Origin of the sequence: Amycolatopsis sp. NPDC059235 (genome assembly GCF_042754125.1) — a bacterium.
Taxonomy (GTDB): domain Bacteria; phylum Actinomycetota; class Actinomycetes; order Mycobacteriales; family Pseudonocardiaceae; genus Amycolatopsis; species Amycolatopsis albidoflava.
In genome coordinates, this window is sequence record NZ_JBHZAG010000063.1 from 3,863 (window position 1) to 59,221 (window position 55,359).

Sequence of the window (55,359 nt, forward strand, 5' to 3'; positions counted from 1 at the left end):
CGGTGTGGGGGCTTTCTCATGGGGCGCGCCCCCCACCGCCGCCAGCACGGTCTGCTCGCCCTTGCTGCACGTCGTGCCGCCCTGCGCGGCGGGCGGGCCGGAAACGCACAGCCAGCCGTCGACGGTCGCGTTGACCGGGTTGTTCGAGCCCGCGGACTGACGGCCGTTGATCGCCTGGTGGAACTTCTTGACCAGCGCCATCGCGTCCGCACACGGGACGGCTTTGTTTTCGTACACGTACAACGTCATCCCGCTCGCCGCGGTGACGGTGCCGCAGGTGCCCGGATTGACCGGCGGAGCCGGTTTCGACGGCTTCGGCGCGGCCGCGGTGCTGCTGGGCGCGGCCGGCGCGCTGCTCGCGCCCCCGGTCTCCGGCAGCGGCGGGGGAGCGTGCGTGCTCGGCGCGGCCGAGGCGATCGCGGAGGGCGCCGACGGCGCGGCCGCCGGTGGCGCTTGATCCCCCGAACAGGCGGTGAGCGCGGGCAAAACCACCACAGCCGCGCACAGCGGCCCGTACACGGTTTTCGACGGGAGCACCGCGATCCTTTCGCCGGGGTCGCGCCCATTCTGGCCCCTCGCGCCTCGCTGAGCGGCACCGACACACCGGAGCGGGCTCCGTTCAGTCTACTGTGGACGGTGAGTTTCGGGTTCCGGACTGGGAAATCCGCATCGCCGGCGCGCATCGTTCGGAGGAATCCGGCCCGCGGCGGTTAACGCTCGGCGGTCCCGCGCCGACGTACAGGGCAGGCGCCCCGCGCGTTCCAGGTCCCCGAAGCCCGACGCCAGAGAGCACGAGTCACCGAGAGCATGAGCACCGAAGCCGTCCCCGCAGCCGAGACCGACGTCCCGACCGATCCGCCGACCGAACCCTGCAGCGTGGTGTGGTGCGGCGGCCGCCCCTACGTCCTCGAGGCCGGCGCCGTGCGCCCGCGCTGGGTGGGCACCGACGGCCGCGGCCGTCCGGAAACGCTGAGCACCGCGCAACTGCAGCGCCGCGGATGGAGCCACCGTCGCGCGGCCAGCCGCCGCCGCTCGCGCTGAGACTTCCGCCGGATTCCCGGCCGCCGCACCGATTCGCCCGCGCCGTGAACGGAATCGTTCCAGCCGCGCACCGGCACCGCCGGATCCCCGCACAGCGTCCCGCACGAGGATTTCCGGCGGAACCGCGCGTTCCGGATAGCGGAACAGTTCGTGCCGAGCTTCCCGCAGCGGCCGCCCTCGCGGCCGGGACGGCCGCCGCAGCACAACCGCGGTCCCGCCGTTCACCCCGCCAGGACAAACGCCGCGGCCCCGCCCGCTCTAGGCTGGCCGCGTGACCACGGTCCCCGACGAGCCCCAGACCGAGCCCTCCCTGTGGCGGCAGGCGCTCACCATCCCCAACCTGCTGTCGCTGCTGCGGCTGGCGGGCGTCCCGGTGTTCCTCTGGCTGCTGCTCGGCCCGAAAGAGGACGGCTGGGCGCTCGCCCTGCTGATCTTCTCCGCGCTCACCGACTGGCTCGACGGCAAGCTCGCCCGCTGGCTGGACCAGATGTCGCGGCTCGGCCAGCTGCTCGACCCAGCCGCGGACCGGCTCTACATCCTCGCCACGCTCGTCGCCTTCCTGATCCGCGACATCATCCCGTGGTGGGTCGTCGTCCCGCTGGTGCTGCGCGAGCTGGTGCTCGGCGTCTGCGTGATGCTGCTGCGCCGCGGCGGGTTCGCGCCGCCCGAGGTCACCTACATCGGCAAGGGCGCGACCTTCGTCCTCATGTACGCCTTCCCGTTCCTGCTGCTCACCCAGGGCGGCTCGGACGTCGCCGCGGTCGCGCGGCCGATCGCGTACGCGTTCATGGTGTGGGGCGGCGTCCTGTATGTCTGGTCCGGGGCGCTCTACGTCGTGCAGGCGGCTCGCGCGCTGCGCACCCGGTGATGGAAGATTGCCGTCAGCATCGCGAGCACAGCCAGCACCAGGAAGGGGAGCGGCGTTGACCACTCCGGAAGAACTGCGCTACACCGAGGAACACGAGTGGGTCGCGACCCGCGAGGGTTCGCTCGTGCGGGTGGGGATCACCGAATACGCGCAGGACCAGCTCGGCGACGTCGTGTTCGTCGACCTGCCCGAGGTCGGCAAGCAGGTCGGGGCGGGGGACGCCTTCGGCGAGGTCGAGTCCACGAAGAGCGTCTCGGAGCTGTTCGCGCCGGTCGACGGCGAGATCGTGGCGGTGAACTCCGCGGTCGCCGATTCGCCCGAGCTCGTCAACTCCGACCCCTACGGCGAGGGCTGGCTCGTGGAGATCCGGCTCGACGACCCGGCCGGTCTCGAGGCGCTGCTCGAGGCCGAGGCGTACCAGGCTCTGATCAAGGGCTGAGCCGCTCGGCCCGGCGCCGGAGCCTCAAGGGGAGCCCGAGGGTTCCGGGCCGGTCGGGCACGGTACGTTGACAGCTACACGTTCTTGGTCGATGGCAACATTTCATGCGTAGAGGAGAGCTCAGGTGAGCACGAACGACGGGCCCGGCGTTCCCCCGGAGCAGTCTCCGGAGCGGACCTCTGTCTTCCGGGCCGATTTCCTGGCCGACATGGAAGGCCAGCAGGAGTCCGCGCCGGCCGCCGAGGCACCGGTGCAGGGCGTCGACGCCCTGCCGCCGGGTTCCGCCCTCCTGGTCGTGAAGCGCGGGCCCAACGCGGGCTCCCGCTTCCTGCTCGACCGCGACACCACCAGCGCGGGACGGCACCCCGACAGCGACATCTTCCTCGACGACGTCACGGTTTCCCGCCGCCACGCGGAATTCCGGCGCGAGGGCGGGGAGTTCGTCGTGATCGACGTCGGCAGCCTCAACGGCACTTACGTCAACCGCGAGCCGGTCGACCAGGCCGTCCTCGCCGGCGGCGACGAGGTGCAGATCGGCAAGTTCCGCCTGGTCTTCCTGACCGGCCCGGGGCACGGGGGCCAGGGGGCGCAGTGACGGCGGCCGGGCAGCCCGGTCGTCAGGAGGCCCGGCGGGACGGGTTGAGCATCGGGGCGGTGCTCGCGCAGCTGCGCGGGGACTTCCCCGATGTCACGATTTCCAAGATCCGTTTCCTCGAGGCGGAAGGCCTGGTCCGCCCGGGCCGCACGCCCTCGGGGTACCGGCAGTTCGCGCCGGCGGACGTGGAGCGCCTGCGGTACGTGCTGTCCGCGCAGCGCGACCACTACCTCCCGCTGAAGGTCATCAAGGAGCAGCTCGACGCGGCCGACGCGGGCGCGCAACCGCCCGCGCCGGTCCCGGCGGCCCCGCAGCTGCCGCGCCGGCTGGTGCCGCTCGGCGACGGGAGCGATCCGGCCGGACTGCCCGCGGCGGCGGACTTCGAGGCCGGGCCGGAGCTCCGGCTCACCCAGGAAGACCTGCTGGAGCAAGCGGGAATCGACGACGCGACGCTGGCCGAGCTGTGCCAGTACGGCCTGCTGCGCCCCGGCGCGGCGGGTTTTTTCGGCCCGGAATCGGTGCTGATCGCCCGCACCGTCAAGGCGATGACCGAATTCGGGCTCGAACCGCGGCACCTGCGCGCGTTCCGCGCCGCGGCCGACCGCGAGGTCGGCCTGCTGGAGCAGATCGTGACCCCCGCGTACCGGCATCGTGACGCGGACGCGAAAGCCCGCGCGGACGAGGTGGTGCGCGAACTGGCCGCGCTGTCGGTCACGCTGCACACGCTGCTCGTCAAAGCCGGCATCCGCGGCGTCGCCGGCGACTGACGCTCCATGCCCGAGACGCGGTTCCCGTCACTTGTCAATGACTGAACCTCAGCGCCGGGATGCCGTACCGTGAGAGACGGTTCGCGAGACCACGAAGCGAGAATGTCCGCTGCGAGCGAGCACAGCGCCCGGATGACGGGTAGCGTCGGAGACAACGGTCGTCAGCCGTCGCCAGCGCTGCGGCCCGTGTGCACGAGAGGGAGGCGAAGCCCGATGAGCGAGATGCGCGTCGTCGGAGTGCGGGTCGAACTGCCCGCCAATCAGCCGATCTTGTTGCTGCGGGAGACCGAGGGCGAGCGGTACCTGCCGATCTGGATCGGCTCGGTCGAAGCCACCGCGATCGCCCTGGAACAGCAAGGCGTCCGGCCCGCCCGGCCGCTCACCCACGATCTGCTCAAAGAGGTCATCGGCGCGCTCGGGCGCGAGCTCGAGCAGGTCGTCATCACCGACCTCAAAGAAGGCACGTTCTTCGCCGAACTGGTCTTCGACGGCGACATCCGGGTGTCGGCCCGCCCGAGCGATTCGGTCGCGCTGGCGCTGCGGATCGGCGTCCCGATCCACGCGGTCGACGCGGTGCTCGAAGAAGCCGGCCTGATCATCCCGGACGAGCAGGAGGACGAGGTCGAGAAGTTCCGCGAGTTCCTCGACTCCGTCTCCCCGGAAGACTTCCGCGGCGCCGACACCTGAGGCGCCCCCGCCCGGCGGTTTCCCGCCGGGCAAGAGTTCATCGCGCGGTGGCGCGGGCGAACAGGTCGGCCAGCTCCCGGCCGTAGCGGTCCAGGTCCACCTCCGGATTCGCGGCGTAGGCGGCCGCGACCCCGTCGATGGCCTGCGCGATCGACAGCGCCACGATCTCCGGCGAAATGTCGCCGAACGCCCCCTCCTTGCGCCCCTGGTCCAGCTGGCGCTGCAGCGCGCCGGTGCGCAGCTGCCCCACCATGACGCCGGTCATCGCCCAGCCGTCGCGGTCGTCGGCGTGCGCGGCCATCTCGACCAGCACCCGCTCGCATTGCGGGTAGTCGCGCAGGAACGCGACCGAGGTTTCGATGTACGCGCGCAGGTTCGCCTGCCGGTCCGCCGGGTCGACGCCTTCGCTGCGCCGGCGCAGATATTCCGATTTGGTCTCGGACACCGTGCTCAGCACCGCCTGCATGAGGCCGGCCTTGTTGGTGAAGTGGTACGAGATCAGCCGGGTGCTGCTGAGCCCGGCCCGCTCCTTGATGCGCGCGAAAGTGGTGCGCGCGTACCCGTGGTCGGCGATCGTGGCGATGGTCGCGCCGATGATCTGCGCCCGGGTGGTGGCCTCGGTGACGCTGAGGCCGAGTTCGGCTTGGGTGTCGATGTTTACTTGCATGAGTAACAAGTTATCCGGCTGAGTAAAAAATGTCAATCCCGTACGGCGAACGGGCCAAAGCCTCGACACGGCCTTGAGGTCCGCCGCGCGTCGCGTTGACCGGCTCGCGGCGCAGCCTTACCGTCAAAGGCGGTAAATCGCCACGATGTGATTCGCCGACCCGGCGCGCTCGTGGCAGTTTTCCCCGGCCGATCCCGATCCTGGGCTCGACCGGCCTGTCGAACGCCCTGCCGCGAGGCCGGGCGAGGGGAGGCTTGCGGTGGTCGAGGCTGGTCGTCCGGAGATACCTGCCGGACCTGTCGCCGACGGCGAGCAGGGCGAGCTGTTCCCCGACGCCTCGCTGCCCGACGAGCTGGTCGGCTACCGCGGTCCCGCGGCCTGCCAGATCGCCGGGATCACCTACCGCCAGCTGGACTACTGGGCGCGCACGAAGCTGGTCGCGCCCAGCATCCGGACGGCGCACGGTTCGGGGTCGCAGCGGCTGTACTCGTTCAAGGACATCCTGGTCCTCAAGGTCGTGAAACGCCTGCTGGACACCGGGGTCTCGCTGCAGAACATCCGCGTCGCGGTGGACCACCTGCGCGTGCGCGGGGTGCGGGACCTGGCGAAGGTCACGCTGTTCTCCGACGGCACCACGGTGTACGAATGCACCTCGCCGGAGGAGATCGTGGATCTGCTCCAGGGCGGCCAGGGCGTGTTCGGCATCGCGGTCAGCGGGGCGATGCAGGAGATCAGCGGCACGATCCACGAGTTCCCGGCCGAGCGCGCCGACGGCGGACTCGTCGAGGCCGTCGTGCCGGACGAGCTGACCCAGCGCCGCAACGCCCGCCGCACCGGCTGATCTTCGTCCGCGCTAGACTGGGCGCGCGATCGACGATCCCGCGCGGGAGAGACCGGACCGGCATCCCCGGACCGGCGCCGAAGGAGCAAGTCCTCCCCGGAACCTCTCAGGCACCCTGGACCGCGCGGACGAGACGCCTCTGGAAAGCGCATCGGCAGGAGACCACCAGCCGGTGCCGCCGACGGTGCAAACCCGGGTATCCACGCGGGTGAAACTCTCAGGCGCCCCTCGGGGTACGGACAGAGTGGGGAGGGCCACGCCTTTCTTGCGGCGTGGCGTGCGCGCCGGTGAGGTTCAGACCTCCCGGGTGGTCTGAACCTCGTACATGTGGTCAAGACCACATCCCGGCGTTTTCCGCGCGTCAGCCCGGAATCTTGTCCAGGAAGCCGTGCACCTTGGCGATCCGGCCGTCGGCGATCTCCACGACGTCGAACCCGATCGCGATCGGCTCGGGGTTGCCCGGGGCGGACAGATACCACTGGAACCGCGCCAAGTCGTGGTGCGCGTCCGGCTCCGCGGGCAGGCTGAAGACCAGTCCGGCGAACTGCGCCTGCGCGCCGCCGATGAACCCGTCGATCTCGTCCTGCCCGGTGACCGCGCCGAGCGGATCGGTGTAGGTCGCGCCCGGAGCGAAAACCTCCGAGACCAGCCGGCGGCGCTGCTGCGGGTCGGTCTCGTTCCAGACGTCGAGGTAACGGCGGGCGATGGCGGCGGCGGTCGGGGCGGTGGTGGTCATTTCGAGGTTCTCCTTGTGTCGTGCCGTTTTCGGTAGGGCCAAGCCTGTCGGAGGAACGGCGGCTGGTCGATTACGCGGGAGGTAATCGGTTCGCCGTGCTAAACCGGGGCATGGACTACGGCCGCCTGCCGATCGACCGGCAACTGGGGAAATTCCGCGAGATCGTGACGCGCAACGAGATGGTGCCGGAAGTGCTCGCCCGGGCGGCGGAGCTGGCTCTTCCCGACTGGTATCTCACGGCGGGTTGCCTATGCCAGACCGTGTGGAACGTGGTGACCGGACGGCCGCCGGCCGAGGGCATCAAGGACTACGACCTGTTCTACTTCGACGATTCGGATCTCAGCTGGGAAGCGGAGAACACGGTTATCGAGGAGGGCGTCCGGAGATTCGGGGATCTGCCGGTCACGGTGGAAATCCGCAACGAGGCGCGAGTGCATCTCTGGTACGAGGACCGCTTCGGGGTTCCTTGCGCGCCCTACCCGTCCACCGAGGCGGCCATCGATTCCTTTCCCTCCGCCACGTCGTGTCTCGGGATTCGGCAGGACAGCGAAGGGGAGTGGCAGGTCTACGCGCCGCACGGGTTCTCCGGCATGTTCAACCTCGTCGTGCGGCCCAATCCCGGCCATGCGCCGCGGAGCAGTTACGAGGCGAAAGCCCGGCGGTGGCAAGAACAATGGCCGGAGTTGACCGTCCTGCCGTGGCCCAGTTGACGCACGGCTCGGCGGAGGCGTAGTTTCGATACGAAACGGTAGCGTATCGAAATGGAGCCAGGATGCCGGAGCCGTCGGGTGTGGGCAGGCCGCGCGATGTCCGCAGGGACGCCGCGATTCACGAGGCGGCCTTGGCGCTGCTGACTGAGGTCGGCTATGACCAGCTGGCCATCGAGGCGATCGCGGCGCGGGCGGGCGTGGCCAAGACGACGATTTACCGGCGGTACCGCGACAAAGCGGCGCTGGTCGCGGCGGCGGTGGAGCAGCGGCAAGGTTCTGCTCCGCCCGAGCCCGTCGCCGGGGGATTGCGGGAGAACCTGCTGGCCGTCGTGGGGTGGCTGGCGCGCGAGATCGAGGAGCAGGAGATCGGCTTGCTGGGCGCGCTGTTCGCGGGCATGCGCGGCGATGCCCGGCTCGCCGACGAGATGCGCCGGATCCTGCTCCGGGACCAGGCGGCGATGACGGATCGGCTGCCGGGCGAGGAGCTGGCGCCGGGCGCGGCCGAGTTGTTCGCCGAGGTCGCGCCCGCAGTGATCGTGCACCGGATCGTCTTCGCGGGCGAGCGGTGCGACGAGCGGTTCGTGCGACACCTCGTCGACGACCTCCTGCTTCCCTTGCTGCGGAAAGGAATCCAGTCATGATCGTGATCACGGGGGCGACCGGTGCGCTCAACGGTGCGACGGTGGAACACCTCCTCAAGCGCGTCCCGGCGGAGCGGATCGGCGTCAGTGTGCGAGATGTCGCGAAGGCGCAGCACTTCGCGGACCGGGGCGTACGGGTGCGGCAGGGTTCCTATGAGGACCCGGCGGCGTTGCGGCATTCCTTTGAGGGGGCCGAAAAGGTGCTGCTCGTTTCCTCGAACGACCCGCACGCGGACGGGGTCAGCTTGCATCGCGCGGGTATCGAGGCGGCGGTAGCGGCTGGGGCGCAACGGATTCTGTACACCAGTCACCAGAATTCCCGGATGGACACCCCTTTTCCGCCAGGCCCGGAGCACGCCGCGACCGAGCGGATTCTCGCCGAGTCCGGGGTCGCGTGGACGGCGCTGCGGAACGGGTTTTACGCGCACAGCCTCGGTTGGCTGCTCGGGAACTGGCGGGAGACCGGGGTGATCGAGGCACCGGCGGACGGTCCGGTCTCCTGGACCGATCGTGCCGACGCAGCCGAAGCGGCGGCGGTGATTCTGGCCGGGGAGAGGGCGTTCGACGGTCCGGTGACGCTGACCGCGCGGCAGGCGGTGACGTTCGGCGACGTGGCTGAGATGGCCTCGCGGGTCATCGGGCGCGAGGTGAAACGCGTGGTCGTGGACGACGACGAGTGGATCGCGGGCGAACCGGAGGAGATCGGGCGGATGAAGCTCACGATGTTCCAGGCAGCCCGGCAAGGCCACTTCGCCGAGACAAGCCCGCTGCTGGCCGAGCTGCTCGGCCGCGAGCCGCGCCGCCTTACGCTCCAGAGCTGAAGAAATCCCGGCAGAAAGCGCGGAACGTTTCCGCTCGCCGAGTCAACCGGGCGCCCTCCGCGCGGGCCAGCACGACCGGCGTCGTCGGAACCCGCTCGCGCAGCGGGCGTACGGCGAATGGCGTGCCTTCGACGGAAAGCTCCAACGGCGGTCGCTGCACGGAGAGCGTGTAGCCAAGCCCTCGGGCGACCAACGCTCGCGCGAGTTCGAAGCTCGTCGTCCGGTGTGCGACCGGCATCGGGAGGCCGACGGAGGCGAACACGTCCCGGAAATAGCGTTCCGACGGCGGCACGTCCAGCAGGACGAACGGCTCGTCGGCCAAGGCGCGCAACGAAACCGTCTTGCGGCGCGCCAGGGGATGGTCCGGCCGGAGGAGCACGCTCGGCGGCTGGTCGTACAGCTTGTCCACCGCGATCCCCGGCACCAGATCCTGCCGGTACAGCACGGCCAGGTCGCAACGGCCCTCCAGCAGGAGGTGCTGCAGATCCGGCAGCGTGCCTTCCACGAACGTGACGTCGACTTCCGGGTGCTGGGTGCGGAAGGTCGCCAGCGCGGCGGGCACGTGCAGCGGTGCGAGCGGCGTGTAGCAGCCGAAACTCAGGCGTCCGGCGAGGTCCTGGCCGTAGTCGCGGGCAGCGGTGCCGAGTTCGGCGACCGAGGTGAGCACTGCGCGGGCCTCGCCGACGACCTGGCGGCCGGCGTCGGTCAGCGCGGTCGTCCGGCCGGGGCCGCGGAGGATGAGCTGCACGCCCAAAGTCCGTTCCAGCGAAGCGATCGCCAGCGACACCGCCGACTGCGACACGTGACAGCTGTCCGCCGCCGCGGTGAGACCGCCGGTGTCGGCGACCGCGACCAGATACTCGAGCTGGCGCAACGAGGGAGACATGAGGTCACCTTATGTCCTTCACCAGAAATGTGAACTGGACCGATGACCGCCGACGCGGCAGGGTCGGAGCATGACCCGGCACCAGCACCCGTTCGTCCCGTACGCGCCGCCCCGGCTGTCCCCGGAGGAAAGCCTCGCGCGCGGGCAGGAGCTGTACCGGCTGCTCGACCAGCGCCGGTCGGTCCGGTGGTTCTCCCCGGACCCGGTGCCGCTCGAAGCGATCGAGACCGCGGTGCGGATCGCGAACACGGCGCCGAGCGGGGCGCACCACCAGCCGTGGACCTTCGTCGCGACCGCGGACCCGGATGTGAAACGCGCGGTGCGCGAGGCGGCCGAGGTCGAGGAGCGGAAGTTCTACCGGGAGCGCAACGCGCCGGACTGGCACGCGGCGCTCGCCCGGCTCGAAACCGACGAGCACAAGGAATTCCTCGAGGTCGCGCCGTGGCTGGTGGTCGCGTTCGCGCAGAAGAGCACGCCGCTTCCGGACGGTTCGCTGCGGAAGAACTACTACGTCAACGAGAGCGTCGGCATCGCGTGCGGGATGTTCATCACCGCGCTGCACACGATGGGCCTCGCGACGCTCACCCACACCCCGAACCCGATGGGCTTCCTCAACGAGGTCTTCGAGCGCCCGGTCACCGAACGGCCGTACATCCTCTTCCCGGTCGGCTATCCCGCGCCGGACTGCGAGGTGCCCGACCTCGACCGCAAACCGCTCGCCGAGGCGCTGGTGGTGCACGTGCCGTTACCTCGGGGGTAATGGTCTCCCGGCAGGCGACGCCGTAGCGTCGCAGGGGTGACGACTACGGTGAAGGCCCCGGTCGGCGAACTGCTCCGGGAATGGCGCGACCGCCGCCGCATCAGCCAGCTCGACCTCGCGATCTCGGCGGACATCTCGACGCGCCACCTGAGCTTCGTGGAGACCGGAAGGTCGAAGCCGAGCCGGGACATGGTGCTGCGGCTGGGCGAGCACCTCGACATCCCGCTGCGCGAACGGAACCGCCTGCTGCTCGCCGCGGGCTACGCGCCGGCGTACGGCGAGTCCGACATCGGAGCGCCGGAAATGACCGTGATCCGCGAAGCCGTCCGGCGGCTGCTGGCCGGACACGATCCGTACCCGGCGGCGGTGGTGGACCGCGGCTGGAACCTCGTCGACGCCAACCTCAGTCTCGGCGTGCTCACCGAAGGCATCGCGCCGGAACTGCTGACCGGGCCGGTGAACGTCCTGCGCGCCACGCTGCACCCGGACGGGATGGCCCCGCGGGTGCTGAACCTGGGGGAGTGGCGGGCGCATCTGCTGGGGCGATTGCGGCGGCAGGTGGAGCAGACGGCGGATGCCGGGCTGGCGGAGTTGCTGGAGGAGCTGCGCGGCTATCCGTGCGACGACGAGGTGCCCGAGGTGGAAGTCCCTGGGCCGGGCGATATTTTCGTGCCGCTGCGGTATCGGCAGGGGGACCTGGAGCTGACGTTCTTCAGCACGGTCGCGACTTTCGGGACTCCGCTGGACGTGACGGTCGCGGAGCTGGTGATCGAGTCGTTCTATCCGGCCGATCCGGCGACAGCGGCGTTCTTGCGCGAGCGCGTGACCGGCTGAGCGCGGCTACGATCGGGCCATGCGGGCGTTCGTGGTGACCGGACCGGGGGAGGCCGGGCCGGCCGAGGTGGCGGAGCCGGTCGCCGGGGTCGGCGAGGTGGTCGTCGACGTGGAGCGGGCCGGAGTCTGCGGCACGGACGTCGAGTTCTTCACCGGCGAGATGCAGTACCTCGCCGACGGCCACGCGCGGTACCCGATGCGGCTCGGCCACGAATGGTGCGGCACGGTGTCCGAAGCCGGGCCCGGCGTGCACCCGGCCTGGGTCGGCCGCCGGGTCACCGGCGACACGATGCTCGGCTGCGGGGACTGCCGACGCTGCCGAGGCGGCCACCAGCACGTCTGCGCGAACCGGCAGGAGGTCGGCATCCGCGGCGGGCGGGCCGGGGCGCTGGCCGAACGCCTCGCGGTGCCGGTGCGGTCGCTGCACGAGCTGCCGGACGCGCTCGATCCCGTCGCGGGCGCATTAGTCGAACCGGGCGGCAACGCCTGCCGCGCGGCGCGGGCGGCGGCGGGGGAGCGGGTGCTGGTTCTCGGACCGGGGACGATCGGCTTGCTCACTGCGTTGTTCCTGCGCGCGGCGGGCAGCGAGGTGCATCTGGTGGGCGCGACGCCGTGGTCGGTGGAATTCGCGCGTGGCTTGGGTTTTTCCGCTGGCACCAGCATTCCGGAGCCGCCCTTCGACGCGGTGGTGGACGCGACCGGAGATCCCGCCTCGCCCGCGCTCGCGGCCGAGGTGGTCGAACCGGCGGGGCGGATCGTCTACATCGGACTGTCGGGGCGGCCGAGCTTGCTCGACACGCGGGCGTTGGCGCTGAAGGACGTCACAGCGGTCGGCGTGCTGAGCGGGTCGCCGGGATTGGCACAGGCGATCGACGCTTACGCTTCCGGCGAAGTAGATCCGCGGCCGCTGGTGGCGGCGACGGTCGGGCTGGGAGAGGTCGCCGCGGTCCTCGGCGGGGAACGGCCGCCGGGAGCGCCGAAGATCCACGTCGACCCGCGCCGGTAACCAGGTTGCTTGGCGGGCGCGGAAACGAGAGGGTCGGGGCATGAGTGCCGACCTGACTTTCCGCCATCCGACCGAAGACGACCATGCCCGCGTGCTTGCCGCGCTGGGGCCGTGGTGGGGCGGGCTGAAGGGCGAAGCCGGTGCGAAGGAACGGGCGCTGCTGGTGCCGCGCCTCTACTTCCAGCACTTCACCCCGACCAGCCGCCTGGCCGAGCGCCCGGACGGGACGCTGGCGGCGTTCCTGATCGGCTTCGTCTCGCAGACCGACCCGGACACCGCGTACATCCACTTCGTCGGCGTCGACCCGCAGCTGCACGGGCAGGGGATCGGCCGATCGCTGTACGAATGGTTTTTCGGCGAGGTGCGGGAATCGGGGGTGCGGAAGGTCAAGTGCGTCACCAGCCCGCAGAACACGGCTTCGCGCGCTTATCACGCGAGGCTCGGGTTCGAGGTTTCCGAGGTGCTGCCGGACTACGACGGGCCCGGGCTGGACCGGGTCGCGTTCACCCGCAGTCTGGCCGTCGAACGAGCCTGACGCTGCTGCCGGGCTCACTCCGCTTTGAGGGGCTCGAGGAAATCCGCGACCGAGGCGGCGACTTCCGCGGGCGCGAGCTCGGCCATGTGGTGACCGGAGTCGATGCCGTGCCCGCGGACGTCCTCGGCCCATTCCCGCCAGATGCGCAGGGGATCGCCGTAGAGATCTTCCAGGTCGTCGCGCAGGGACCACAGGACGAGCACCGGCTGCGTGAGCATCCGGCCGGCGGCGCGGTCGGCGAGTTCGTCGCGGCAGTCCACGGTGAGACCGGCGCGGTAGTCCTCGAGCATGCCTCGCACGACTTCCGGGTCCCGCGTCGCCGCGCGCCATTCGGCGTGGTTTTCGCGGCCCATTTTTTCGGGATCGCCCCGATACCACGAGTCGGGGTCGGCGTTGATCACGCGTTCCGGGGTTTCGGGCTGGGCGAAGAAGAACCAGTGCCACCACTCGGTCGCGAACCGCGGGGTGATCCGGCCGAGGTGCTCGCTGATCGGCAGGCAGTCGGCCAGCACCGCCCTGAGCACCCGGTCGGGATGATCGAGGGCCAGGCGGAGGGCGAGGTAGCTGCCCCGGTCGTGCCCGACCACGGCGAACTGTTCGTGGCCGAGCGTGCGCATCATGGCCAGCAGCCGACGCGCGTTCGCTCGTTTGGAGTGCGGTTCGTGGTCCTCGGCGGGTTCCGGCTTCCCGGACCGGCCGTATCCGGGAAGATCGGCGCACACGACGGTGAATCCGCGCTCGACCAACCGGGGCGCGACCCAATGCCAAGTCGCCGAGGTACGGGGATGCCCGTGCAACAACAACACCGGCGGGCCGCTTCCCGCGTGCCGCACGAAAACGGGACAACCGGCACCGTCCACGATCTCGGTGGTGAAGCCGTCGAACATGAATCCATGTTCCCAGGTTCCCTCGCGGCACGCATGACACCGCCGCGACTGGTCTGGGGCCGGGCGCGGCAACGGATCCGCCAGGCACCGCGAACGCAGCGGGGTGTCAGGAATCTCGTTGCCGCTGGGCGTTTTCGGTCACTGTCCCGGTGAAATGGGCGAGGAGGTTCGTGCGCCTGAGCAGCCGGTCGAGTTCCGGGGACCGGTTGTCCAAATGCAGCGCCGCGCCGGCCGAGCGGACCAGCCGGTCGACCATGAGCAGGGCGGCCAGACCTGAAGAGTCGCAAAAGGACAGTCCGCCGCAGTCGAGGCGGACCGTGCGGCAATCCGGTTGCGCGGCCAGCATTTCGCGGGCCGTGCGGACGAGCGCGGGCTGGCTTTCGTAGTCGAGTTCACCGGTCACGGTCAAGCACGCGACCCGCGGGTGCGGCATGCTCCACGTGCAGGCGAGCGGGTGCGGCGGCATCATGCTCGGCTTTCGGGATCGAGGTCGTCGGCCGCGCGGACGAGGGTGGCACAGGCTCGGGGGAAGTCCCGCAGCTCTTCGCCGAGGACGTCCAGCGCGGGCGTCAGATATCCGGCCGGGACGCCGCGGGCGGCGAGGATGTCGGCGGTCCACCGCAGGAACCCGGTGAACAGCTCGGGATCGTCGACGTAGACCGAAGTCCTGAGGTAGTCGACGATGCTCGCCAGGTCCTCGACGGTGTGCTGCAGCTGGAGTTCGCTATAGCCGGCCACAGCGGGGATCCGTTCGCGCAGTCCGGCGAGCGCGGCCTTCACCAGCTGGGGCGAGGTCCGCGAGATCATGGTGTATTCCTGGTCGAGCAGGTGCGGCAGATCGTCCACGGCCTGGTGCGCGCCGCGGGGCGCGCCCGGCAGTTTCCCGGCGAGCAGGTCGGCGGCGGCGCGAGCGTCGGGCGCCCAGGCGTCGGCCCCGAACAGGCGGGCGTAGCGGCCGTCCGTTCCGAACGCGGCACCGCCCGCGATGACCGGGACACCGGCGGCTTGGCACGCGGTGATCGTCGCGTGTGCCGCGGGCAGCCGCGTCGGGATCGAGCCGGACAGGGCGACCGCGTCCGGGCCGGTGCGGTGCACGTCGGCGATCAGGTGCGACGCCGGGACCTGCGCCCCGAGGTAGTCGACCCGGAATCCGCGCGACCGCAGCACTTCGGCCAGCAGCCGGGCGGGCAGCGCGTGCCATTCCCCGTCCACGCAGGCGACGGTCACCCGGGCGAGCGGGGGACGGGACGACGGGCCGGAGGCGAGGCTCACGGCGGCGACCACCCGGTCGTTGATCGCGGTGACGGCATGTTCCTGGGTCACGGTCAGCCGGTTGGCCGCCCACTCCTCGCCGACTCTCCGCTGCACCGCGCCGATCACGTCGAGCAGGACGGTTTCGGTGTCCATCCCGGACTCGAGGGCCTGCAGCGCGATGTCGCCCGCCGCGTATTCGTCGCCGTCGGCGGCCGCGGTCCAGAGCTGGCCGGCGACATCCTCGACGGACAGCGACGCGGCGGCGCGAGGCTTGCTCGAGGCGGTCATGCGGCGGTGTACCTGCCGCGGCCCGAGCCGCCGACCGCCGACAGGTGCTGGCCGCGAGGCGCGGCGATCACGACGACAGCCATGTCGTCGTGATCGCGTCCGCGAGCCCATTCGGCCGCCAGCATGTGGACATGCTCGGCGATCGCCTCCGCGGGCATGTCCGCGCATCGGGCCAGCGCCTCGTGCAGGCGCTCCTCGCCGAACATCTGATCGCCCAGCGGACCCCCGCGCGCCTCGGTGATGCCGTCGGTGTAGAGCAGGCACGTCTCGCCGGGAGCCAGCGTGACTTCGACCGTGGTCGTGTCGATCTCGGGCAGGACGCCGACCACGGTGCCGACCGTCTCCACCACCTCGACCTCCCCGTTCGCACGGACGATCAGCGGCGGCAGATGACCCGCGCACGTCAGCCGCAACCGCAGGCCGGCGGCGAGCGGCGACACCGACGCGAGTGCGAGGGTGACGAACCGGGTGTGGTGGGAACTGAGCAGCGCGTCGTTGAGCATGCTGAGCACGCGATGGTGGTCCGCGGCCAGCGGAAGCAGGGCGTGCAGCGTGTTGCGGACCTTCCCGGTGAGCACCGCGGCCTCGACGCCTTTGCCGCACACATCGCCCAGCACCACGAGCGATTCCCGGCTGTCGCCGGCCGCCGGATAGACGTCGTAGAAGTCGCCGCCGACCCGCTCCGAGTCGAGCGCGGCGCGATACCGTCCCGCGAGCTCCGCGCCCGCGACCTCGGGCAGCGCGGGCGGAAGCAGTTCGCGCATCAGCGTTTCGGTGATCGACGACTGCTGGGCGAACATCCGCGCGGCGGACATCGCCACCCCGGACCGGGCCGCGAACAGCCGGGCGAAGATCTCCTCGTCCTCGGTGAACGCCGCGCGTTCGGCCTTCCGCAGGAGAACCAGCGCCCCGGCCGGGACGCCGTGCCCGGGCAAGGGCGTCACCACGATCGAACCGACGTCGCCGAATCCCGGGGGGATCAGCCACGCCGGCGCGGCCGCCGGGTCGATCCAGCGCGACGGGACCGGCGGAAACCCCTGCAGCGCCTCGGCGAGCCCGGGCACCTCGGACAGTTCGGCGGCCAGCTCGATCTGCTCGGGTTCGCGACCGCGCACGCAGAGCACCGCCGGAACAGGGCGCTGCGGGGCCGGAGTGATCAGGAGCGCGGCGTCGGCGAGGTGCTGCACAGCCAGCTTTCCGGCGACCTGCATGCACCGCTGCAGGTTCAGCGATCCCAGCAACGCGGTCGACGCCTCGGCGAGGAACTGCGCCCGCCGCCGCTCGGTGCGCAAGGCGGTCTCGGCGAGGCGCGCGTCGGTGTTCTCCGTCAGCCACCAGGTGGTGGTGCCGTCATCGTGCGTTACCGGGTGCACCTCGTAGCTGCGATCCCAGCTGTCGTCGGCACCGCGTACGCCTTCGATGACGCCGTTCGGCCAGCCGGTTATCGCTTCAGCGAGCACCACGCCCGGCGCAGCTTGAGGAAACAGCCGTTCGGCCGCGGCATTGAGCGCGACCACCACGCCGTCGGCATCGGTGACCAGTACAGGGCAGGGTGCTGAACTCCACCGCGATACGACATCCGCGGAAAGGTCCGCCCGTTTCAGATCCGCCACGAGCGGTCCTTCACCCCGTTTTCGTCTAGAGGACGGTGCCGTCCGGAGAGCCAAGGCCCCGAATACCCGCCCGTCGGCGTCTCAAACCTCGTTTTCCGGGCAGGGGGCCGGGCGGCTCCGCCGGCTTCGGGTCTCGACCGGCGGAGCCTGGAGCCGGGTCTTCTGCGCGCCGAAGACCAACCCTGGTCACCGGCTACCCGTTCGCCGGGACTTCACGCGGCCCGGCCGGGTTCAGACGTCGAGTTCCTGGTGCCGCTCGGCGACGGTCTGGGCGAGGTCGACGAGTTTGACGTTGAGGTCCTGGGACGTGCGGCGCAGGATGTCGAACGCCGCGTCGGCCGAGATACCGCGGCGGTTCATCAGGATGCCCTTGGCCTGGCCGATCAGGTCCCTGCTGTCGACGGCGCGCTTGAGATGGATCTCCTTGAGCGCGGCCGCGGTGTGCGCGGCCGATCCGGCGAGGGCGAGCGACGCGTGGGAAGCCAGGACGAGCGCGTTGTCGACGGCGTCGTCGTCGAAGGTCCCGGCCCGGCGGCTGTAGAGGTTGATCGCGCCGGGCGGCAGGTCGGATTTGAGATCCGGCAGCAGGGTCACGGCGAGCAGGGAGCCGAACCCGAACTGCCCGGCGCGCCTGCCGAACTCGGGGAACGCCTCCGACTCCGGGAGGTTGTTGGCCAGCGCGTGCCCCGGCCGCCCCTGCAGCGCGGCCTCCAGGCACGGCCCTTCGCCGGTCTGGTACTGGACGCGGTCCAGTTCCTCGGCGGTCGCGTCGGTGCAGACCGGGGTGTGGAACCCGCCGTCGGCCGAGCGCAGGGTGATGCTGGCCAGGTCGGCCTCCGGGACGATCCGCAGCGCGGCGGACACCACGCGCTCCATCGCTTCGTGCAGGGAGCCCGCGCCGAGCAGGAGCACCGCGAGCGCGCTGAACCGTTGCGCCAGCGGCCCTTCGGCGGCGACCCCGGACCGGGCCCAGCCCTCGACGACCGGTTCCGCGCAGAACGCGATCCGGTCGGTCTCCCAGTCTTCGGCGTCTCTTGTGCCGACCTCAGTCACCGCGGCCTCCTCTTTCCCCGCCCAGCAGCACCGCCGAACTTTACCCGGCCCGCGGGAGCGGACCGGCGGAGCGGCGCTTCGTCACGCCGAGGAGGGAGGCCGTGCCCGGCGAGGCGCACGACGCGGCGGCGGCCGGAACCGAAGTCCCGGCCGCCGCTGCGTCCGCGAGGTCAGTCTTTCACGCCCTTGACGGCGTCTTTGACCTTTTCTCCCGCCTGCTTGAGGGCGCCCTTGGCCTGGTCTGCTTTCCCCTCGGCCTGCCACTGTTCGTTCCCGGCGGCCTTGCCGAGCGCTTCCTTGGCCTTTCCCTTGAGCTCTTCGGCCTTGTTTCCGGCGGTGTCGCTCATCTCGATTTCCTCTTTCTTCTCAAGGTTTCGGGAAAAAGCGTTCCCGGTGCTGCGATAAGCGCGGGATACCCGCCTCGGGCGCGGGTCAAACCGGTTGTCCCGACGAGCGATCGGCCTTCGTCGCGGCGATGTACTGACTGGCCTGCGGCAGAAAGGACAGGATGACGCCGACCAGTGCGAAGACAGCGCTGACGGAGCCGATCACCGTGGCCCGGCCCGCCAGCAGGGAGACGACCTGGAGTGCGGTGAGCACCGTGAGCACGATCCTCGCCCAGTTGCGGCCGACGCGGAGTTTGAACGCGAACAGCAAGTGCAGCAAGGCGAACGCGATCGCGAGCACCGCTGCGACGACGACGCCGATCGTCACCGCCTGGTCGATCTGGGCGTCGGTGAGGCGCGCCGCGTTCTGCCCGTTCGTTCTTCGCATCGCGTCCGCCAGCGCGTCGCGCGAGAAGAACAGGAACACGGCTCCGGCGAGGCCGACGAGGGTCGCGGCCACATACGCCCAGAAGGCGCCGGTGATCGCGGCCGGGCGCGGCCGAGCTCCGGCTGGAGCAGCGGAAGGGGACGGATAAGCGGGGACATCAGTCATGGGGAAAAAGGTGGCACAGCTCGCGGAATCCTGCGCGGCAAAGAACGATAAAGCGGACCGGAAAACCCTGCGGAAGGCACGGTTAACCTCATTTCCTGCGGTTCTTGTTTGCCGCCGCAGTCCGGCGGGTACCCGTTATTCTCGGACAAGGGGAACCGGCAGCGTGCATTCGAGCCGGGGGAGCGGCTGCGCCTTCGCGGGCGGGGCGACGCAGGGCGAGGAGGAGGTCAAGCGTGAGTGTCGACGAGGCTCAGCACAGCCGTTTGCCCGCGGGAGCGGCGCTTCTTCGCTTGGCGTTGGACCAGGATTTCGCGATGCTGCGCCGGATCCGGGACCGGGCCGCGGCGTTCGTGCGCCGTCATCTCCCGCACGCGGGCGCGGACGCCGTGGCCGACGTGCGCCTGGTGCTCGACGAGATGGCCTGCAACGCGCTGCGGCACGCCCGCCCGCCGTGCGAGCTGACTCTGTCGTTGCGGGGAGACCGGCTCCGCATCGAGGTTTCCGACTCGCTCGCGGACCTCGCCCGGTACCGCGAAGGCTACGAAGGCGGGGGACGCGGGCTGGCCTTGATCGACGCCATCGCCGACCGCTGGGGCCAGACGCCGCTGCCCTGGGGCAAGACTGTGTGGGCCGAGCTGGCGCTCTGCTCCGATTCCGGCCGGAGGGATTCGCCGGAGCCGGCGTGAAGCACGGCGCGCGCCGGACGGGATTTCCGGCCGGATAGCGGCGCTCTGACTGTCCACAGTGGAGACCCGGGCTCGGCCGATCGACGCGGGGGCCGCGGACCTCGTCATCGGCCGTCGTCCGCCCGGTTCGGCCCGGTTGGACCGTTACGCCGGGCTAGGGTCGGGTAGCGGAAGCACGACGGAAACATTCCGGTAACACCGCGCGGTTAGCTTGATCGGCCGGACGAGGCGACAAGGAGTGTCCGACCGTGGTCGATACCGGAAGCACGGCGTGGTTGCTGGTCAGCGCGGCACTGGTCATGCTGATGACACCGGGTCTCGCGCTGTTCTACGGCGGGATGGTGCGCGCCCGGAGCGTGCTGAACGTGATGGCGATGACGTTCGTCTGCCTCGCCACCGTCGGGCTGGTCTGGGTGGCCTACGGGTATTCGCTCGCGTTCGGCCCCGACTTGTTCGGCGGGCTGCTCGGCACCCTGCGGCTGGCCGGGCTGCACGGGCTCGCCGACCAGACCGTCACGCTCGGCGGGACCACTGTGCCGCTGTTCGCGTTCGTCGCCTTCCAGATGATGTTCGCGGTCATCACGGTGGCGCTGCTGGCCGGCGCGATCGCCGAGCGGGCCAGGTTCTGGACCTGGACGGTGTTCTCCGTCGTGTGGGTCACCGTGGTGTACCTGCCGGTGGCGCACTGGGTCTTCGCGCCCGACGGGTGGATCGCGGCCAAGCTGCACGTGCTGGACTTCGCGGGCGGCACCGTCGTCGAGGTGAACTCCGGGGCGGCCGCGCTGGCGCTCGCGATCGTGCTCGGCCGCAGGCACGGCTGGCCGAAGCAGGCCGTCCGGCCGCACAACCTGCCGTTCGTGATGTTCGGCGCCGGGCTGCTGTGGTTCGGCTGGTTCGGGTTCAACGCCGGTTCCGCGCTGGCCGCGAAAAACCTCGCGGCCACCTCGTTCCTGAACACCACCGTCGCCGGAGCGGCCGCGGTGCTGGGCTGGCTGCTCGTCGAGCAGTTCCGCGACGGGAAGCCGACCACGCTCGGCGCCGCGTCCGGCGCGGTGGCCGGGCTGGTGGGGATCACTCCCGGATGCGCTTACGTCGAACCGGCCGGCGCGATCGCGATCGGCGTCGCGGCGGGCGTCGTGTGCTCGTTCGCGGTGGGCCTGAAATACCGGTTCGGCTTCGACGACTCGCTCGACGTGGTCGCGGTGCACGGGCTCGGCGGGTTCGTGGGGACGTTGCTGATCGGCCTGTTCGCGACGGTGAGCGTGGCTCCCCAGGGCGCGAACGGCCTGTTCTACGGCGGCGGATTCGACCAGCTGTGGCGCCAGACGGTCGGAACGCTGGCGGTACTAGGGTATTCGCTGGCGATGACCTTCCTGATCGGCTGGGTCATGCACAAGTTCATGGGATTCCGGATCGACCGCGAGGCCGAGATCGACGGCGTCGACGAGGCCGAGCACGCCGAAGGCGCGTACGAGCTGGCAGTCCAGTCCGGACGCCGGGGGAGCGCGCCCGCCGGTGTGCTCGGATCGCACCGGCCCGCGCGCGAGGAGAACCGATGAAGCTGCTGACCGCCGTCGTCAAACCGTTCGTGCTGGACGACGTCCGGATCGCGCTGCAGGAACTCGGCGTCGCCGGGATGACCGTCAGCGAGGTCCGCGGATACGGCAGGCAGAAGGGCCACACCGAGATCTACCGGGGCGCGGAGTACGCGGTCGATTTCATCACCAAGTACCGCCTGGAGATCCTCCTCGACGACGACCAGGTCGACGCCGCGCTGCGGACGGTGCAGGACACCGCGCACACCGGCAAGATCGGCGACGGCAAGATCTGGGTCACGCCGGTGGAGACCGTCGTCCGCGTCCGCACCGGAGAGCGCGGCCGCGACGCGCTGTAGGCCCGGCCGCCCGCACCTTTCGGTCCGTGAGGGGAACCCTGAGGGAATCAGAGTCCCTCAGGGTTCCCCTCACGGACGACGTCAGGAGCGAGCGAGGTACTCCGCCGCGGCGCGCAGGCTCACGTAGGAGCCGCTGAAGGTGTCGAGCCGCGGTCCGGTGCCGGTTTCCGGCCCGGGAACCCCGGTTTCGACCCGGATGTAGTCCACAGTGGACAGTCCGGTCAGGAATTCCCGCACCGCCGGGTGCCGGTGCGCCTCCCGGGTCACCACGACAACGCTGTCGACAGACGACGCCTCCGCCAGGACCGTCGAGACGTCGTCGGGGGAGACCGAGAGCGTCCGAGTGCCCGGCACCAGCTCCGCCAGGTGAGCCCCCAGGCCCCACGGCATCGGACCGGCGGCGATACCCGGTTCGGTCTGCACGTCCACGACGAGCGCGGGGCCGGTGAGCCGAGGCGTGCCGGTGACCCGCAAGGCGGCCCGCGCCGCGGACAGGCCGAGCGAGTAGTCCACCGGCTGCACCGTCGCCGGAGCCGGGGCGGTGCCGAGCGAAGCCGTCCGGACAGCGGCGTCAGCCAGCCGCTCCAAGGAAAGCCGTCCGCTGGCCACCGCCGCGACGATCGCGTCCGCGGTCCGGTCCAGCGTCTCGGCCTCGAACGGGGCCCCGCCGAGGCAAAGCGCGTCAGCGCCGCCCAGGAGAGCCCGGACCGAAGCCTCGCCGATCCCGTCGTGCCGCCCGTACGCCCCGGAGATGGCGCCCATCTCCAACGCGTCCGTGATGACCGTTCCGGTGAACCCCAGTTCGCCGCGCAGCACGTCGACCAGCGCGGTCCGGTTGAACGTCGCCGGTTCGTCGCCCCATTCCCGGACCACGAGGTGTCCGGACATGACCGTCCGGACACCCGCCTCGATGGCCGCGGCGAACGGGACCAGCTCGACATCCCGTAGTTCGGCCGCGGTCCGCGGCAGCACCGGCAGCGAGAGGTGCGAATCCTCGGTCGCCGCGCCGTGCCCGGGGAAGTGCTTCGCGCACGCGGCGACGCCGTACTTCTGCATGCCGGTCACGAACGCCGCGACGTGCGGCGAAGCCGCCACCGGATCCGAGCCGAACGCCCGCACGCCGATGCCCGGGTCCTCCGCGGCGAGCGTGAGGTCCGCGCACGGCGCGAGGTTGACCGTGACCCCGCACGCCGCCAGCCGCTCGCCGAGAGCCGCCGCGACGGACGCGGTCAGCTCCGGATCCCCGGCCGCGCCCAGCGCGAGCGGGCCGGGCACGAACGAGCCCCTGCCGACGTCGAGGCGGGTGACGTCGCCGCCTTCCTCGTCGATCCCGACGACCACGTCGTCCCGCTCGGATCGCAGCGCGGACGTGAGCGCGGCGACCTGCTCGTCGTCGACCACGTTGCGGCCGAACAGGATCACCCCGCCGAGACCCTCGGCGAGCCGGCGGCGCACCCAGTCCGGCGCCGTCGTGCCGGCGAATCCGGGCAGCAGCACGGCTTCGGCCAGTCTGCGCGGGTCGGACACCCCGGACACCTCGGACAGGTCAGCCACCGTCATCCCTTCACCGCGCCGGCGGTCATGCCGGACACGAGTTTCCGTTGCACGATCAGGAAGAAGATCACCGCGGGGATCGCGTAGATCACCGACGCGGCCATGACGCCGCCCCAGTCGATCGAGAACGCCGTCTTGAACGACGACAGCCACACCGGCAGCGTCTGCTTCGACTGGTCCCGCATGAACACCAGCGCGAACAGGAATTCGTTCCACGCCGTGATGAAGCTGAACACCGACGTGGTCACCAGGCCCGGCCCGAGCAGCGGCAGCGTGACCCGGCGGAACGCGCCGACCCGGCTGCAGCCGTCGATCATCGCGGCCTCTTCGAGGTCGTACGGGATGCCGTTGACGAACCCGTAGAGCATCCACACGGTGAACGGCAGCGACGTCGCGAAGTACACCAGCAGCAGCGACGGCAGCGTGTTCAGCAGCCCGATGTCGCGCATCAGCAGGTACATCGGGATGAACAGCGCCGAGAGCGGGGCCAGCTGCGCCACCAGGATCAGCAGCAGGAACCCCTTGCGGCCGCGGAAGCGGAAGCGCGCGAGCGGGATCGCCGCGAGCACGCCCACCACCAGCGCGGCCAGCACCGCGCCGAGCGTCACGATCAGGCTGTTGGTCAGGTACGTGACGAACCCGGGCTTGGTCAGCGCCGACGCGAAGTTCGACAGCGTCGCCGAGGTCGGGATCAGGTCGTACCTCGGCGACAGCACGTCGCCCGGCGTCTTCAGCGACGTCGTGAACATCCAGTACGTCGGGAAGAGGAACAGCAGCGCCACGAGCACGCCGGCGATCGACACCAGCACCCGGGCGGGCAGGGACTTCCTCATGCGATCTCCCCGTCCTTCGTCCGGACCAGCAGCTGCACGTACCGGCCGGTGACCAGCAGGAGCAGCACCAGCATGATGGTGGCGATGGCCGCGGCGGAGCCGAAGTGGCTGCCCGCGATGCCCTTGAGGTACTGCATGATCGCCAGCGTCGTGCTCGCGCCGTCCGGGCCGCCCTGGCGGATGGCCCACACCTGGGCGAACATGTTGAAGTCCCACAGCATCGACAGGAACGTCACCATCGTCAGGATCGGCCGGATCGCCGGCCAGCTGACCGCGCGGAACGTCTGCCACGGCCCGGCTCCGTCGATGCCCGCCGCCTCGTACTGCTCGCGCGGCACGCCGATGAGGCCCGCGTAGAGCGTGAACGCGACGAACGGGACGGCCTGCCACAGCACCAGCAGCCCGATCACCACGAGCGTGCTCGTGCCGGTGGAGAACCACGAATACCCGATGAACGAATGGAAGCCCAGCCGGTCCAGCGTCTTGTTGAGGATGCCGTACTGCTGGTCGAAGATCCACTGGAACACCGTGGTGGTGGCGATGACCGGCACCGCCCACGCGAGCACCAGCGAGACCTGCACGAAGATCCGCAGCACCGGGTTGAGGTGGCGCATCAGCACCGCGATCAGCAGTGCCACGAGCAGGGTTCCGGCGACGAGCGCGCCGGTGAAGAGGACCGTGCGGAGCGCGACTGCCCAGAACTCGGGGTCGGACAGCACGTCGGTGTAGTTCTTGAAGCCGATCCACACCATCTTGCCGGTCACCAGCTCGCGCAGGTCGAGCTGGCGGAGGCTGATGCCGAGCATCTGAACGGTGGGCCAGCCGAGCAGCACCAGCACGGCGGCGAGCGCGGGGAGGATCAGCAGGTACGGCATGAGCCGCTCGCTGAACCAGCCGCTGCCCCGCTTCCGCGCCGCCCCGACGTGCGCCGGTGCCGGCGGGGTCGCCCCCGCCGGCACCGGAGTGTCCTTCGTCGCGGTCATCCGCCGATGATCTTGTCGAGGGCAGTGTTCGCGTCGGCCGCGGCCTGGTCGAGAGTCTTCTTCCCGGTCAGGTAAGCGGTCAGCATGTCCTTCAGCGGGTTCTGGCCGGATTCGACCTCGCCCCACTTCGGGCTGGTCGGCATCGCGTGGCCGTTCTTCGACGCCTTCGCCATCACCGAGCCCAGCGGGTCCTTGTCGAGCGCGCTGAGGTCGGTCGAGGTGCCCGGCACGTAGCCGCCGGCGGCGAGCTGCGTCATGTACTTGGTGCTGGTCAGCAGCTTCAGGTAGTCCTTGGCGAGGTCCTGGTGCTTGCTGTTGAGCGGGACGAGCAGGTTCGAGCCGCCGAGGAACACCGGCGCGCCCTGGCCGGGAGTCTTCGACGGGATCGGGAACGCGCCGGTCTTCGCGGTGATGCCCGGGTCGGTCTTGGCCGCGGTCGCCACCTCGTTCGGGGTGCCGATGAACATGGCGACCTTGCCCGCGGCGTAGATGCCGGCCTGCTGCGGGGTGGCCTCGTCGTTGTCCTTCGGCGCGGTGGTGCCGGAGGTGTCCACGAGCTTCTTGTAGAACTCGAGGCCCGCCTTGGCTTCCGGGGTGTTGAGCGACGACTTGAAGGATTTGCCCTCGCCCTTGGCGATGTCGCCGCCGTTGTCCCAGATGAACGACGACAGCGCGTACCAGTTCTGGCCCGGCATGTAGAGCGGCTGGAACTGCGGGTCGCTGCCGAACTTCGTCTTCAGCTTCGCGATGTCGGCGAGCCATTCGTCGTTCGACGCGGGCGGCTGGGTGATGCCGGCCTGCTCGAACATGTCCTTGCGGTACATCACGACGCGGTTCGCGGCGTAGAACGGCACGCCGACGGTTTTGCCGTCGTACTGGCCGGACGCCTTGAGCCCGGCGAGCCACTGCCCGCCGTTGAGGTTGTTGACGTCGCCGGAGAGGTCGGCCAGCACGCCCTGCGCGGCGAACGCGGGGGTCTGGGTGTTGCCGACCTCGATGACGTCCGGCGGCGTGTCGCTCGCCAGCGCGGTGGTCAGCTTCTGCTGGATGCCGTTCCACTGCTGGATCTGGTAGTCGACCTTGACGCCGGGGTGGGCGGCCTCGAATTCCTTGTTCAGGGCGGCGGTCAGGCTGTCCGGCGCGGAGCCGGTCATCAGCCAGACCGTCAGCTTGCCGTCCTGCGCGCCCCCAGCGCTCGAGGCGTTCTCACTCCCGCCGGAGCCGGCACACCCGGCCGTGGCGAGCGTGATGGCGGCGGCTCCCGCCGCCAGCTTGAGCCAGCGCTTCACGTGTCTCGTCCTTTCGGTGCCCGGTCGTCGGCGACCGGGGCTGAATGACAAATGGTGTAGACCAATGTCCTGCAGGGTGGTCCGGACCACAGCCGGTGTCAAGCCGGTTGCCAAGATGTTGCGAAGACGTCTGCCTGGTTGACGCTGTGTGGCCGGACGATTACCGGCGTTCGGGCGGAAAGCGCTGGTAGCGGCCGGTTTCCGCAGTGCGGGCAAGGGTTTCCGGCGCGGGGGAGTTGTTCGTGAACGGCTCGCCGGGCCGGGCGTGTCGCGCGGCCCGGGCGAGTCCCCGGCGGGTCCGGACGACCGACCTTCGGCCCTTGCGCGATGACAAACCGCGGTGTCCGCCGTTCGGCTCCCCGGCGTTGCTCCGCCCCGGCCGAGGCGGCCTGATTACCCACTGCGACGAGTGCCGGGCCCGCTGCCGACAGTGACCCGGGGTGGGTGAGTTTCATCCCGCCCCGCACCGGCCGTACCCCCGGTGACCTCGGAAAACCTCTTGTGTACCACGCGTCACATCACTCCCAGTGGTTTACAGGCGTCCCGCGTGTCACACACACTGGGGCTCGCCCAGGTGATCCGGTGCCGCTCTTGGGGAAGAGAGGCGGACGGCCGGAGCGCTCCCAGGGCGGGAAAAGAAGAGGGAGTAGAGGATGACGGGCTCCGGGCGGATAGCGGCTCGGGCGGGTGCGGTCGTCGCGGCGGCAGCGGTAGCTGCGGTCGGAGCGTTGGGGCTGCTGCACGCGCCCCAGGCGGTGGCGGCATCTGCCGAGGTGCCGGGCATGGACGTGTCCGGGCACCAGGGCAATGTGGACTGGAAGGGCGCCTGGAACGCGGGCGCGCGCTTCGCGTATGTCAAGGCGACCGAGGGAACCGGGTACCTGAACCCGTACTTCGCGCAGCAGTACAACGGTTCTTACGACGTCGGGATGATCCGCGGCGCGTACCACTTCGCGCGTCCGGACGTGTCCGACGGCGCGACGCAGGCGGACTACTTCGTCGCGCACGGCGGCGGCTGGTCCGCGGACGGCCGCACCATGCCGCCGATGCTGGACATCGAATACAACCCGTACGGCTCGACCTGCTTCGGCCTGTCGCAGTCGGCGATGGTGTCGTGGGTGCGGTCGTTCTCCGAGCGGCTGCACGCGAAAACGTCGCGCTGGCCGATGCTCTACACCACCACCGACTGGTGGAAGACCTGCACCGGCAACTCGAACGCGTTCGGCGACACGCATCCGCTGTTCATCGCCCGGTACGCGCAGAGCGCGGGCCCGCTGCCCTCGGGCTGGCGGTACTACACGGTGTGGCAGTACTCGGACTCCGGCAACAAGCCCGGCGACCAGGACTCGTTCAACGGTTCGATGGAGCAGTTGATCAAGTTCGCCGGCGGCGACGCTCCGAAGAGCGAGGCTCCGGCGCCGCCGAAGCCGACCACTTCGACGAAGCCGCCGACGCCGACCACGAGCGCGCCGCCGAACTCCTCGGCGACCAAGACGCCGACCAAGACCCCGACCAAGACACCGACGAGTTCGCCCACCACGTCGCCGACGACGAGTACGAAGGCGAGCCCGACGACGTCGAGCAGCCCGGCGTCCTCGACCTCTTCCGCCACTAAGCCGCCGGCATCGACTTCTTCGACCACGCCGAAGAAGGACATCAGCGGTCTCGTCTGGGCGGGCGGCAAGCAGGCGAACCCGCCGGGATCGCTGTCGGACGCCAAGCACGCCGACTCGCTCACCGCCCGCGTCCACGAGGTCGCGAAGGTGACGCCGAAGGCCTCGGCCCCGCAGAAGGTCACGACCAGCCAGCCGACGCAGACCTCCGCGCCGGAAGCTTCGCAGCCGAAGCAGCAGGCTTTGGCGAAGACCGGGGTGAGCACTCCTCGGCTCGCGGTGTTCGGTGCGGCGCTGCTGGTGTTCGGGGCGATCCTGATGACGCTGTCCCGGATGGTCGCCCGGCGCTGATTCCGGCCGGGTCCGCGACTCCGCGCACGGAGCGCGGGCCCGGCCGTTAGGCTCCTGCCGTGACCACCACTCGACCCGAATTGCGCGGTTTCCCCGGCGCGGTGCTCGTCATCCGCTTCCTGACCGAGCTGGCGCTGCTCGCCGGTCTCGCGGTCGCCGGCGCGCGGCTCGGCGGGAACGTGTTCCTCGACATCCTGGCGGCGGTGCTGTGGCCGGCGCTGGCGGCGGTGATCTGGGGGCTCGTGATCGCGCCGCGGGCCAAGCGGCGCAGCCCGGAGCCGACGCGGTTCTTCCTGGAGTTCGGGCTGTTCGCGGTCGCGGCGCTCGGGTTGATCGCGTCCGGGCTGCTGGTCGCGGGGATTGTGCTCGGCGTTGTCGGGATCGCCGTCGCGGTGGCCGTGCGGGTGTGGGCGAAGGACGGCTGAGCCGGGACCGGTCCCCGCGGTCGCTCCGTACGGTGCGCGCATGGATTTTCGTATCGCTGCTCGGACATTGCTCGCCCCGGTCGCGCTGCTCGCCGCGTTGACGGCGTGCTCGGGCAGCCCCGCCCCGGCTCCCGCGCCCGAACCGGTGCCGCCGTCTTCGTCCGCCGCGCCCGCGAAGGAATCGGTGCCGGACCGCCAGCCGCACACGCTCGTGCTGAACGCGACCGGTTCCGGTTCGCTGAAACAGGTCACCTACACCTTGGACGGCGCCGCCAAGGAAACCGGGCCGGTGAAGATGCCGTGGCGGCAGTCGCTCACCGTGCCCGCGGACGGGAAACCGCACCAGTGGACGCTGGAGATCACCTATTCCGGCGCGAGCGGCCACGTGGAGATGTATTCGGTGGTCGACGGCAAGGAGTCCGCGCACACCGCGAGCGGCGGGTCCGGGAACGTCACCGGGTCGGCCTCGGTTGGCGGTTCGGTGCAGGGCTGAGCGCTCAGGACGGGCCGGAGTCGTGGGTCCACCAGTCCATCATCGCGAACGGTTCGGTGCCGCGATGGGCGATCGCGAGGATCCTCGACTGGTCGTCTGTCCACTTGAGATAACGCTCGCCGCTCGGCGTGAGCGTCGCGCAGGCCAGCCGTCCGGTGCGGCCGTCGCGAGAGTAGGGGCGGTCGGCGGTGAAGTCGGCCGGCTGGTCGGTGCACGCCTTTTCGGTGGTCTCGGTGCTGTTGAAGACCTGATTCATCGTGGCGGCGTCCGGAAGCTGGTAGTAGACGACGAGGCCGGCGCCGCTGGTCTGTCCACAGGCGACAGCGGCATCGGCCTGCACAGCGCCGAGGTCCTTCCAGCGCTGATCCGCGGACGGGCGCACGCAGTTGATCCGCGACGCTGGCGGGATCCGTTGCAACAGCGCGTTTTCGGCCGGGGTCGGGAACGCAGGGGAGGACTCGCGGTTGACCTGCGCGACGATCTGGTTCAGCGGCGCGAGATGCCACTCCGACCACCATCCGCCGGTGGTCGTCGCGTCGGCGCCGGTGACATGGCCGACGAGGCGGAAGGAATCGAGGCTCCAGTCGAGCGCGACGGTGCCTTCGCGGCCGGGACGGCAGAGCACCTGCCCGAGGTCGACACTCAGCCAGTCGAAGCGGGTGGTGCTCAGGGATGCCCCTGGACAAGGTTTCCCGCTCGGTGCCTTCGCGGCGGCGACGAGACTGTCGAAGTCGTTGCGCAGGGTCCGGGTGTCGGCGAAGCGGTAGTAGGAGACATCGCGCGCGCCGGTTCCGCGTGGCGTGCAGGCGATTCCGGCGATGGCTCCGGGGTAGGCGCCGAGATCCGCCGGTGGTGCGCGGTGGCACTTGTTTCCGGCGGCGATCTTCGTGAGGGCTTCTTCGTCCGGGGTCGGGAAAGCCGATGCGCCGGTCCAACCGGCCCAGGCGGCCCGCAAAGCCGCGTCGTCGTTCGCCGAGGTCCGGACGGTGGTGACCGCGCGCGCGGCGTCGTCCTTCCAGACCACAATGGACTCTCCGGCGCCGGATAGGCAGAAGACCCGGCCGAGAGCGGGCCCGGTTGCCGGGTAACGGTGTTCTGCCTCAGCCGCGACGGAGCAGTCTCCTTGTCCGGCAGACACTCCGGCACGGGACAAGGCGGCCGAGTAGGCGTCCGCGGCCTGTTTCGGATCTGCGTAAAGCGAGGTGGTGGCTGCGCGCCCGGACGGATCGCGGCAGGTGACAGTCGCGGTCGCGCCGTCGACGGTCGAGTCCGCGGCCGCGCAATCGGCGCGCAGGGCGGCGGGCAGCCGGGCGAGCGTGGCGTCGTCGAGCCCGGACAGGCCGCCGGTGGTCAGCTGGGCGACAAGCAGTCCCACGGCGGCGACCGGGATTCCGGCGCGCACCCACCGCTGCCGGTGTCCGGTGGCGACCAGGTTCTCGACCAGCGCGGTGCACGTCGGATGCCGGGCCGCCGGATCGGGGCGGAGCGACCGGCGGAGGGCGCTGGCGCCGGGGCGCCGGAGGCGGGTGTGGTGGGTCGGGGGAGCACCGGTGAGGCATTCGCGGAGCACACAGGCGAGCGAGTAGACGTCGGCGGCCGACGTGGCCGGTTTGCCCTGGCGTTGTTCGGGAGCGGCGTAGCCGACGGTGCCGAGGAACGCGCCGGTCTGGGTCAGCTGGGTGAGGTCGAGCTGGCGGGCGATGCCGAAGTCGCAGAGGTACGGGCGGCCCTGGGCGTCGAGGAGGATGTTGCCGGGTTTGACGTCCCGGTGCACGAGCCGCCGTTCGTGGGCGGCGTCGAGCGCGGCGGCGATCCCGCGTCCGATCGCGACGGTCTCCTTGAACGACAGCCGGCCCCGCTCGGAGAGCACCCGCGCGAGATTGGCGCCGCGGATGTACTCCATCGCGAGGTAGCCCAGGCGCCCGTCGTCGGTGAACCCGGCGTCGAGCACCGGAACGATGTTCGGGTGCTCGAGTTCGAGCGCGATGCGCGTTTCGCGCTCGAAGCGGGTGCGGGATTCGCGCGCCGCCAGGAACTCCGGGCCGACGACCTTGAGCGCCACCGTCCGCTCGTCCGCGGTGTCGACCGCTTCGAAGACCTCGCTCATCCAGGTGTGCGCGAGCTGGCGGACGAGCCGGTACCGGGGCAGCCGGCCGGTGATGTCCGGCCGGTCGAGCGTCGGTGCTTCGGTCTCGTCCACTCGCCTCTCCCCAGGTGTGCCGGAAAGCCTACCGAGGGCGCCCGCCGGTCCTGCTTGCGCACGCCGCGCCGGTGGATGAGACTCCGGCTATGCCGAGCCCGTTCAGCGCCGAAACGGCGGAAGCGATCCAGCACGCCCGCCAGCATTCCGTCGGGGATCTCGTGCGGCGCACCGCGTTGCGCCTCCCGGACAAGCTCGCGATCGTCTCCGGCGAGCGACGGGCGACCTACCGCGAGTTCGACGCGGCGGTCAACCGCTGCGCGCACCGGCTCGCCGAACGCGGTCTCGCGAAGGGCGACCGGCTCGCGCTGCTCAGCCGCAACTGCTGGGAGTACGCGGTGCTCGTGTTCGCCACGGCCAAGCTGGGCGTGGTGCTGGTGCCGGTGAACTTCATGCTCGGCGCGGAGGAAGTCGCGTTCATCCTCGGCCACGCCGGAGTGTCCGGGCTGATCGCCGAGGACGCGCTGCTCGACACCGCGGCGGAGGCGTTGAAGCGCTCGGGCCGCACCGATGTCCTGCGCGGGCGGATCGGCGGCACGGGCGATTGGGAGAGCGTCGCGGACTGGATCGACGAGCCCGGCGACGAAACCGCTCCGGCGGTGCTCGTCGCGGACGACGATCCGCTGCGGCTGATGTACACCTCCGGCACCGAATCGCGGCCGAAGGGCGTGCTGCTGTCGAGCCGGTCACTCATCGCGCAGTATGTCTCATGTGCGCTTGACGGCAGCATGACCAGCGACGACATCGAGGTGCATTCCCTGCCGCTCTACCACTGCGCGCAGCTGGACTGCTTCCTGTCGGTCGACGTCTACCTCGGCGCGACGAGCGTGATCCTGCCCGGCCCGGACCCGGCGGCGCTGCTGGCCGCGGTGGAACGCGAACGCGCCACGAAGCTGTTCGCGCCGCCGACGGTGTGGATCTCGCTGCTGCGGCACCCAGCGTTCGACACGACGGACCTGTCGAGCCTGCGGAAGGGCTACTACGGCGCGTCGCCGATGCCCGCCGAGGTGCTGCGCGAGCTCTCGCGCCGGCTGCCGGACGTGCAGCTGTGGAACTTCTACGGCCAGACCGAAATGGCCCCGCTGGCCACGATCCTGCGTCCGCACGAACAGCTCGCGAAGGCGGGTTCGGCGGGCCGGGCGTCGATCAACGTCGAGACCCGGATCGTCGACGAGGACGGCCGCGAGCTGCCGCCTGGAGAGGTCGGCGAGATCGTGCACCGCAGCCCGCACGCGACGCTCGGCTACTACGAGGACGAGGAGAAAACCGCCGCGGCCTTCGAAGGCGGCTGGTTCCATTCGGGCGACCTCGGCGTGCTCGACGACGAGGGCTACCTGTCCGTGGTGGACCGGAAGAAGGACATGATCAAGACCGGCGGCGAGAACGTCGCGAGCCGCGAGGTCGAGGAAGCGCTGTACCTGCTCGACGGGATCGCCGAGGTCGCCGTGTTCGGGGTGTCGCATCCACATTGGATCGAGGCGGTTACCGCGGCGATCGTGCCGCGCGAAGGCGTCATGCTCACCGAGGCCGAGGTTCTCGCGCACGCCCGCGAACACCTGGCGAGCTACAAGTGCCCGAAGTACGTGGTGTTCGTGGACGCGCTGCCGAAGAACCCGAGCGGGAAGATCGTCAAGCGAGCGCTGCGCGAGGGGCACGCCGGGCTCGCGCAGGGCTGACTCCCGGAGGCGAAAATAAGCTGTGCGCCGGGCGATCGACAGCGAGACTGGGCCGATGATCCGTCTCGTCGAGCCGCCCCGCCTTGTCCTGCCCACGGTTGAGGTGCGCACGTCGTACCTCGTCGGCGAGCAGGTGGATTGCCTGTACGAAGGCCGTCCGACCGACTGGCTGGACGCGGCGAGCGTTGACTTCGCCGGGTTCGTCGCCGCGCGGCGCGAGGTGCAGCCGCGCTGGGGAGTGCCCTCCACGCTCTTCTGGTACGTCTCCGGCGAGTACTACCTGGGCACTCTGGTCGTGCGGCACGAACTCACCGCCGACCTCGCCGAGGCAGGCGGCCACATCGGGTACCACGTGGTTTCCCCGTGGCGCGGACAAGGCCACGCGACGCGGATGCTGACGGCCGGGCTCGTGGAGTGCCGCCGGCTCGGGCTCGACCGCGTGCTGCTGACCTGCGAGACGGACAACGAGCGTTCGCGCCGGGCGATCCTGTCCAACGGCGGGGTCCCGGACGGCCGAAGGCGCGGCGAGGACCGGTTTTGGATCGCTCTCGACGCGGACGCCGTCGCGTAGCCTTCGCGCCCAGCTTGGGCGTCCCCACACCCAGAGAAGTCCGTGAGGGGAACCTTCACGGAATCAGAGTCCGTCAGGGTTCCCCTCACGAACCCGAAGATCAGGCGAGCGTGGCCCCGTAGGCGGCGAGCACCGGCGGCAACGGCTGGAAGAAGCTGACCTGGTTGTTCCCGCCGGACAGCACCCCGTAGCCCACCCCGGCGTAGAACAACGGGCCGCCGCTGTCGCCTGCCCCGACCGGGATGTCGGTGGCGATCGTCCCCACCACCTGCTTGCCGTCGCCGAAGTTCACGGTCTGGTTGAGGCCCAAGACCTTTCCGCACGTCTTCTTCGTGGTCATGCCGCTCCGGCACACCAGCTGTCCCACCGCCGGCGTGCCCGCGCGCAGGATCCGCTGGGTGCTGCCGTCGTAAAGATCGACCCGGCTGTGCCCGGAGCCGGACGGGTTCTCGACGCGGCCGTAGTCGGTCACCGGGAAGTGGCTGTCCACGTTGCGGCCGATGTCTTTCCAATCGAGCCCGTGCTCGGTGCAGTGCCCCGCGGTGAGGAGGTACCGGACGTCCTTGACGAGGATCGCGAACCCGGCGGAGCAGTAGTAAGGCTCGCGCCCGGGCCCCGGCGAGACGGTGTACATCGCGTCGCCGCCGTTCACCGCCGCGGTGACCGCCGAGGCGGGAGGGCTGATCAGCAAGGCGGCCGAAGCCGCGGCAATCAGCACTCCGGTCAGCTTGCGGCGCGAGCAGCGAAACATCGGCAGGTCCTTCCGTCCACAGGAGACTGGCTACGTGCGGCCAGTCCAGCGCCGGGCGGACGGCGGCACAAACCGAGTCAGCCTGCTGCCCCGGGACTGCCTCCGAACGGGTGACAACAACACTGGCCGGACGCCTGTCCGCACGGCACACTGACCCGGGCCGCGCGACCGCCGGTGACCTGCGCGAACAGCACGAACTCCCGGGGGAGGTGTGACGTCGGCGATGTCTCACGATCCGGGACGGGCGCCGCCGTCGTGGTGAATTTCCTTCGCGTTCTTTACTGTCACGTCGTCAAGTAACGCTGATCTGCATAGGGAACCGTTGTCCGACATCCTGTCCCCGGGCGGCGCTGGGGTCCCGGCGGCCGCTCCGGCCTCCCGGAACCTGTGGCGCGCGCTGCGGCACGACCGCTGGGCGCAAGCCAGCGCGGTCGTCATCGTGCTGGTGATCGTCACCGCTCTCGCGGCTCCCCTGCTCGCCCTGATCGAGGGCCAGGATCCGTACACCTACCACACCGAACTGCTCAATCCGGCCGACGGCACCGGCGCGGGATTCCTCGGCGGGATCAGCGGAAGCCACTGGTTCGGCGTCGAACCGCTGACCGGGCGGGACCTCTTCGCGGTCGTCGCGTACGGCGCGCGCACGTCGTTCCTGATCGGGCTCGCCGCGACCGCGGTGTCGATGCTGCTGGGCGTGCTGCTCGGGGCGAGCGCCGGGTACGTCGGCGGCTGGTGGGACACCGTGGTGAGCCGGGTGACCGACGTGCTCCTCGGATTCCCGCAGCTGATCTTCATGATCGCGCTCGGCGCGGTCGCCCCGCAGTCCATCCCGCGGCCGCTGCTGCTGATCGCGGTGATCGGCCTGTTCGGCTGGCCGCGCGTGGCCCGGGTGGTCCGCGCGCAGACGCTGAGCCTGCGCAACCGCGACTTCGTCAAGGCGGCCCGCGCACTCGGCGCGGGCGGCGCGCACGTGTTCCGCCGCGAGCTGCTGCCGAACCTGTGGGCGCCGATCATCGTGCTGGCGACGGTGAGCATCCCGGCCAACATCGGCCTGGAAGCCGCGCTGTCGTTCCTCGGCGTCGGCATCCCGCCGCCGACGCCGAGCTGGGGCCGTTCCATCAGCGACGCGATCAACTGGGTGCAGACCGATCCGATGTTCCTCATTTTCCCCGGCGCCGCGCTGTTCGTCGCGACGCTGGCGTTCAACATGCTCGGCGACGGGCTGCGCGACGCGCTCGACCCGAAGACGGCGGTGCGCCGGTGAACCGCACTCTGCGTTTCGTGGGCATCCGCCTGCTGGGCATGGTCGGCGTGCTGCTCGTGGTCAGCTTCGGCACCTTCGCGGTGTTCTACCTGCTGCCCACCGACCCGGCGTTCATGTCCTGCGGCAAGCCGTGCACGCCGGAGAACCTGGCGCTGGCGCGGGAGTTCATGGGCTTCGACAAGCCGTGGATCCAGCAGTACTTCGACTTCCTCGGCGGCATCTTCACCGGCCGCACGTTCGGCACCGGCGTGACGGCGATCGTCTGCTCCGCGCCCTGCTTCGGGTATTCCTTCCAGCAGAGCGAACCGGTGCTGGCGCTGATCGGCGACCGGTTGCCGATCACGGTTTCGCTGGCCATCGGCGCGTCGGTGATCTGGCTGATCGCCGGCGTCGCGACCGGCGTGTTCTCCGCGCTGCGCCGCGGCAAGTTCGCCGACCGGGCCGCGATGACGGTGACGCTCGCCGGGGTGTCCGCGCCCGCGTACCTGGTGGGGCTGCTGGGAATTCTGCTCTTCGGCTTCACCCTCGACGTGGTGCCGGTGAGCGGCTACGTGACGTTCGCGCAAAGCCCGGTCGACTGGGCGTGGCACCTCGTGCTGCCGTGGCTGGTGCTGGCGTTCATCAACGCCGCGGTGTACGCCCGGCTCTCGCGCGGCCAGATGCTCGAAATCATGGGCGAGGACTTCATCCGCACCGCGCGGGCGGTCGGCCTGCCGGAGCGGACCGTCGTCGGGAAATACGCGCTGCGCAACGTGTTGCTGCCGGTGGTGACGGTGTTCGCGGTCGACCTCGGCGCGCTGCTCGGCGGCGCGGTGATCACCGAGCGGGTGTTCGCGCTGCCGGGTCTCGGCGGGCTGCTCGTCGACGCCGTGCACCAGGTGGACCTACCGGTGCTGATGGGCGTCAGCCTGTTCGCCGCCTTCTTCGTCGTTCTCGCGAACTTCGCGGTGGACGTGCTCTACGGGGTCCTCGACCCCCGTGCTCGGCTCGGTTCTTGAGAAAGGGAACGGAAAAACCATGGATCGCAGGGACTTCCTGAAGGCGCTGGGCATCACCGCCACGGTCACCGGGGCAGGGGCGTTCCTCGCCGCGTGCAACGCGAACGAGCAGTCCGGCGGCGGGGGCGCGGTCGCGGTGGCGTCCGGCGGCACGCTGTACATCCTCAGCGACACCACCTCGCAGCACCTCGACCCGGCGAAGAGCCAGAACCTGGCGATCACCACGATCAGCCTGATCCACCGGCGGCTCACCGCGTGGAAGACCGCCGAGGACGGCCCGGCCACCGTGGTCCCGGACCTCGCCACCGACACCGGCCGGGCGAGCGCGGACGGCAAGACCTGGACCTACACGCTCAAGGACGGCCTGAAGATGGCCGACGGCACGCCGATCACCAGCGCCGAGATCAAGCACGGCATCGAGCGGTCGTTCGATCCGGCGTTCTCCGGCGGCCTGAGCTACCACAAGAACCTGCTCGACGGCGCGGCCGGATACAAGGGCCCGTTCAAGGGCGGCGAGCTCGCGTCGATCGAGACGCCGGACCCGAAGACGATCGTGTTCCACCTGGCCCGGCCGTACGGCGACTGGCCGTGGATCGCGAGCATGCCCGCGTTCGCGCCGGTGCCGAAGGGCAAGGGGACCGACGCGACCTACGACACGAAGCCGGTAGCGTCCGGCCCGTACCAGGTCGAGTCGTACCAGAAGGGCGTCCAGGTCAAGTTCGTCCGGAACCCGAACTGGGACGCCAAGACCGACCTCGCGCGCACCGGCCTGCCGGACGCGGTCGTGATCCAGATGGGCCAGGACACCGGCGTCGTCGCGAAGCGGCTGCTGGCCAGCCAGGGCAACGACGCGTTCGCGTTCGGCTCGTCGTTCGTGAACCCGGCGCAGCTGGCGCAGATCCGCACGAACCCGGCGGCGAAGAACCAGCTCGTCACGTCGAAGTCCGGCGCGCTGGCCTACCTCGCGCTGAACACCAAGCGCGGCCCGCTGGCGAATCCCAAGGTGCGCCAGGCGTTCCAGTACGCCGTGGACAAGACCGCCTACCAGGTCGCCGCCGCGGGCAGCGCGGACCTGGCCGGCCCGATCGCCACGACGCTGATCACCGAGGGCATCGCCGGGCGCGAGGTGTACGACCTCTACCCGGCCCCGCCGAACGGCGACGTCGCGAAGGCGAAGCAGCTGCTCGCCGAGGCGGGTTTCCCGAACGGCATCGACAACCTGGACTTCCCGGTGTCGACGGCGAACAACGAGGCGGACAAAGCGCAGGCGATCCAGGCCGCGCTGCAGCGAGCGGGAATCCGCACGAAGCTGCGTCCGCTCGACGACGAAGCGTGGACCACGCTAGTCACCGGCAATGACGGCAACTACGACCTGACTCTGGGCTCGTGGCAGCCGGACTTCCCGAGCGCCAACGCCAACATCGAGCCGCTGTTCGGCACCTCGGAGATCGGCAACGGCGGCTACAACGAGGCACGCTACTCGGTGCCCGAGGTGGACGCGCTGATCGCGCAGGCGCAGGGCACGGTCGACCCGACGGCGGCCGGGAAGCTGTGGGCCAAGGCGGACAAGCGGATCATGCAGGACTCGCCGGTGATCCCGCTGATCTACACGCGCAACTCGTTCCTGCACGGCGCGAAGGTCGGCAATTTCGCGATCGGCGCGTTCCCGGCGTACCCGAACTACCTCCAGATGGGCCTGGCGAAGTAATCCCGTGTCCGAGCAGCTGCTGTCCCTGCGCGACGTCTCGATCCGGTTCGGCGACACCCTCGACGCTGTCGCGGTCCGCGAGGTGAGCTTCGAGGTGCGCCCCGGCGAGGTCGTCGCCCTCGTCGGGGAGTCCGGTTCCGGCAAGTCGGTCACCGCGCTGTCGCTGCTCGGCCTGCTGCCGGACACCGCGACGGTGACCGGTTCCGCGGTGCTCGACGGCCGCGATCTGTACACAGTGGACGGTCCGGCGCTGCGCGCGGTGCGCGGCGGCGAGATCGGCATGGTGTTCCAGGAGCCGATGAGCGCGCTGAACCCGGTGTTCCGGATCGGCACGCAGCTCGTGGACGCCGTCCGGGCACATCGCAAGGTGTCCCGGGCAGCGGCGCGGGAACGGGCCCGGGAACTGCTGGAGCTCGTGGAGCTGGACGCGCGGCGCGTGCTGCGCGCCTACCCGCACGAGCTGTCCGGCGGGCAGTTGCAGCGGGTGGTGATCGCGATCGCGCTGATCCACGATCCGAAGCTGCTGATCGCGGACGAGCCGACCACGGCGCTGGACGTCACCGTGCAAGCCGGGATCCTGCAGCTGCTGCGGTCGCTGCGGGACCGGCTCGGCACGGCGATCCTGCTGGTGACGCACGACATGGGGGTGGTCGCGGACGTCGCGGATCGGGTCGTGGTGCTCCGTGACGGCGAGGTGGTCGAGCAGAACACGGCGGCCGGATTGTTCGCCGCACCGCAGGCCGGCTACACGCGGGAACTGCTGGATTCGGTGCTGTCGCTGGGTTCCGCGCCTGCTGGTGCGGTGCGGCCGACGTCGGCTCCGCTGGTTTCGGTGACCGATCTGGCGGTGACGTACCGGGTCGGCGGCGGCGCTCCGCCGGTGCGCGCGGTCGACGGCGTCTCCCTGACGATCGGGACCGACGAAGTGCTCGGCCTCGTCGGCGAATCCGGTTCGGGCAAGAGCACGATCTCGTCCGTGCTGACCGGTTTGGTCGCGCCGTCGGCGGGCACCGTGCAGGTCGACGGCGTGGACATCGCGCGGGCGTCGGCCCGGCAGCGGCGGGAAATCCGGCGGCAGATCGGGATCGTGTTCCAGAACCCGGCCTCCGCGCTCAACCCGCGCGCGACGATCGGCGCGAGCATCGCCGAACCGCTGGTGGTGCACGGCGAACGCGGCGAGCACCGGGAGCGGGTCGCGGAACTTCTCGCCGCCGTGCGCCTGGATCCGAGCTGGAGCGGCCGGTACCCGCACGAACTGTCCGGCGGGCAGCGGCAACGCGTCGGGATCGCGCGGGCGCTGGCGCTGCGGCCCCGGCTGCTGATCGCGGACGAGCCGACGAGCGCGCTGGACGTCTCGGTGCAGGCTTCGGTGCTGGACCTGCTGGCGGACCTGCAGCGGGAACTGGCGTTCGCGTGCCTGTTCATCAGCCACGACCTGGCGGTGGTGGAGCGGGTCGCGGACCGGGTTGTCGTGCTGCATCACGGCAAGGTGGTCGAGGAGGGTCCGGTGGCATCGGTGCTGGGCTCGCCGCAGGAGGACTACACGCGCCGGCTGGTCGCGGCGGCGCCGGTCGCGGACCCGGAACGGCAGCGGGAACGCCGGGAGGCTTGGCGCGCGCTGTCCGGCTGACCGATGAGTTCGCGCCCTTCCGGGAGTCGGTACGGAAAACGGAAGGGACTGACATGGGAAAGCTGCTGTACTCCGCCGCGATGTCGCTGGACGGGTTCATCGCCGGGCCGGGCGGGGACATGGGATGGCTCGCGCCGTACACCGGGGACGCCTCGGCGGACGAGCTGGCCGCGGAGGTCGGCGCGCTGCTGGTCGGCCGCAGGACCTTCTCCGGCGACGACCCTTATCGCGGCACCGAGGCCGAGGGCAAGGCCTTCGGCGGCTTGTGGGACGGGCCGCAGGTGGTGCTGACCCGGGGTGTCGCGCCGGCGGTGCCCGGGGTGACGTTTTGTTCGTCTCTCGAGGAAGGCGTCGCGGCGGCTCGAGCGGCGGCGGGGGAGAAGACGGTCAATGTGCTGGGCGCTTCGGTCGGGCGGGCCTGTGTGGAGGCGGGTTTGCTGGACGAGGTCGCGGTGATGGTGATGCCGGTGTTGCTCGGCGGCGGCGTGCGGTTGTTCGAGCGGGCAGGGTCGCCGGTGCGGTTGGAGCTGCTGGCGCAGCGGGGGACGAGCCTTCGGTATCGCGTGCTGCGCTGAGCGTCAACGGTCCGCACCGGTGGGCTGTCGGCGTCGGTTTCGACCGGAAACGGCCGCGTCGCAGGGCGGAAACCCGTCGAGAGCACTGGATCACGTCCGAGGCGGGTTTACAGCGCGGACCGGGGGTCCCTAGGATCTGCGGCGCCGGAAGTGCCGCGGACGCGCGGCCCCGGCGGGGTGGAGGTCTGGATGGGGAACCCGGAGTCCGGCAGCGACCTCGAGTCGGTCGCGAATCTCGTGCGGCTGTCCGAGACGGCGCCGATGCCCCGGATCGACGGCAGCGAACCCCCGCCGCTGGTGCGTCCCCGGGCCGAGAGCGGCACCGAGACGACCTCGGCGTTCGGCGGGGTCCTCGACCTTTCGACCGGTTCGCCGGCCGAACAGCTCGCCAAACGCGGCCCGGTTCCCGCCGCGGATCCGCCCGCGAAGCCCGCGCAGACCGCGCCGCCGGCCCAGCGACGGCCCGCGCGCTACGGCGTCTTCGCCGGTGCGGCAGTGGTGCTCTGTGCCGGGCTGGGCTCGTGGGCGTTGTGGCCGTCGACGTCCGGCGGGGCCGATCCGCAGCCCGTCCAGCCGCCGCCCGCTCCGGCGCACACGACTTCTTCCGCGCCGCCCGCGGTGAGCACGCTGAGCGCGTCCCCCGGCCCGGCCAGCGGCCAGGTGCGGGACACGATCGTCCGGGCCAGCAGCCGTCCCGCGACGACCGCGCCGCCGCCGCGCGTCCAGCCGACGCAGGACCCGCAGCAGGACAGCCGGAACCAGCCGCGCGACCCGATGGGAGACGCGTTCCGCTCGGCGGTCAGCTCGTACATGGAGCAATGGGGCGGCGACAACGGCGACCAGCCGCGCCGCTGGCACGGATGAGCGGCGGCAGTACTACTCTCAGTAGGCCACTGTCGACCGACTGCTCCGCGAGGTGTCCATGACCGGCTCGTCGTCCCCGTTGTCGCCCAGCCAGGTGCCGGTCGGGGTGGACCCGAACCGCCCGAGCATCGCGCGGATCTACGACGGGTTCCTCGGCGGGAGCCACCACTACGAGGTGGACCGCGCGGTGATGGAGAAGATCAGCACGGCGGTCCCCGAGGCGGTGCACATCGCCCGCGGCAACCGCGGCTTCCACAACCGCGTGCTGCGGATGCTGGCGAGCCAGACCGACATCCGGCAGTTCCTCGACTGCGGTTCCGGCCTCCCGACGGCCGAGAACACCCACCAGATCGTGCAGCGCTACCACCGCGACGCGCACGTGGTGTACGTCGACAACGACCCGGTGGTGCTCGCGCACGGCCGCGCGCTGCTCGAGGACAACGACTTCACGCACATGGTCGAGGCCGACATCTTCGAGCCGCAGGCCGTGCTGCAGCACGAAACGGTGCGCGAGTACCTCGACTTCTCGGAGCCGGTCGCGCTGCTGCACATCGGCACGATGCACCACTACGAGGGCGACGGCGCGGTCGAGGTGATGCGCGAGTACATCGACGCCCTCGCGCCCGGTTCGTACGTCGCGATGGCGCATTTCTACGACCCCGAGGTGCCGGAGCTGACCGCGGTCGCGAAGCGGATCGAGGAGATCCTGGTGTCCGGACCGCTCGGCGCCGGCCGGTTCCGCACCCGGGCGGAGATCGAGGCGATGCTGCCCGGCCTGGAGCTTCTCCCGCCGAGCCGTACCGATGGCCCCGGCTTGTCGGTCGCGGACGAGTGGTGGCAGGACGGGCCTCGGCTGAAGCCGCTGAGCGACGCGGCCCGGTGTGTGGCCGGTGTGGTGGGGCGGAAGGTCTAAGCCGTGGTCGGCTGGGGGATTTCCGCGACCGGGGCGGGCTGCAGCCGGGCGATGAGATACCCGACGAACCCGAACCCGATCAGCACCGCCAGCGTCCCGGCCGTGAACAGTTCGAAGGTCAGCCGCGACACGCCCCACTTCGCCTCGAAGTCGTAAGGCACCCCGAGCATCCGGTCGAGCACCCCCGGCACCACGGTCTGCCACGCGCCGAGCAGGATCCACGCGTAGATCAGCACCGCGCTGACCCACAGGCCGACCCGTCCGCCCGGCACCCGGAACGGGCGTTCGACCGACGGGTATTTCCGCCGCAGCACCAGGATCGTCGGGAAGATCAGCAGGTACGACAGCAGCAACGTGCTCACCGCGATGTTCAGCACGACCGCGAACACCGCCGACGCCGAACTGCTCTGCACAATCGTCGCCACCACCGTGAACACAGTCGCCACCACGCCGGAAAGCAGGTTGACCCGCAACGGCGTGTTCAGCTTCGGGTGGAAAGCACCGAACCACCGCGGAAACGCCCCGTCGACGGCGGCCATCGCCTGAATGCGGTCCGAAGCGATCATCCACGAGCAGCCCTGGTTCAGCAGGACGAAGACGAACACGACCGCGGCGAGCGTCAGCATCGCGCCGGAAGCGCCGCCGTACACGGAGAACACCTGGCGCACCGCGTCGAGGAAGCCGCCGAGTCCGTTGATCTTGTCCGCCGGCATCACCAGCACGATGCCGAACACCGGCACCAGATAGCACAACGCCGACACCAAACCCGAAACCCCGACAGTGACCGGGACATCGCGACGTGGGTTGTGCATCTCCTCGGCGGCGCCGTTCGGCGCTTCAAAGCCCACCAGCGCGAACATCAAAACCGGGACCACGGCGAGGAATCCGCCGATAGTCGGCGAGAAGGCCAGCGAGCCGTGGACGCCGTGGCGGGCCGCATAGATCGCCGCGGTGACCGCGAAGAGCACCACGAGACCGACCTTCAGCAGCGCACCGGCGGCGATGAACCACTTCCCGTACCGCAGGCTCACCACCGCGCCGAGGATCGCCAGCCAGATGAAAATCAGCTTGAACGCGTAGTCCGCGAACCCGCCCGGCGAGGCGGGAACCAGATACTGCTGCCAGGTCGCCGCGGCGAGGAAGGTGATCGATCCGCCCAGCCACACCGGGTTGGTGATCCAGTACAGCAGCGTGCCGAGCGCGGCGGGCAGCTTCCCGAAGGCGAGCCGCAGCCAGACGAACGGGCCGCCCTCCGCGGGAAACGCGCTGCCCAGCTCGGCCATGACCAGCCCGTACGGGAACAGGAACAGCACCAGGAGCACGGCGGTCCAGGTGACCGCCTCTGCCCCCGAAGTCGCGATCTGGCCGATGGTGTCCACTGAGATGATGGCCGCGATCGCGAGGAAGATCGAGTCGATCCGGCGCAGGTTCCGCCGCAGGTTTCCGGATTCGCTGTTGACGAAGGTGGGTTCGGACACGCTTCACCGCCTTTGGTGAATCGAGGGGGAGGAGTCAGGCTGCGGTGTTCTCCAGGTCTTCCTTGTGCAGCAACGGAGTTCCGACGGTCTCGCGCATCGAGAACGCGGCGACGAGACCGACGGCCGCCGCGACCATCAGGTACGGCCCGGGCACCAGAGTGCTGCCGGTAGCGGAAATCAGGACAGTCATCAGGTACGGCACAGTGCCGGCGAACAGCGCCGCGGTGATGTTGTACGCGATCGAGAGCCCGCTTTGGCGGGTGCGCGTCGGGAAGATCTCCGCGGACCACACCGCGTAGGTGCCGAGGATCGCCGCCAGGATGGCGCCGAGCGCGAGCCCGCCGATCCAGGTTCCGACGAGCCCGGTGCGCATCAGCAGATACGCCGGGGTGGCGAGCACGAACAGCGCGACGCCCGCGCCGATCAGGATGGGCCGTCGGCCGACGCGGTCGGAAAGGCGGCCGAAGAAGGGCACGAGGAACAGTCCGACGAGCGAGATCACCGTGGACAGCGCCGCCGCGCTGCCGGACGAGTGGCCGAGGTAGTCGGTCTCGTAGGTGACCAGATAGGTGAGCACGGCGTAGAACGGCACGTGCATCATGGTCATCAAGCCAGCGGCCTGCAGGAGCTGCTTCTTGTTGTGGCGGAACAGTTCGCGGACCGGGCTGCGCGGCACGTTGTCGGTCGCTTCGAGCGCGCGGTACTCCGGGGTGTCCTCGATCTTGCTGCGGATGACGAACCCGATGATGCCGAGCGGCGCGGCGATCAGGAACGGAACGCGCCAGCCCCACGACGCCAGCTGCGCGTCCGTCAGGCCGATCGAGAGCAGCAGGAACACGAACGAACCGGCCAGAAATCCGAGCAGCGAACCGACTTCCAGCCAGCTGACGCCGAATCCGCGGCGACGGCGCGGCGCGTACTCGGCCAGGAAGCTCGCCGCGCTGCCGAATTCGCCTCCTGCCGCGAGGCCCTGCAACAGGCGCAGCAGCACCAGCAGGATCGGGGCCGCGATGCCGATCGTGGAGTACCCGGGCAGCAGGCCGATCACCAGGGTCGCGCCGGACATCACGAAGATGACCACCGACAGCGTCCGCTTGCGGCCGATCTTGTCGCCCAGCGGTCCGAAGATCAGCGCGCCGATCGGCCGGATCCCGAACGACACCGCGAAGACGCCGAACACCGCGAGCAGCCCGGCGGTCGAGTTGCCCGCCGGGAAGAACACGGACGCGATGGTGCCGGCGAGGTAGGCGTAAGCGGCCCAGTCGAACCAGTGCACGAAGACGCCGACGGCGCCGGCCGCGACACTGCGGCGCAGCGTGGCGGGATCGGCGCTCTGGTCGGCCAGGTCTGGCGCCGGAGAGGCGTCGGATGCGGTCATGAGTGGCCTCCTTGGACCGGTTCTTCGGGAGGACGCTAAGAGCGGCCCACGGCATCTAACAAGAAGTAATAAGCAAAGCAATGCATCTGTTCGGCTTATGCAGAGGCGCTGAGCTGTGCCGATACGAGGGTCTGATGGCGGCGAAACCCAGCGTTTACGTGCGGGAGGGTCCGCCGGTGAGGGCTTTCGGGGTGGTCAGCGCGAGGACCTGGTCGTCGGTCAGCAGCCGCCGTTCCCGCACGAGTTCCAGCGCCGGACGCCCGGTTCGGTGTGCTTCCAAGGCGAGCGTGCACGCGGTTTCGTAGCCGAGTGCCGGGCTCAACGCGGTGACCAGCCCGGTCGAGGTAGCGACGAGGTCGGCCAGGTGCTCCCTTCGCGCGGTGATGCCGCGTACGCACTGTTCGGCGAGCACGCGGGCCCCGGCGGTGAGGTGGTCGAGGCCAGCCGTCAGCGCCCGCGCGATGATCGGTTCGAAGGCGTTGAGCTGCAGCTGCCCGCCTTCGGCGGCGAGCGTGATCGTGACGTCGTTGCCGATGACCTCGAAGGCGATCTGGTTGACCGCCTCCGGGATCACGGGGTTGACCTTGCCCGGCATGATCGACGACCCGGCCTGCCGCGCGGGTAGCGCGATCTCGCCGAACCCGGCCTGCGGCCCCGACGAGAGCAAGCGGAGATCGTTGCAGATCTTGGACAATTTGACCGCCACGCGTTTCAGCACGCCGGACAGCTGCACGAACACGCCGACGTCCTGGGTCGCCTCGATGAGGTCGGGTGCGGAGACGAGTGTCGCGATCCCAGTCAGCTCGCGCAGGTGCGCGACGGCTCGTTCCCGGTACCCAGGACGCGCGTTGAGGCCGGTCCCGATCGCCGTGCCGCCAAGGTTCAGTTCGTGCAGCAGAAGTCGGGCTTCGGCGAGCCGCTGTTCGTCCTCGCCGAGCGTCGCGGCGAACGCCCCGAACTCCTGGCCGAGCGTCATCGGGACGGCGTCCTGCAGCTGGGTCCGTCCCATCTTGAGGACGTCGGCGAACTCGATCGCCTTGTCTGCGAAAGCTTCCCGCAGTCCGGACAGCGCGGCGAGGAGTTCGGCGAGATGCCGGTCGAGCGCGAGTTTGACCGCGGTGGGGTAGACGTCGTTGGTGCTCTGGCCGAGGTTGACGTGGTCGAGCGGGTGCAGTTCGGCGTACTCGCCGCGGGCGTGGCCCAACAGCTCCAAAGCGCGGTTGGCGATGACCTCGTTGGCGTTCATGTTCGTCGAGGTCCCGGCTCCGCCTTGGATGAGGTCGACGACGAATTGATCGTGCAGGCGGCCGTCCCGGATCTCCGCGCACGCCTGAACGATCGCGGCGGCCTGTTCCGGCGAGAGAGCACCGACCTCCGCGTTGGCGCGTGCGGCGGCTTCCTTGACGGCGGCCAGCGCGGTGACGAGATGCGGCCGGTCGGCGAGGGTTTCGCGCGTGATGGGGAAGTTGACCAACGCACGGGCGGTGTGCGCGCCGTAGTAGACGTCGTCGGGCACGCTGATCTCGCCGAGCATGTCGTGCTCGGAGCGGGTGCTGGACATCGGTGTCCTTCCCGGTTCAGGAGGGTTCAAAAAGTACGGTCTACGCCGGTCCACGCCAGCGCGATCGCGCCGTCGAGCAGGGCCCGTTCCGCGGTGCCGCCGACGCAATGCGCGGCGAATTCGCGCTGATGGTTGATCGCGGGCAGCGACCCGATGCCGATGTAGGGATGAATCGCGGGCACGACCTGCGAGACGTTGCCCATGTCGGTCGACGCGCGGTTCATCCGCGACGCCGTGCCGTCCGGAGCGAACTCGCGGCCGAGTTCGAGCGCGTTCGCGCGATAGGCGGCCAAAGCGGCTTCGTCGGCGCGGAATTCGGCGTACGGCTTGCTTTCCGGCTCCACGCTCAGCTCACAGCCGGTGGCCAGCGCGCCAGCCTCGAAGGCGCGCATCACACGCGGCTCCAATTCGGACAGTTCCGCCAGTGTCTCGGCGCGGACATACCACCGGCCGGACGCGTGCTCGGGGATCGCGTTGGGAGCGTCTCCGGCGTGCGTGACGATGCCGTGCACGCGCGCCGACGCCGGAAGTTGTTGCCGCAGAAGGCCGATCGCGACCTGGGCGACGGTGAACGCGTCGGCCGCGTTGACCCCGGCCTCGGGGTAAGCGGCGGCGTGCGCGGACTTGCCGGTGTAGGAGATCTTCGAGTGACTGACCGCGAACGGCCGCGCTTCGGCGACGTCCACCGGCGCGGGATGCACCATCATCGCGAGGTCCACGCCCGCGAAAGCGCCGCGTTCCAGCAGTTCGATCTTCCCGCCGCCGCCTTCTTCGGCCGGAGTGCCGTAGACCTCGACGGTGATCCCGAGGTCGTCGGCGACGGTTGCGAGTCCTAGGGCGGCACCGATGGAACTGGCCGCGATGAGGTTGTGCCCGCAGGCGTGGCCGAGGCCAGGCAGCGCGTCGTACTCGGCGCACAGCGCGATCCGCCGGGGACCGGAGCCGAAGCTGGCGTGGAACGCGGTGTCCAAGCCGAGGTACTTCGATGAAACCGCGAACCCCGCCCGGTCGAGCAGTTCCGGGACGGAGGCCGCCGCCCGATGCTCTTCCCACGCGGTCTCCGGGTCGGCGTGGAGCCGCTCGGACAGCTGGATCAGCTCGTCGGCATGCCGTTCGACCGCGGCGCGGGCCGCCGCTTTGGGTGCGGCCATCACTCGTCTCCCGGCACGCCGTACGACGGTGCGGCGACGGGGTTCAGGCCGCGAGTGACGTAGTCGTCGCGCTGGGGGAGCCAGACGTCGACGAGTTCGGCGAGCGCCTCGATCGGCTCGTCCGCCCAGTCCACGCGCAGATCCGTGACCGGCCACTCCGCGGCGGACACCACGACGAGCCCGGCCGACCGCACCGGGCCTTCCTCGCCGCCCGCCGCGAGCCCGGCCCGCATCGCCGTGACGAGGCGCTGCTCCAGCTCGCCGACCGCGTCGGTGAAAGCGTCCACCATGGACTGGGGAATGTGCTCACCGGCCAGCATATTGCCCGCCACGACCACGCCGTCCGCCGTCGCCGACGCGTGCGTGCCGAGGGTTTTCGAGCCGCTGTAAGCAAAACCGGGCCCGGTCTGGCCGAGCACAGTCAGCTGCCGGTACTCGATGTGGTCCGCCGAAGACGTGACCTCGGCCAGCGCCTTCTCCGGATCCCCGTGCTCGGCGAGCCGGTCCAGCAGCCGCCCGCCGAGGCGAGGGTCGGTGATGTTCTGCGAGGCAGCCGCGCCGAGACCCGGCCGCAGATGCGCGACCCGGGCGACGACTGCCGGGCTGGACGAACTGGCCGCGATGCCGAACCGGACGGTGTCGCCGGAAGTGTCGCGGGCGACGATCGAAAAGGTCACTTCTCCTCCTCCGGGATCACCGCGATGGCGTCGATCTCGCACAGCCATTCCGGCCGGGCGAGCGCGGACACGACCACGCCGGTCGAGATCGGGTGCACGCCCTTGGTCCAGCGCCCGACGGTGCGGTAGACAGTTTCGCGGTAGCGCGGGTCGACCAGGTAGATCGTGAGCTTGACCAGGTGTTCCATCCGGCTGCCCGCTTCTTCGAGCAGCATCTCGATGTTCGCCATCGCCTGCTCGGCCTGCGCGCCGACGTCGCCGATCCCGACCGATTCGCTCGTGTCGAGGTCCTGCCCGATCTGGCCGCGGACGTAGACCGTGCCGTTGGCGACGACGGCCTGGCAGAGGTCGTTGTCGAGGTTCTGCTCCGGGTAGGTGTCCCGCGTGTTGAACGGGCGGATGCGACGGTGGACAGTCACTGCGTGGCCTTCCCTGCGGCGGTCGTCGGACGCCTCAGCCTGACCGCGTGGCCGAGGTTCTGTCCAGTAGATCTTTCCGGACCAATGCATCTGTTCCGCTGATGCACTCTGCATCTCTGAAACAGATCTTGAGTGCCGGAAACATCTGTTGGACACGAGCAGTGCGGGCCGTGAGGATCCGGAGAGACGGCGCTGAACCGCGCTGAAGCCGGAGCGGAGGTCTGGGATGTCGAGCGAACAGGTGGAGGCCCTCGTTGTGGGCGGGGGACAGGCCGGCCTGGCGATGAGCGAGCACCTGAGCGAGTGCGGCGTACCGCACGTGGTCCTGGAACGGAACCGGATCGCCGAACGCTGGCGCTCGGAACGGTGGGATTCGCTCGTCGCGAACGGCCCCGCGTGGCACGACCGGTTCCCCGGCCTGGAGTTCCCCGACGTGGCCCCCGGCGAATTCGCGTCGAAGGACCAGGTCGCGGACTATTTCGAGGCATACGCGGAAAAGATCGCCGCGCCGGTCCGCACCGGGGTCGAGGTGACGTCCGTGCGGCGGCACGAGGGCAGGCCCGGATTCCGCGTCGAAACCTCGGAAGGACCCATCGACGCCCGGTTCGTGATCGCCGCGACTGGTCCGTTCCAGCGCCCGGTAATCCCGCCGATCGTGCCCGCCGACGCCGGTCCCGTGCAGCTGCACTCCAGCGGGTACCGCAACCCGGAGCAACTCCCCGAAGGCGCGGTGCTGGTCGTCGGCGCGGGCTCGTCGGGCGTGCAGATCGCCGAGGAACTCCGCCGCGCCGGACGCGAGGTGTACCTGTCCGTCGGCCCGCACGACCGTCCGCCGCGCAGCTACCGCGACCGCGACTTTTGCTGGTGGCTCGGCGTTCTGGGCAAGTGGGACGCCGAAACGCCGCCGGCCGGAGCGGAACACGTGACCATCGCGGTCAGCGGCGCACGCGGCGGGCACACCGTGGACTTCCGCGCGCTGGCCGGGCTCGGCATCACGCTCGTCGGCATGACCGGCGCGTACGCCGACGGCAAGCTCGCCTTCGCGACGGACCTCGCGAAGAACATCGCGGCAGGCGACGAGAATTACCTCGCCCTGCTTGACGAAGCCGACGCCTACGCCGCGCGCAACGGGCTCGACCTGCCGGAGGAACCGTCCGCGCGCGAGCTGGGTCCGGACCCGGCGTGCGTCACCGATCCGGTGCTGGAACTGGATCTGGCCGCGGCGGGCGTGACGTCGATCGTGTGGGCGACCGGTTTCGCGGTCGACTACAGCTGGCTGCAGGCCGACGCCTTCGACGAGAACGGACGGCCGAAGCACCGTCGCGGGGTGTCTGTGGAGCCGGGGGTGTATTTCCTCGGCCTGCCGTGGCTGGCGCGGCGGGGGTCGAGTTTCATCTGGGGGGTGTGGCACGACGCGAAGTTCGTGGCCGACCACGTGGCGATTCAGCGCGGGTACCAGAGCCACTGGGCGTGAACGGTCTGAGCGTTTGCGCAGGTTGGAGCGGGCACCGGGCTGGCTGCCTGCAGTGCGGCTCCGCTCCCGCGAAAGTCCGTGAGGGGAACCCTGAGGGACTCTGATTCCGTCACGGTTCCCCTCACGGACCTCGGCCCGCGGGCACCACGCGCCGGGCCCGTCGACCGGGGCGAGAACCCCCGCGCACAACCCGAACCCGCAGAGCACCGCGGACTCGTGAGTGTTTGTGCCAGTCAGCACCGGCACAAACGCTCACGAGGAATACATCGCCCGGCACAACTCCCGAAACTCCTGCGCCCGCCGAGTAAGCCGAACCCCGCGCATAGCGGCCAGGACGATCTCCAACGACGGAACCTCATCCGTCAGCGCGAGCGGCACGACACTCGCACCCGCGTAAGTCGTGTCAGCAGGCGGACGCTGGTTGAGCAACGCGAACCCGTGCCCGGAAGCCACCAGCGCCCGCACCGTCTCGTACCCGCTGGTCCGATGCCGGACCCGCGGCGACACCCCAGCGTCGCTGAGGATCGACTGCAGATACTCCCGGCTGTGCGGCAGATCGAGCAGCACCATCGGCTCCTCGGCCAGCTCCTGCAGCGACACCTTCCGGCTCTTCCGCCGGGCGAGCCGGTGGTCCTCCGAAACGAGCGCGTATGGCGCGGCCGTGCCGACCACCTCGCGGTCGATGTCGTCGTCTAGGTCGTACCCGTACAGGATCGCCAGCTCGGTTTCGCCAGCCCGCAAAGCGCTCTTGAGCGCCTTGTGCTCACCCTCGCGAAGGGACACGTGGACCCGCGGATGCCGGGCTTCGAACTCGGCCAGCAGGCTCGGCAGGCGGAACGGCGCGAGCGTAGTGAAGCAGCCGACGGTCAGCGTGCCGACCAGATCGGTGCCGGATTGCCGCGCGGTCTCGACCAGCTCCGCGCCGTGCGCCAGGAAATCCAGCACCCGCTTGTAGAACTCCTCGCCGGCGGTGGTCAGGCTGAGCCCGCGGGCGTGGTGGCGCAGCAGGAACTGCACGCCCATTTCCTTCTCCAGCTGCGCGATCGCCGTCGAAACAGCCGACTGCGACACCATCAGCTCCTTCGACGCGGCAGTCATGCTCAAGTGCCGCGCCGCCGCCTCGAAGTAGCGAAGCTGCACGAGGGTGAAGGAAGGCTCGCTCATGCCGACATCCTGCCTCAGTGGCAGCAATCCGGATGCTGAGGTTTCGGCGCGGGCGTGTCCAGCGCCGGGTTGGCATCGAAGAATCCGCTGGGCTTCAGCGTGAATCCGGTGTGGTCGACAGGCATGATCGGCCAGTCCTCGGTGCGCGGGTAGTGCGTGAGGCCGAAGGTGTGCCAGACGACCAGGTCGGTGCCGTCGAGGTCGCGGTCGGCCTGGATCCAGGTGTCGATGCCGGTCTTGCCGTCGTTCTGGTTGACGTACTCGCCCGCCGGGAAGCGTTCGTCCTCGGCGTACGCGGTGACCCACAGGTGCTTGCGGGTGAAGGCGGCGCGGCGGGCGATGGACGACGCGTCGTCGGCCAGCAACGGCGGCAGGCCCTCCGGATGCAGCGTGTAGGCGACGGGTTTGCCGAGCGCGTTGTGCGACTCGGGATTACTGATCCGCCAGGTGCGGCCGAGGTTGCCGTCGGCGAGCCGGGCGGCCTCGGATTCCTTGGCCAGCCTGGTGATTTTGCGGGTGAAGGCGTTGCCGTACGGGTTGTCCGGGCCGATCGGGACCCGCTGCACGTCGATCTCGTCGACGGCGTTGGCGAGGCCGTCGACCATCATGTCCAGCCGCGCGGAGAACAGGTGCTGGTGGAACGGCGCGCCGATGCCGGGGGCGATTTCGGTGGCCCACGGGTACTCCGGATCGTCAGCCGGGAAGGCCGAGGTGAAGACGATGCCGGTGGCCTTGCACTCCAGTTCGATGGTGCCGTCGAGGTAGAGGTACCAGTAGAAGCCGTAGTCGTAATTGCCGACGGTGACGAAGAACGAGATGACCAGCCGGCGCTGCCTGCGGGTCGAAACACTTCCGTTGTAGTGGTCAGTGTGCTTCCACAGCACGCCGGCGTCTTCCTCGTGCATGCAGATCGCGTTCGTGATGGTGTGCGGCTGGCCGTCGTCGTCATGCAGGACCGCGTCGAAGTAGCGGATCTCCCCGAGGCAGTCGCAGCCCAGGGTCAGCGAGTTGGCTTCCTTGCCCAACGAATACTCGCCCGCGTCGAAGTAGTTCTGCCAGAACCGGACGGGGCTCGGATCGCCGTAAGGGACCACCATCTCCGCCACTGAAGCGCGGTAGACCACCGGACGCAGCCGTTCGCCGTCCTGGAAGCCGATTTGGTGCAGGGTAAGGCCTTCGACCGCGTTGAAGCCGATCCGGAACTGCCACTTCTCCCACGTGACGACATCGCCGTCGACGGTGAAGCTCGGGCCCTCGGGCTGGGTGATCACGATGGGTTTCTGGGTGTCTCGCGCCGGACCGTCGAGGTGGTAGTCGTAGGCAGTGCGCGGGATGTCGGCCGGGCCGTCGTCGATGAGGTCGTGCACGCGGCCGGCGATCAGGTCGACGTAGGCCACGACGCCGTCGATCGGGTGCGCCCACAGGTTGTCGTCCTTGTTCAGCTGCAGGAAAGCCAGGCAGCGCACGAGCCGGAGCCCGGTTTCGCCGGGGATGTCGAAGCACCCGGCGCTCAGCGCGGAGATCCGGACCGAACGCGGTTCTTCGATGCCGCGGCGGCGCATCGCCGCGTTCCACGCCTCGTCCTCCCAGAGGATCTTCTCGACCAGGTCGAACTCCTCGTGCAGGATCGGCGGCTGCCCCTCGGCCACGACGTCCACCGCCCGCTCGGCCACGATCTCGCCGCTGGTCAGCGACACGACCGCCTCGCGCACCGCGCCCGTCTCCCGGTCCAGGAGCAGCGAGCGGACGCGGCGGTCCACCGGGTCGCCCGGCCGCCAGGCGAGCACGGCCCCTTTCGCCGGTTCGAGCAGTGAGACGAGCGCGAACCGGGTGCTCTCGGTCGCGATCCCGGCCTCGGCCAGCAGCGCCCGGTTGCGGGCGACCTCGTCTTCGGTCAGGCGCGAGAGGGGGTGGGCCATGCGCGTCTCCTCATTCTTTGCGGTCTATCGCAAAGAATGCGTCCTGCCGGTCTGCCTGGCAAGGCCCTTACGGGGTGGGTTCTCCGGAACCCGCGCTGGGTTTTTCGATGCACGTCATCAATAATCCTGGACGTGGCACGACCCAAGGACCAGGAACGGCGGCGCGACGAGCTGGTGGCGGCGGCCGGGCGCGCGATCCGGACGCGCGGGCTGGCCGGTCTCCGCGTGCGCGACGTCGCCGAGGAGGCCGGGCTGTCGGCGGGCTCGGTCAGCTACTACTACCCGGACCTCGACGATCTGCTGTTCGAGCTGCACCGCGACGCGGTCGACCGGTTCTACTGGGCGCGAGCGCGCGCGGCGGAGGCGGAGGACGATCCGGCCCGGCGGCTCGTGCGGCTGGTCGACGCGGGGCTGCCCGCCGACGACGGGGATCAGCTGAGCCGCGTGCTGTACGAAATGCACGTCCACGCTGCGCGCAATCCGGCGCATGCGGTGTTGATGACGGCGCTCTGGGACCGCGAGGTGTCGCTGTACTCGGCGGCGCTGGCGCACGGGCGGGACACAGGTGCGTTCCAGTTGCGCTCGCCTGCGGCGGACATCGCGGCGAACGCGGTGGCCTTGGAGGACGCGTACGGTCTGCACCTCGCCGGGCGCAACACCAGCTTGTCCGCGGACCGGGTGCGGGCGCTGGTGCTGGGGTACCTGGCCGCGGAAACCGGGCGGGACCTCGGTCAGTAGGCCGTCCAGACCGTCTTGAGGCCGGTGTACTTGTCGAACGAGTGCAGGGACAGGTCGCGGCCGAAGCCGGACTGCTTGAAGCCGCCGAACGGGGTCGCGGTGCTGAGCGCGTCCACGGTGTTCACTGAGACGGTCCCGGCGTGGATTCCGTCGGAGACGCGGTGTGCGCGGGCGAGGTCGCGAGTCCAGACCGAGGCGGCGAGGCCGTACGGCGTGTCGTTCGCCAGCCGGATTGCTTCCGCTTCGGACTCGAAAGTCTGCGTTGTGAGCACCGGTCCGAACAGTTCCTCGGTGACGAGCGGATCGTCGGAGGCCAGGTCGGTCACGATGGTCGGGTCCAGGAACGCGCCTCGACGGGTGCCGCCCGCGACGACGGTTCCGCTGCTGGCTTCGACGGCGGCCAGCACGCGGGCCGCCGCGGCCTCGTCGATCATCGGACCCAATTTCGTGGCCGGGTCCAGCGGATCCCCGGGCACCCACCCGGAGACTTTTTCGCGCAGCCGGGCGAGGAATGCGTCCGCGACCGGCGCTTGGACGAGCAGCCGGGTGGTGGCCGAGCAGACCTGGCCGGAGTTCGCGCAGAACCCGAACGCGACCAGGTCCGCCGCGGCATCGAGGTCCGCGTCGGCGAACACCGCGACCGGGCTCTTGCCGCCGCATTCGAGCCAGACCTGTTTGAGGTTCGATTCCCCGGCGTAGCGCAGGAACAGCCCGCCCACCGGCGTCGATCCGGTGAAGGCGAGGACGTCGACGTCCGGATGCCGTCCGAGCGCCTGTCCGGCGGTTTCTCCGAAGCCCGGCACGACGTTGAGCACCCCGTCCGGAATTCCCGCTTCCACAGCCAATTCCGCCAGCCGCAGCGCGGACAGCGGAGACTGTTCGGCGGGTTTGAGGACGACACTGTTGCCCGCGGCCAGCGCCGGGGCGAGTTTCCACCCGGCGATGTCGAGCGGGAAATTCCACGGCACGACCGCGCCCACCACTCCGAGCGGTACGCGCCGGATAGTGGCGAAGTTGCCCGGTGGGGTGGGTGCGACCTCGTCGTAGCGCTTGTCGAGAGCTTCGGCGTACCAGGCGAAACACTCGGCGGTCGAGGGCACGTCCTGGCCGAAGGTGTCGGAGATCGGCCGGCCGACGTCGAGGGTGTCGCAGAGCGCCAGTTCCCGGCCGTGCGCACCGATGAGGTCGGCGAGCTTCAGCAGGCGCTTCTTGCGTTCGGTGGCGGCGAGCCGTGACCAGCGGCCGTCCTCGAACGCTCGGC

The 55,359-nt window shown here is 70.2% G+C and carries 56 protein-coding genes, 2 pseudogenes and 1 riboswitch (1 of these 59 running past the window's edge); of the genes and pseudogenes, 32 read left to right on the plus strand and 26 right to left on the minus strand.

What is annotated here, in order from left to right; all coding sequences use genetic code 11:
* Positions 1-201, minus strand: a pseudogene (locus ACFXI3_RS32285) (hypothetical protein); the annotation flags it as partial.
* Between ACFXI3_RS32285 and ACFXI3_RS32290 the strand changes: the two are divergent.
* From ACFXI3_RS32290 to ACFXI3_RS32320, 7 genes are all read left to right on the plus strand, one after another.
* Positions 188-457, plus strand: coding sequence for a hypothetical protein (locus tag ACFXI3_RS32290; protein ID WP_378404662.1), 270 nt, complete (start codon positions 188-190; stop codon positions 455-457). The pseudogene ACFXI3_RS32285 and the gene ACFXI3_RS32290 sit on opposite strands and share 14 nt — an antisense overlap.
* 350 nt (positions 458-807) lie before the next feature.
* Positions 808-1,041, plus strand: coding sequence for a hypothetical protein (locus ACFXI3_RS32295; protein ID WP_344275880.1), 234 nt, complete (start codon positions 808-810; stop codon positions 1,039-1,041).
* Between the two features lie 271 nt (positions 1,042-1,312).
* Positions 1,313-1,909 carry a CDP-alcohol phosphatidyltransferase family protein gene (locus ACFXI3_RS32300; protein WP_344275877.1) on the plus strand — a complete coding sequence of 199 codons (597 nt, stop codon included), beginning with the start codon at positions 1,313-1,315 and terminating at the stop codon, positions 1,907-1,909.
* Between the two features lie 55 nt (positions 1,910-1,964).
* On the plus strand, positions 1,965-2,348 hold the full coding sequence (gcvH, locus tag ACFXI3_RS32305; RefSeq protein WP_037805718.1) for a glycine cleavage system protein GcvH: 384 nt from the start codon (positions 1,965-1,967) through the stop codon (positions 2,346-2,348).
* 124 nt (positions 2,349-2,472) lie between these two features.
* Positions 2,473-2,943, plus strand: coding sequence for a glycogen accumulation regulator GarA (gene garA / locus ACFXI3_RS32310; protein ID WP_009078859.1), 471 nt, complete (start codon positions 2,473-2,475; stop codon positions 2,941-2,943).
* A complete protein-coding gene (locus ACFXI3_RS32315; protein WP_378404665.1) occupies positions 2,940-3,710 on the plus strand; it encodes a MerR family transcriptional regulator in 771 nt (256 codons plus the stop codon). The genes garA and ACFXI3_RS32315 overlap by 4 nt, the downstream gene beginning before the upstream one ends.
* 213 nt (positions 3,711-3,923) lie before the next feature.
* Entirely contained in the window at positions 3,924-4,397 is a 474-nt protein-coding gene (locus ACFXI3_RS32320) for a bifunctional nuclease family protein (RefSeq protein ID WP_009078856.1), read from the plus strand.
* Between the two features lie 37 nt (positions 4,398-4,434).
* On the opposite strand, the gene ACFXI3_RS32325 is transcribed toward ACFXI3_RS32320, so the two are convergent.
* Complete coding sequence (locus tag ACFXI3_RS32325; RefSeq protein ID WP_344275842.1) at positions 4,435-5,064, minus strand: TetR/AcrR family transcriptional regulator; 630 nt, start codon at positions 5,062-5,064, stop codon at positions 4,435-4,437.
* A 259-nt stretch (positions 5,065-5,323) separates the two neighbouring features.
* Between ACFXI3_RS32325 and ACFXI3_RS32330 the strand changes: the two genes are divergently transcribed.
* Positions 5,324-5,905, plus strand: coding sequence for a MerR family transcriptional regulator (locus ACFXI3_RS32330; protein WP_009078853.1), 582 nt, complete (start codon positions 5,324-5,326; stop codon positions 5,903-5,905).
* Positions 5,906-5,938: 33 nt separating this feature from the next.
* Positions 5,939-6,038, plus strand: a riboswitch (glycine riboswitch).
* Between the two features lie 228 nt (positions 6,039-6,266).
* Here the strand turns inward: ACFXI3_RS32330 and ACFXI3_RS32335 are convergent.
* Positions 6,267-6,641: a nuclear transport factor 2 family protein gene (locus ACFXI3_RS32335; RefSeq protein WP_378404667.1), complete on the minus strand. Its 375-nt coding sequence runs from the start codon at positions 6,639-6,641 to the stop codon at positions 6,267-6,269.
* A gap of 20 nt (positions 6,642-6,661) precedes the next feature.
* On the opposite strand from ACFXI3_RS32335, the gene ACFXI3_RS32340 reads away from it, so the two are divergent.
* The 3 genes from ACFXI3_RS32340 (at position 6,662) to ACFXI3_RS32350 (ending at position 8,813) form a co-directional block, all read left to right on the plus strand.
* Positions 6,662-7,351: a nucleotidyltransferase family protein gene (locus ACFXI3_RS32340; RefSeq protein WP_378404669.1), complete on the plus strand. Its 690-nt coding sequence runs from the start codon at positions 6,662-6,664 to the stop codon at positions 7,349-7,351.
* Positions 7,352-7,413: 62 nt separating this feature from the next.
* The gene (locus tag ACFXI3_RS32345) at positions 7,414-7,992 is read left to right on the plus strand and encodes a TetR/AcrR family transcriptional regulator (RefSeq protein ID WP_378404671.1); all 579 of its coding nucleotides are present in this window, start codon (positions 7,414-7,416) and stop codon (positions 7,990-7,992) included.
* Entirely contained in the window at positions 7,989-8,813 is an 825-nt protein-coding gene (locus ACFXI3_RS32350) for an NmrA family NAD(P)-binding protein (protein ID WP_378404673.1), read from the plus strand. Before ACFXI3_RS32345 ends, ACFXI3_RS32350 begins: the two co-directional genes overlap by 4 nt.
* Here ACFXI3_RS32350 and ACFXI3_RS32355 read toward each other — a convergent pair.
* Positions 8,797-9,699 carry a LysR family transcriptional regulator gene (locus ACFXI3_RS32355; protein WP_378404675.1) on the minus strand — a complete coding sequence of 301 codons (903 nt, stop codon included), beginning with the start codon at positions 9,697-9,699 and terminating at the stop codon, positions 8,797-8,799. The genes ACFXI3_RS32350 and ACFXI3_RS32355 overlap by 17 nt on opposite strands.
* Positions 9,700-9,769: 70 nt before the next feature.
* On the opposite strand from ACFXI3_RS32355, the gene ACFXI3_RS32360 reads away from it, so the two are divergent.
* From ACFXI3_RS32360 to ACFXI3_RS32375, 4 genes are read left to right on the plus strand one after another with little or no spacing between them, the layout of a single operon-like run.
* A complete protein-coding gene (locus ACFXI3_RS32360) occupies positions 9,770-10,459 on the plus strand; it encodes a nitroreductase family protein (protein ID WP_378404677.1) in 690 nt (229 codons plus the stop codon).
* Between the two features lie 36 nt (positions 10,460-10,495).
* Positions 10,496-11,293: a helix-turn-helix domain-containing protein gene (locus ACFXI3_RS32365; protein WP_378404679.1), complete on the plus strand. Its 798-nt coding sequence runs from the start codon at positions 10,496-10,498 to the stop codon at positions 11,291-11,293.
* 19 nt (positions 11,294-11,312) lie between these two features.
* Positions 11,313-12,299, plus strand: coding sequence for a zinc-binding dehydrogenase (locus tag ACFXI3_RS32370; protein ID WP_378404681.1), 987 nt, complete (start codon positions 11,313-11,315; stop codon positions 12,297-12,299).
* Between the two features lie 40 nt (positions 12,300-12,339).
* On the plus strand, positions 12,340-12,834 hold the full coding sequence (locus ACFXI3_RS32375; protein WP_378404683.1) for a GNAT family N-acetyltransferase: 495 nt from the start codon (positions 12,340-12,342) through the stop codon (positions 12,832-12,834).
* Between the two features lie 14 nt (positions 12,835-12,848).
* On the opposite strand, the gene ACFXI3_RS32380 is transcribed toward ACFXI3_RS32375, so the two are convergent.
* The 7 genes from ACFXI3_RS32380 to ACFXI3_RS32410 form a co-directional block, all read right to left on the minus strand.
* Positions 12,849-13,721, minus strand: a complete 873-nt coding sequence (locus tag ACFXI3_RS32380; RefSeq protein ID WP_378404685.1) for an alpha/beta fold hydrolase — start codon at positions 13,719-13,721, stop codon at positions 12,849-12,851.
* A gap of 106 nt (positions 13,722-13,827) precedes the next feature.
* Entirely contained in the window at positions 13,828-14,190 is a 363-nt protein-coding gene (locus ACFXI3_RS32385; protein WP_378404687.1) for an STAS domain-containing protein, read from the minus strand.
* Positions 14,187-15,263 (minus strand): B12-binding domain-containing protein, encoded by a 1,077-nt coding sequence (locus tag ACFXI3_RS32390; protein WP_378404689.1) that lies wholly within the window; start codon positions 15,261-15,263, stop codon positions 14,187-14,189. Before ACFXI3_RS32390 ends, ACFXI3_RS32385 begins: the two co-directional genes overlap by 4 nt.
* Entirely contained in the window at positions 15,260-16,876 is a 1,617-nt protein-coding gene (locus tag ACFXI3_RS32395; protein ID WP_378404691.1) for a SpoIIE family protein phosphatase, read from the minus strand. The genes ACFXI3_RS32390 and ACFXI3_RS32395 overlap by 4 nt, the downstream gene beginning before the upstream one ends.
* A gap of 231 nt (positions 16,877-17,107) precedes the next feature.
* Positions 17,108-17,929, minus strand: coding sequence for a GAF and ANTAR domain-containing protein (locus tag ACFXI3_RS32400; protein ID WP_378404693.1), 822 nt, complete (start codon positions 17,927-17,929; stop codon positions 17,108-17,110).
* A gap of 170 nt (positions 17,930-18,099) precedes the next feature.
* Positions 18,100-18,276 (minus strand): CsbD family protein, encoded by a 177-nt coding sequence (locus ACFXI3_RS32405; protein ID WP_378404695.1) that lies wholly within the window; start codon positions 18,274-18,276, stop codon positions 18,100-18,102.
* 85 nt (positions 18,277-18,361) lie between these two features.
* Positions 18,362-18,868: a hypothetical protein gene (locus tag ACFXI3_RS32410; RefSeq protein ID WP_378404697.1), complete on the minus strand. Its 507-nt coding sequence runs from the start codon at positions 18,866-18,868 to the stop codon at positions 18,362-18,364.
* A gap of 233 nt (positions 18,869-19,101) precedes the next feature.
* Here ACFXI3_RS32410 and ACFXI3_RS32415 point away from each other — a divergent pair, with 233 nt between their 5' ends.
* The 3 genes from ACFXI3_RS32415 (at position 19,102) to ACFXI3_RS32425 (ending at position 21,448) form a co-directional block, all read left to right on the plus strand.
* Positions 19,102-19,554 carry an ATP-binding protein gene (locus tag ACFXI3_RS32415; RefSeq protein ID WP_378404699.1) on the plus strand — a complete coding sequence of 151 codons (453 nt, stop codon included), beginning with the start codon at positions 19,102-19,104 and terminating at the stop codon, positions 19,552-19,554.
* A 248-nt stretch (positions 19,555-19,802) separates the two neighbouring features.
* A complete protein-coding gene (locus ACFXI3_RS32420) occupies positions 19,803-21,113 on the plus strand; it encodes an ammonium transporter (protein WP_378404701.1) in 1,311 nt (436 codons plus the stop codon).
* Positions 21,110-21,448 (plus strand): P-II family nitrogen regulator, encoded by a 339-nt coding sequence (locus tag ACFXI3_RS32425; protein ID WP_344275778.1) that lies wholly within the window; start codon positions 21,110-21,112, stop codon positions 21,446-21,448. Before ACFXI3_RS32420 ends, ACFXI3_RS32425 begins: the two co-directional genes overlap by 4 nt.
* Positions 21,449-21,529: 81 nt before the next feature.
* On the opposite strand, the gene ACFXI3_RS32430 is transcribed toward ACFXI3_RS32425, so the two are convergent.
* The 4 genes from ACFXI3_RS32430 to ACFXI3_RS32445 are packed head-to-tail and all read right to left on the minus strand — an operon-like array spanning position 21,530 to position 26,107.
* The gene (locus tag ACFXI3_RS32430; RefSeq protein ID WP_378404703.1) at positions 21,530-23,008 is read right to left on the minus strand and encodes a glycoside hydrolase family 3 protein; all 1,479 of its coding nucleotides are present in this window, start codon (positions 23,006-23,008) and stop codon (positions 21,530-21,532) included.
* Entirely contained in the window at positions 23,005-23,835 is an 831-nt protein-coding gene (locus tag ACFXI3_RS32435; RefSeq protein WP_378404705.1) for a carbohydrate ABC transporter permease, read from the minus strand. The genes ACFXI3_RS32430 and ACFXI3_RS32435 overlap by 4 nt, the downstream gene beginning before the upstream one ends.
* Positions 23,832-24,818 (minus strand): sugar ABC transporter permease, encoded by a 987-nt coding sequence (locus ACFXI3_RS32440; protein ID WP_344275770.1) that lies wholly within the window; start codon positions 24,816-24,818, stop codon positions 23,832-23,834. The genes ACFXI3_RS32435 and ACFXI3_RS32440 overlap by 4 nt, the downstream gene beginning before the upstream one ends.
* A complete protein-coding gene (locus ACFXI3_RS32445) occupies positions 24,815-26,107 on the minus strand; it encodes a sugar ABC transporter substrate-binding protein (RefSeq protein WP_378404707.1) in 1,293 nt (430 codons plus the stop codon). The genes ACFXI3_RS32440 and ACFXI3_RS32445 overlap by 4 nt, the downstream gene beginning before the upstream one ends.
* Before the next feature lie 653 nt (positions 26,108-26,760).
* Between ACFXI3_RS32445 and ACFXI3_RS32450 the strand changes: the two genes are divergently transcribed.
* Genes ACFXI3_RS32450 through ACFXI3_RS32460 form a run of 3 tightly spaced genes read left to right on the plus strand, consistent with a single transcriptional unit; the run spans position 26,761 to position 28,989 of the window.
* The gene (locus ACFXI3_RS32450) at positions 26,761-28,071 is read left to right on the plus strand and encodes a lysozyme (RefSeq protein WP_378404709.1); all 1,311 of its coding nucleotides are present in this window, start codon (positions 26,761-26,763) and stop codon (positions 28,069-28,071) included.
* A 59-nt stretch (positions 28,072-28,130) separates the two neighbouring features.
* Entirely contained in the window at positions 28,131-28,496 is a 366-nt protein-coding gene (locus ACFXI3_RS32455; RefSeq protein ID WP_354734820.1) for a YrdB family protein, read from the plus strand.
* Positions 28,497-28,536: 40 nt separating this feature from the next.
* Positions 28,537-28,989 carry a hypothetical protein gene (locus tag ACFXI3_RS32460; RefSeq protein ID WP_378404711.1) on the plus strand — a complete coding sequence of 151 codons (453 nt, stop codon included), beginning with the start codon at positions 28,537-28,539 and terminating at the stop codon, positions 28,987-28,989.
* Positions 28,990-28,993: 4 nt separating this feature from the next.
* Here the strand turns inward: ACFXI3_RS32460 and ACFXI3_RS32465 are convergent, their stop codons facing one another.
* On the minus strand, positions 28,994-31,189 hold the full coding sequence (locus tag ACFXI3_RS32465) for a protein kinase (RefSeq protein WP_378404713.1): 2,196 nt from the start codon (positions 31,187-31,189) through the stop codon (positions 28,994-28,996).
* A gap of 89 nt (positions 31,190-31,278) precedes the next feature.
* Here ACFXI3_RS32465 and ACFXI3_RS32470 point away from each other — a divergent pair, with 89 nt between their 5' ends.
* Together ACFXI3_RS32470 and ACFXI3_RS32475 are read left to right on the plus strand one after the other, a co-directional pair.
* Positions 31,279-32,865 carry an acyl-CoA synthetase gene (locus tag ACFXI3_RS32470; protein ID WP_378404715.1) on the plus strand — a complete coding sequence of 529 codons (1,587 nt, stop codon included), beginning with the start codon at positions 31,279-31,281 and terminating at the stop codon, positions 32,863-32,865.
* A gap of 55 nt (positions 32,866-32,920) precedes the next feature.
* Positions 32,921-33,436 carry a GNAT family N-acetyltransferase gene (locus tag ACFXI3_RS32475; protein ID WP_378404717.1) on the plus strand — a complete coding sequence of 172 codons (516 nt, stop codon included), beginning with the start codon at positions 32,921-32,923 and terminating at the stop codon, positions 33,434-33,436.
* 100 nt (positions 33,437-33,536) lie between these two features.
* Here ACFXI3_RS32475 and ACFXI3_RS32480 read toward each other — a convergent pair whose 3' ends face one another.
* Positions 33,537-34,187, minus strand: coding sequence for a S1 family peptidase (locus ACFXI3_RS32480; RefSeq protein ID WP_378404719.1), 651 nt, complete (start codon positions 34,185-34,187; stop codon positions 33,537-33,539).
* Between the two features lie 322 nt (positions 34,188-34,509).
* Here ACFXI3_RS32480 and ACFXI3_RS32485 point away from each other — a divergent pair, with 322 nt between their 5' ends.
* From ACFXI3_RS32485 to ACFXI3_RS32515, 7 genes are all read left to right on the plus strand, one after another.
* Positions 34,510-35,451, plus strand: coding sequence for an ABC transporter permease (locus tag ACFXI3_RS32485; RefSeq protein WP_378404721.1), 942 nt, complete (start codon positions 34,510-34,512; stop codon positions 35,449-35,451).
* Positions 35,448-36,449, plus strand: coding sequence for an ABC transporter permease (locus ACFXI3_RS32490; RefSeq protein ID WP_378404723.1), 1,002 nt, complete (start codon positions 35,448-35,450; stop codon positions 36,447-36,449). The genes ACFXI3_RS32485 and ACFXI3_RS32490 overlap by 4 nt, the downstream gene beginning before the upstream one ends.
* A 19-nt stretch (positions 36,450-36,468) precedes the next feature.
* Positions 36,469-38,157 carry an ABC transporter substrate-binding protein gene (locus ACFXI3_RS32495; protein ID WP_378404724.1) on the plus strand — a complete coding sequence of 563 codons (1,689 nt, stop codon included), beginning with the start codon at positions 36,469-36,471 and terminating at the stop codon, positions 38,155-38,157.
* 4 nt (positions 38,158-38,161) lie between these two features.
* On the plus strand, positions 38,162-39,787 hold the full coding sequence (locus ACFXI3_RS32500) for a dipeptide ABC transporter ATP-binding protein (RefSeq protein WP_378404726.1): 1,626 nt from the start codon (positions 38,162-38,164) through the stop codon (positions 39,785-39,787).
* A 53-nt stretch (positions 39,788-39,840) separates the two neighbouring features.
* Entirely contained in the window at positions 39,841-40,362 is a 522-nt protein-coding gene (locus tag ACFXI3_RS32505) for a dihydrofolate reductase family protein (RefSeq protein WP_378404728.1), read from the plus strand.
* A 189-nt stretch (positions 40,363-40,551) separates the two neighbouring features.
* Complete coding sequence (locus ACFXI3_RS32510; protein ID WP_344275729.1) at positions 40,552-41,226, plus strand: hypothetical protein; 675 nt, start codon at positions 40,552-40,554, stop codon at positions 41,224-41,226.
* Positions 41,227-41,284: 58 nt separating this feature from the next.
* Positions 41,285-42,139, plus strand: coding sequence for an SAM-dependent methyltransferase (locus ACFXI3_RS32515; protein ID WP_378404730.1), 855 nt, complete (start codon positions 41,285-41,287; stop codon positions 42,137-42,139).
* On the opposite strand, the gene ACFXI3_RS32520 is transcribed toward ACFXI3_RS32515, so the two are convergent.
* The 6 genes from ACFXI3_RS32520 to ACFXI3_RS32545 form a co-directional block, all read right to left on the minus strand.
* Positions 42,136-43,617: an APC family permease gene (locus ACFXI3_RS32520; protein WP_378404732.1), complete on the minus strand. Its 1,482-nt coding sequence runs from the start codon at positions 43,615-43,617 to the stop codon at positions 42,136-42,138. The genes ACFXI3_RS32515 and ACFXI3_RS32520 overlap by 4 nt on opposite strands.
* Before the next feature lie 34 nt (positions 43,618-43,651).
* Positions 43,652-44,995 carry an MFS transporter gene (locus ACFXI3_RS32525; RefSeq protein WP_378404734.1) on the minus strand — a complete coding sequence of 448 codons (1,344 nt, stop codon included), beginning with the start codon at positions 44,993-44,995 and terminating at the stop codon, positions 43,652-43,654.
* Positions 44,996-45,149: 154 nt separating this feature from the next.
* Positions 45,150-46,556 carry an aspartate ammonia-lyase gene (locus ACFXI3_RS32530; protein WP_378404736.1) on the minus strand — a complete coding sequence of 469 codons (1,407 nt, stop codon included), beginning with the start codon at positions 46,554-46,556 and terminating at the stop codon, positions 45,150-45,152.
* A gap of 26 nt (positions 46,557-46,582) precedes the next feature.
* Complete coding sequence (locus tag ACFXI3_RS32535) at positions 46,583-47,707, minus strand: M20 family metallopeptidase (RefSeq protein WP_378404738.1); 1,125 nt, start codon at positions 47,705-47,707, stop codon at positions 46,583-46,585.
* Positions 47,707-48,384, minus strand: coding sequence for a DUF1028 domain-containing protein (locus tag ACFXI3_RS32540; protein ID WP_378404740.1), 678 nt, complete (start codon positions 48,382-48,384; stop codon positions 47,707-47,709). The genes ACFXI3_RS32535 and ACFXI3_RS32540 overlap by 1 nt, the downstream gene beginning before the upstream one ends.
* On the minus strand, positions 48,381-48,803 hold the full coding sequence (locus ACFXI3_RS32545) for a RidA family protein (RefSeq protein ID WP_344275709.1): 423 nt from the start codon (positions 48,801-48,803) through the stop codon (positions 48,381-48,383). Before ACFXI3_RS32545 ends, ACFXI3_RS32540 begins: the two co-directional genes overlap by 4 nt.
* 226 nt (positions 48,804-49,029) lie before the next feature.
* Here ACFXI3_RS32545 and ACFXI3_RS32550 point away from each other — a divergent pair, with 226 nt between their 5' ends.
* Complete coding sequence (locus ACFXI3_RS32550; RefSeq protein WP_378404742.1) at positions 49,030-50,277, plus strand: flavin-containing monooxygenase; 1,248 nt, start codon at positions 49,030-49,032, stop codon at positions 50,275-50,277.
* A 252-nt stretch (positions 50,278-50,529) separates the two neighbouring features.
* Here the strand turns inward: ACFXI3_RS32550 and ACFXI3_RS32555 are convergent, their stop codons facing one another.
* Complete coding sequence (locus tag ACFXI3_RS32555) at positions 50,530-51,441, minus strand: LysR substrate-binding domain-containing protein (protein WP_344275703.1); 912 nt, start codon at positions 51,439-51,441, stop codon at positions 50,530-50,532.
* A gap of 14 nt (positions 51,442-51,455) precedes the next feature.
* A pseudogene (locus ACFXI3_RS32560) lies at positions 51,456-53,366 on the minus strand (primary-amine oxidase); the annotation flags it as partial.
* Positions 53,367-53,492: 126 nt separating this feature from the next.
* Here ACFXI3_RS32560 and ACFXI3_RS32565 point away from each other — a divergent pair.
* A complete protein-coding gene (locus ACFXI3_RS32565; protein WP_378404744.1) occupies positions 53,493-54,098 on the plus strand; it encodes a TetR/AcrR family transcriptional regulator in 606 nt (201 codons plus the stop codon).
* On the opposite strand, the gene ACFXI3_RS32570 is transcribed toward ACFXI3_RS32565, so the two are convergent.
* Positions 54,092-55,359: the 3' portion of an aldehyde dehydrogenase family protein gene (locus ACFXI3_RS32570; protein WP_378404746.1), read on the minus strand. 190 nt of this gene lie beyond the right edge of the window; the window shows 1,268 of its 1,458 coding nt (coding positions 191-1,458); its start codon lies off the right edge, out of view; the stop codon is at positions 54,092-54,094. The two genes, ACFXI3_RS32565 and ACFXI3_RS32570, sit on opposite strands and share 7 nt — an antisense overlap.

Bases quoted from the DNA above. Each gene is read 5' to 3' on its own strand.
- ACFXI3_RS32295 (WP_344275880.1), top strand. From the start codon at position 808: ATGAGCACCGAAGCCGTCCCCGCAGCCGAGACCGACGTCCCGACCGAT.
- ACFXI3_RS32320 (WP_009078856.1), top strand. From the start codon at position 3,924: ATGAGCGAGATGCGCGTCGTCGGAGTGCGGGTCGAACTGCCCGCCAAT.
- ACFXI3_RS32325 (WP_344275842.1), bottom strand. From the start codon at position 5,064: ATGCAAGTAAACATCGACACCCAAGCCGAACTCGGCCTCAGCGTCACC.
- ACFXI3_RS32335 (WP_378404667.1), bottom strand. From the start codon at position 6,641: ATGACCACCACCGCCCCGACCGCCGCCGCCATCGCCCGCCGTTACCTC.
- ACFXI3_RS32345 (WP_378404671.1), top strand. From the start codon at position 7,414: ATGCCGGAGCCGTCGGGTGTGGGCAGGCCGCGCGATGTCCGCAGGGAC.
- ACFXI3_RS32350 (WP_378404673.1), top strand. From the start codon at position 7,989: ATGATCGTGATCACGGGGGCGACCGGTGCGCTCAACGGTGCGACGGTG.
- ACFXI3_RS32355 (WP_378404675.1), bottom strand. From the start codon at position 9,699: ATGTCTCCCTCGTTGCGCCAGCTCGAGTATCTGGTCGCGGTCGCCGAC.
- ACFXI3_RS32360 (WP_378404677.1), top strand. From the start codon at position 9,770: ATGACCCGGCACCAGCACCCGTTCGTCCCGTACGCGCCGCCCCGGCTG.
- ACFXI3_RS32370 (WP_378404681.1), top strand. From the start codon at position 11,313: ATGCGGGCGTTCGTGGTGACCGGACCGGGGGAGGCCGGGCCGGCCGAG.
- ACFXI3_RS32375 (WP_378404683.1), top strand. From the start codon at position 12,340: ATGAGTGCCGACCTGACTTTCCGCCATCCGACCGAAGACGACCATGCC.
- ACFXI3_RS32380 (WP_378404685.1), bottom strand. From the start codon at position 13,721: ATGTTCGACGGCTTCACCACCGAGATCGTGGACGGTGCCGGTTGTCCC.
- ACFXI3_RS32385 (WP_378404687.1), bottom strand. From the start codon at position 14,190: ATGATGCCGCCGCACCCGCTCGCCTGCACGTGGAGCATGCCGCACCCG.
- ACFXI3_RS32390 (WP_378404689.1), bottom strand. From the start codon at position 15,263: ATGACCGCCTCGAGCAAGCCTCGCGCCGCCGCGTCGCTGTCCGTCGAG.
- ACFXI3_RS32405 (WP_378404695.1), bottom strand. From the start codon at position 18,276: ATGAGCGACACCGCCGGAAACAAGGCCGAAGAGCTCAAGGGAAAGGCC.
- ACFXI3_RS32410 (WP_378404697.1), bottom strand. From the start codon at position 18,868: ATGACTGATGTCCCCGCTTATCCGTCCCCTTCCGCTGCTCCAGCCGGA.
- ACFXI3_RS32425 (WP_344275778.1), top strand. From the start codon at position 21,110: ATGAAGCTGCTGACCGCCGTCGTCAAACCGTTCGTGCTGGACGACGTC.
- ACFXI3_RS32430 (WP_378404703.1), bottom strand. From the start codon at position 23,008: ATGACGGTGGCTGACCTGTCCGAGGTGTCCGGGGTGTCCGACCCGCGC.
- ACFXI3_RS32435 (WP_378404705.1), bottom strand. From the start codon at position 23,835: ATGAGGAAGTCCCTGCCCGCCCGGGTGCTGGTGTCGATCGCCGGCGTG.
- ACFXI3_RS32440 (WP_344275770.1), bottom strand. From the start codon at position 24,818: ATGACCGCGACGAAGGACACTCCGGTGCCGGCGGGGGCGACCCCGCCG.
- ACFXI3_RS32450 (WP_378404709.1), top strand. From the start codon at position 26,761: ATGACGGGCTCCGGGCGGATAGCGGCTCGGGCGGGTGCGGTCGTCGCG.
- ACFXI3_RS32460 (WP_378404711.1), top strand. From the start codon at position 28,537: ATGGATTTTCGTATCGCTGCTCGGACATTGCTCGCCCCGGTCGCGCTG.
- ACFXI3_RS32470 (WP_378404715.1), top strand. From the start codon at position 31,279: ATGCCGAGCCCGTTCAGCGCCGAAACGGCGGAAGCGATCCAGCACGCC.
- ACFXI3_RS32475 (WP_378404717.1), top strand. From the start codon at position 32,921: ATGATCCGTCTCGTCGAGCCGCCCCGCCTTGTCCTGCCCACGGTTGAG.
- ACFXI3_RS32480 (WP_378404719.1), bottom strand. From the start codon at position 34,187: ATGTTTCGCTGCTCGCGCCGCAAGCTGACCGGAGTGCTGATTGCCGCG.
- ACFXI3_RS32495 (WP_378404724.1), top strand. From the start codon at position 36,469: ATGGATCGCAGGGACTTCCTGAAGGCGCTGGGCATCACCGCCACGGTC.
- ACFXI3_RS32505 (WP_378404728.1), top strand. From the start codon at position 39,841: ATGGGAAAGCTGCTGTACTCCGCCGCGATGTCGCTGGACGGGTTCATC.
- ACFXI3_RS32510 (WP_344275729.1), top strand. From the start codon at position 40,552: ATGGGGAACCCGGAGTCCGGCAGCGACCTCGAGTCGGTCGCGAATCTC.
- ACFXI3_RS32515 (WP_378404730.1), top strand. From the start codon at position 41,285: ATGACCGGCTCGTCGTCCCCGTTGTCGCCCAGCCAGGTGCCGGTCGGG.
- ACFXI3_RS32525 (WP_378404734.1), bottom strand. From the start codon at position 44,995: ATGACCGCATCCGACGCCTCTCCGGCGCCAGACCTGGCCGACCAGAGC.
- ACFXI3_RS32530 (WP_378404736.1), bottom strand. From the start codon at position 46,556: ATGTCCAGCACCCGCTCCGAGCACGACATGCTCGGCGAGATCAGCGTG.
- ACFXI3_RS32535 (WP_378404738.1), bottom strand. From the start codon at position 47,707: ATGGCCGCACCCAAAGCGGCGGCCCGCGCCGCGGTCGAACGGCATGCC.
- ACFXI3_RS32550 (WP_378404742.1), top strand. From the start codon at position 49,030: ATGTCGAGCGAACAGGTGGAGGCCCTCGTTGTGGGCGGGGGACAGGCC.
- ACFXI3_RS32555 (WP_344275703.1), bottom strand. From the start codon at position 51,441: ATGAGCGAGCCTTCCTTCACCCTCGTGCAGCTTCGCTACTTCGAGGCG.